The organism is Mesorhizobium sp. P2_D1, assembly GCF_056404455.1.
In genome coordinates this window covers 56,770-113,879 of the sequence record NZ_JBFUDZ010000012.1, presented here as the reverse complement: position 1 = coordinate 113,879, position 57,110 = coordinate 56,770, and the positions used below count along the sequence as shown (strand labels likewise).

Here is a 57,110-nt window from a genome sequence, read left to right as displayed (position 1 = left end):
GACACATTATCTGGTGGGCTGCGACGGAGGGCGAAGCCTCATCCGAAAAGCAGCCGGCATCGAATTCGCCGGATGGGATCCGACGATGAGCTGGATGATCGCCGAAGTCGAGATGTCTGAGGAGCCGCCATTCGGCTTCCGGAACACGGACTCCGGTATCCACGCGTTGGGCAAAACCGGAGAGGGTGGGACAGTCGGCGTCGTGCTGACAGAACCGCGACTGGAGACTGGTGGAGAACCCACGCTTCGCGATCTCAGCGAGGCGCTGGTTGCCATCTATGGGACCGACTATGGAGTCCACAGTCCGACTTGGCTCTCACGATTTACCGACATGACGCGGCAAGCCGCGACCTATCGTGACAGACGCGTCCTGCTGGCGGGCGATGCCGCGCACATCCATCCCCCGATGGGCGGGCAGGGTCTCAACATCGGCGTACAGGATGCGGTGAACCTCGGCTGGAAGCTGGCGCAGGTGGTCAAGCGGATCTCACCGGAGAGCCTCCTCGATACCTACCAGGCTGAGCGCCACCCGGTCGCCGCCCGTGTCTTGCAGAACACGATGGCACAGGTTGCGCTACGGCGAACGGACGACCGTGGCAAGGCCATGGGCGACATCGTTGCCGAACTGCTCGGGATGGACGAACCGCGCAGACGAATGGCCGGCGAGATGTCCGGTCTGGGCGTTCACTACAATCTCGGCGAGGGGCATCCTCTTCTCGGCCGGCGGATGCCCGACCTCGACCTGCTCACTGCCAACGGCCCGCTAAGAGTCTTTGCCCTGCTGCACGATGCCCGGCCGGTCATGCTGAACTTCGGTCAGCCAGGCGGCTTCGACATGACACCGTGGGCAGATCGGGTCCAGCAGATCGACGCCACATATTCCGGACCATGGGAGCTTCCGGTCCTTGGTCCCGTTGCCGCTCCGACGGCGGTGTTGATCCGGCCCGACGGCTATGTGGCCTGGGTAGGGGACGGAACCCGTCTTGGGCTTGCCGAGGCGCTGACAGCCTGGTTCGGCCCGCCTGCCGTGGCGCCACGGCTATGAAGTAGACGTAACCTCTTGAAACGCATCGCGTCGCCGCTTGTGGCGGCGCGGTCTGCTGACAACCGATTGACAGGAGCTTTTATCCATGCAGAATTGGTTGGACCATTGGACCACTTGGAGAGAGCGTGGACCAGAACAGCCTGCCACCCATTCAGACGACGGCGCGCGATGACGCCGTGCTGAAGGCGTTGGTTGGGTTTGTTCGCGCCGAAGCCTTGCAGCCCGGCGAGCGACTTCCGACAGAGCGTATTCTTGCAGAACGGTTGAAGGTCAGCCGCAACACGGTGCGTGAGGCGCTGACGCGCTGGGAAGGGCTCGGTCTGGTCGAGCGCCGGCAGGGCAGCGGAACCTACCTCAAGGCGGCCGTTTCACCCGGCATGCTGCATATGCCGCTGACGCTGGCGGGCGGCAATGATTTCACCAGCCTGATGCAGACGCTGGAAATCCGCCGCGCGCTGGAAGCGGAGGCCGCCGCACTCTGTGCCGAGCGTGCAAGCCAGACCGACATTGCCGAGATCGCGCGCAAGCTCGACATCATGGAGCAGGCGTTTCGCACGCGCGACGGCATGTCGTCGGAAGAGGACTGGGAGTTCCACCAGGCGATCTACCGGGTCTCCGGCAATCCGCTGTTCGAGCAGATCATCGCCGCCATGCACGAGTTGTTCCATCGCTTTTGGGAGCATCCGCTCGGCGTGCGCGACTTCGGCCATGCCAGCTTTCCCTATCACCGCACCATCTACGAATGCATCGCCGCGCGTGACCCGCAAGGCGCCCGCGCCGAGGCGCTCAAGCTGATCGCCACCGTCGAGGACGATCTGAAGCGCGGTGCGGCCAAACTCAAACTTTCGAGCCAGACATGAACGAGCAGCCATCCGGTTTCGACCACGATTATCTCGCCGAGGCGGCAACGCTGCTGGCGCATGACGAGCCATTCCCGGGCGGCGCGGTGGTGCCGCCGATCTACCAGACCTCGTTGTTCACCTTTGCCAACTATGCCGAGATGGCCGACACTTTCGCCGGCAAACGAAAGCAGCCGATCTATTCGCGCGGCGACAATCCGACGGTGATGGAGTTCGAGGCGCGGGTAGCGGCGCTCGAGGGCGCTGAGGCCGCGCGCGGCTTTTCCAGCGGCATGGCGGCGATTAGCGCCACCGTGCTTGCTTTCGTCGGTGCCGGCGAGCGCATCGTGGCGGTGCGCAATTGCTACGGCGATGCCTACCGGCTGTTCGAGCGGCTCTTGCCCCGGCTCAACATCAAAGTCGATTACGTCGATGGCTCCGACCCGGACGCGGTCGCGGCGGCACTTCCCGGCGCCAAGCTGCTCTACCTGGAAAGCCCGACCTCGATGATGTTCGAGCTCCAGGACATCGCGCATCTGACGCGGTTGGCCAAGGAGCAGGGCATCATCACCAGCATCGACAATTCCTGGGCAACGCCGGTGTTCCAGAAGCCGATCACGCACGGCGTCGACCTGGTGCTGCACTCGGCCTCGAAATATCTCGGTGGCCACAGCGACACCGTGGCCGGCGTTGTGGCCGGATCTGCCGCCCATATCAAGCATATCAACGAGCAGACCTATTCCTATCTCGGCGGCAAGCTGTCGCCGTTCGAGGCCTGGCTGCTGCTGCGCGGCTTGCGCACGCTGCCGCTGCGCCTGCCGCACCACATGAAGAGCGGCCTGACCCTCGCCGAGCGGCTGAAGGCGCATGCCAATGTTGAGCGCGTCAACCATCCTGCCTATTCGAACCATCCCGGCAAGGCGACGCTGGCCGGCTATGCCGGGCTGTTCTCCTTCGAGGTGACGGACGATATCGACATCCCCGTCTTCGTCGACGCGCTCAACTATTTCCGCATCGGCGTCAGCTGGGGCGGGCATGAGAGCCTGGTCGTGCCTGCCAAGGCGTCGCTCGAGCAGACGCCGGGCCTAAATTCGATGGCGCGCTTCGGCGTCAGCCCCCGAACCATCCGCTTCAATGTCGGATTGGAAAGTGTCGAAGACCTGTGGGCGGACGTCGCCCAGGCCTTCGAAAAAGCCAGAAAATAACAAGCGGGTTCAAAATGGGAGTCTTGAACATGAAAAAACTGACCGTCATGCTTGCCACCGTTGCGGGGCTGGCGATTTCCGCCGGAAGTGCTGTGGCCGATTCGACCCTCAAGATGGTCGAAGTCATCACCAGCCCGCCGCGCACCGAATTCCTGAAGAAACAGATCGCCGAATTCGAAACCGCCAATCCCGGCGTCAAGGTCGAGCTGATCTCGCTGCCCTGGGGCCAGGCCTTCGAAAAATTCCTGACCATGGTGCAGGCCGGCGATACGCCCGATGTGGTCGAGATGCCGGAACGCTGGATGGGCCTCTATGCCAACAATGCCCAGCTCGAGGATCTCGGCCCCTACATGGCCAAGTGGGACGACGCCAAGACGCTCGGCGAGCGCGCCAAGCAGTTCGGCTCGACCGTCAACAACACGCAGTTCATGATCCCGTACGGCTACTACGTGAACGCGCTGTTCTGGAACAAGAAGCTGTTCAAGGAAGCCGGCCTAGACGGCCCGCCGGCGACGCTCGACGATTTCATCGCCGACTCCAAGAAGATCTCGGCAATACCGGGCAAATATGGCTACTGCCTGCGCGGCGGTCCGGGCGCCTTCAACGGCATGCACATGTTCATGAATATCGCAGCTGGCAAGGGCGGCTATTTCAACGAGGATGGCACCTCGACCATCAACGACGAAGGCTCGGTCAAGGGTCTGCAGATGCTGGCCGACATGTATAAGAACGGCTTGGCGCCGAAGGATGCGGTGAGCTGGGGCTTCAACGAGACGGTCACCGGCTTCTATTCCGGTACCTGCGCCATGCTCAACCAGGATCCGGACGCACTGCTCGGCATCGCCGACAAGATGAGTGCCGACGACTTCGCGGTGGCGCCATTGCCGGTCGGGCCGAGCGGCAAGTCTTATCCGACGCTCGGCTATGCCGGCTGGGCGATGTTCGCCAACTCGCAGCACAAGGACGACGCCTGGAAGCTGATGGCGACGCTGCTGTCGCCCAAGGACAATCTGGAATGGGCCAAGGAGGTTGGCGTCGTCCCGATCCACAACGGGGCCGACCAGGATCCCCATTTCAAGACCGAGCAGTTCAAGGGCTGGTTCACGGAGCTGAGCGACACCTCCAAGTATGAAATGGTGACGCCGCCGACGCATCTGGAGAACCTTGGCAATTTCGTCGACCAGGTGGCGATCAAGAATTTCCAGGAAGTGCTGCTTGGCCAGAAGACGGCCAAGGACGTCGCCGACCAATGGGCTGCCTTCCTGACCAAGGAACAGCAGGACTGGCTGGCGAAGAACAAGAAGTAGTTTTGTTCCCTTCTCCCCGTTCACGGGGAGAAGGTGTCACGAAGTGACGGATTAGGGGCGGCGCCATCGTTTGAAGGTTTGCGCAGCCCCTCATCTGCCTGCCGGCATCTTCTCCCCGTGAAACGGGGAGAAGGACGCTGTCGCCGACGCCGGCATCCACCTTTCACCGTAGAGCCCCCAATGACCTATGCCGTGTCCGAAATACGATCCGCCGGCAAGCCGCGTCGCAAGTGGCGATCGCACGCCGCCATCGAGCCCTGGCTCTATCTCAGCCCGGCGATCATCCTTCTGGTCGTGGTGCTTCTGGTGCCGCTGGTCATCGGCATCAGCTACTCCTTCCGCAAATTCTCGGCTTTCAAGTCAGAATATGTCGGGCTCGCACAGTATCGGGCGATGCTGTCGGACCCGGTGCTCGGGCAGGCGCTGGTCAACACGCTGTGGTGGACCGTCGCCAGCCTGTTCTTCCAGTTCTTCCTCGGTCTCGGCCTAGCGCTGCTGCTCGACAAGCCATTCCCGGGCCGCAAGGTGGTGCAGGCCCTGGTGTTCCTGCCCTGGGCGGTGCCGTCCTTCCTGTCAGGCCTGACCTGGGCATGGCTGTTCAATCCGATCATCGGCCCATTGCCGCACTGGCTGTACGCATTGGGGCTGAAGGCCGAACCGACCAATGTTCTGTCCGATCCCTCGACCGCCATGTGGGGACCGATCGTCGCCAATATCTGGTTCGGCATTCCATTCTTCGCCATCACGCTGCTGGCGGCGCTGAAATCCATTCCATCGGAATTGCATGAGGCGGCGGCGATCGACGGCGCTTCGCCCTGGCAGCGCTTCACCAAAGTGACGCTTCCATTCCTGGCGCCGACCATTGCCATCACGGTGATGCTGCGCACCATCTGGATCGCCACCTTCGCCGACCTGATCTTCGTCATGACCGAGGGCGGACCGGCCGGCTCGACCAACACCGTGCCGGTCTACATCTATGTCAGCGCCTTCAAGTCGCTGGACAAGGGCTACGCCTCGGCGGTGGCCGTGCTGCTGCTCGTCCTGCTCATTGCCTATGCGATCGCACTGATCGGCATTCGCCGCTCCCTGGTGAGGCACGTCTGATGATCGCAGGACGCTCAGCCTCACAACGCTTCTTCGGCGGCATCGGCCTCTACGCCGCCGTCGCGGCTTACGTGATCTTTGCGCTGTTCCCGATCTACTGGACGCTGAAGATCTCGGTCACGCCGGAGCGGCTTCTCTATTCCGAAGGCATCACCTTCTGGCCCTCGCAGATGACGTTGCAGAACTTCGTCACCGTGCTCGAGGCCACCGATTTCCCGCGCTATTTCCTCAACAGCGTCATCGTCTCGGTGTCGACGGCGGCACTGGTGACGGTCGTCGCCACGCTCGCCGGCTACGCCATGTCGCGCTTCACGTTTCGCGGCAAGGCAGCACTGGCGCTGATGCTCTTGTTGACCCAGACGTTTCCGCTGGTGATGGTTATTCCGCCGATCTACCGCGTCATGGGGCAGATCGGCCTGATCAACAGCCTGACCGGGCTGATCATCATCTACACCGCCTTCAACACCGCCTTTGCCACCTTTCTGATGCAATCCTTCTTCGACGGCATCCCGAAGGACCTGGAAGAAGCGGCGATGATCGACGGTTGCACGCGCGCGCAGGCAATGCGCAAGGTGATCGTGCCGCTGACGCTGCCGGGCATGGGCGCGACGCTCGGCTTCGTCTTCACCGCGGCCTGGAGCGAGCTTCTGTTCGCGCTGATGCTGATTTCCAGCGACGACCAGAAGACCTTCGCGGTCGGCCTGCTCACCTTCATCGGCAAATTTGCCGTCGACTGGGGACAGATGATGGCGGCGTCGATCCTGGCGCTGATCCCGGTCTGCATCTTCTTCGCTTTCCTGCAACGCTATCTCGTCACCGGCCTGACCGCCGGCGCCGTCAAAGGATAGATCGATGGCCTCTGTTACGCTCGATAAGGTCCGCAAGGACTATGGCACTGTCCGTGTCCTGCACGCGGTCGACCTTGAAATCGCCGATGGCGAGTTCGTCGTCCTGGTCGGTCCGTCAGGCTGTGGCAAGTCCACGCTTTTGCGCATGATCGCCGGGTTGGAGGAGGCTTCCGGCGGCGAGATCCGCATCGGCGAGCGGCTGGTCAACGACGTCGCACCGAAGGACCGCGACATCGCCATGGTGTTCCAGTCCTACGCGCTCTACCCGCATATGGATGTATCGAAGAACATGGGTTTCAGCCTGATGCTGCGCAAGGCCGAGAAGCCGGCGATCGACGCGCGGGTGGACGGTGCGGCCAAGCGGCTCGGGCTCGACACTTTCCTGCAGCGCCTGCCGCGGCAGTTGTCCGGCGGCCAGCGCCAGCGCGTCGCCATGGGCCGCGCCATCGTGCGCGATCCCAAGGTGTTTCTGTTCGATGAGCCGCTGTCGAACCTCGACGCCAAGCTGCGCGTCCATATGCGTGCCGAGATCAAGGCGCTGCACCAGCAGTTGAAGACCACTTCGGTCTACGTCACCCACGACCAGATCGAGGCCATGACCATGGCCGACAGGATCGTCGTCATGCATGACGGGCTGATCCAGCAAGTCGGCGCGCCGCTGGATCTCTATGACCGGCCGGCCAACATGTTCGTCGCCGGCTTCATCGGCTCACCTGGTATGAATTTCCTGCCTGCGACCGTTCGCAAGGGCGGTACCTCGGAGGCCGTGCTGGCCGATGGCCAGGCGTTGCGCCTGCCGGATGGCCTGCCGCTGAAGGACGGTGACGTAATCACCGTCGGTCTGCGGCCCGAGCACATCAGGCTGGCCGATGACGGCGAATTGCAGGGCGAGGTGGGGGTGGTGGAGCCGCTCGGGCTTTCGACGCAGTTCTACGTCAAGCTGGCTGGCCAGCAGCTTTGTGTCTTCGCCATGGGCCGCGCCGGCGTGAAGCCCGGCGACGTGGTACGGCTGTCGGCCGACCCGGCGTCGCTGCATCTGTTCGATCCGAAAAGCGGCGATCGCGTTGGCTAAACCGGGGCCTGCTGCTGCATAGTGATTTGCGGAAGCAGGAAGAGGGGGAGGCCATGAAACTCGGAATTCCGGTCTATGACGGCGTGGACTTGCTCGACGTGACCGGGCCTTACGAGATGTTCAAATGGGTCGACCCGGCGAAGGGGCTCGATTGCCAGATCCTCTCCGCCGATGGTGGCCCGGTCACGACCGTGAACGGGTTGCGTTTCGAAGCCCATGCCAGCTTTGCCGAAACGCCAACGCTCGATGTCCTCTGGGTCCCGGGCGGTGCGCCGGAAGCGTTGAGCGCAATCATGTCGAATGCCAATTCGCCTTTTCTCGCCTACCTCCGACAGGTAGCGGCGGATGCGCTCTGGGTTTGCTCCGTATGCGAGGGGGCGCTGTTGCTCGCACGCGCCGGGCTGCTCGAGGGTCACAAAGCCACGACCCATTGGGCGTTCGTCAAATGCCTGCAGAGTTTCCCCAAGATCGAGGTCGATACGACGCATGCCCGCTTCGTCAGATCCGGCAACCGACTGACCGGTGGAGGCATTTCATCAGGCCTCGACGAGGCCTTGAAACTGATCGAGCTGCTGTTCGATGAGGCGACAGCCGAGGCGGTTCAGGTCACCACGCAGTATTTTCCGCGTCCGCCGGTGGCTGGCAAAATTCCAGCCACGCCGGCCTGCCCGGTGAAATGGCGATCCAGGCGGCCGCACCATCACGGCAACTCTGCAGAAATTCCGGGAAGAGCGTAACGCCGCAATGGACTGCCGTCCGATGGTCCTGCAAACGAAAACGCCGCCCATTGGGCGGCGTTTCGGCATTTTTGGAGAAACCAGATTACTTGATCTTGGTTTCCTTGAACTCGACGTGCTTCTTGGCGACCGGGTCGTACTTGCGGAACGACAGCTTGTCGGTCTTGGTGCGGCTGTTCTTGCTGGTCACGTAGAAGAAACCGGTGTCGGCGGTCGACAGAAGCTTGATCTTGATGTTTGCGGCTTTGGCCATGATTTCAGTCCGTTATGTTCGTGGGGTTTTGGCCGCTGGAGCACGGGGAAACACCCGGACGCGGGAAACTTGGCGCGACACATAAAGAACGTGCCTGGAAAGTCAAGCCCGGCGAAGCTTGTACCACCCGCCGGAGCAGGCCAGTAGCCTCAAATCATGCGCTTTCTCTCGCGGGCGCCCCAACCTTCTTCCAGTCTCCGGTGGTGTTCCACCAGCGATTCGGATTGGCGCGGTCGTCCAGCCCCTTGGAGCGGCTGGCCAGGATCGGCTGGATGCGGATCACCGGCTCCTGGTAGGAGTGCGCCTGGAAAATCGCCTCGACGACGCGCGCGGCCAGCACCTGGTCGTCGGGCAGTTCGAACGAAACCTCGACTGTGCCGGGGCGACGCCGCAACTCGGTCTCGGCGCCGGCGGCCGCCCCGTCGAGCGGCCTGTAGCGTTCGATGCCATGTGCCGACTGGTAGGCGTTGCGGTCATATTTGCCCATCGCCAGCGGCGCTATCGCCACCACCGCATCCATGATGCGGTCGACATCGGCGGCCGGCGCCTGAAAGGTCACCAGCAGGAGCAGTGTCATTCGCAACGAAGTGGTTTCAAAGCCGCTGTCGATCATGGGAGGATCCTCAACTTCAGATATTTTGAGGGAGCCTTATAACCGGAGGCTGCTGACACGGTTCTGTCAGCAGCCTGTCGTGTCGCCGCGTGAAATGCAGGCCGGAAGCAGCGTGGCGCTACAGCAGGATCTTGCGGACCAGCCTGACGCTGACCAGGCCGATGTAGGCGGCGAAGAACAGGCCGAGCGACCAGCCGAAGCCGGATGGACCGAACGCATCCATGCCGATGCCGATCGCTTGCGGACCGAGCACCATGCCAACGCCGTAGCAGAGCACGAAGGCGGCGTTGGCCGACGCCAGCTCGTGGCCGGAGAGCTGCGAGCCGAGATGGGCAAGGCCGATTGTGTACATGGCTGCAACGACGCCACCCCAGACGAACAGAAGGGCCGCCATCAGGTGCCAGTTCTGCGCAAAGAAGGGCATGAAGACCGTGCCGGCAAGGCCGACAGTGGCGCAGGCAATCAGCAGATAGCGGCGGTCGCTGACGCGGTCGCTGATCATGCCGATAGGGATCTGCAGCAGCACATTGCCGAGGCCGATCATGGTCAGGAGAAGGGCTGCGTCGGCCTCGGAGTAGCCGATGCGGTTGCCATAGACCGGGAACAACGCAAAGCCGCCGGTTTCGACGGCGCCGAACACCAGCACGGCAGCGGTTGCTGACGGCACCAGCCAGATGTAGCGCAGGAAATTGCTGGTTTCGCCATCAGAAGCGATGGTCGGGCTCTCATTGCGCGCCGCCAGCACCGGAATGGCGGCCAGCGTCACCAATGCGATGATGACGCCGAATGGCCTGAAGCCCGAACTGCCGAGATGGGCAAACAGCCACGGCCCCGCAGCAAAGCCGAGCGACAGGACAGTGGCGTAGATGCCGAGCACAAGGCCACGCCGATGTGGCGGCGCCGAGGTGCTGATCCAGAACTCCGACAGGATGAACAGCACCGTCAGCGCGATGTGCAGCACGATACGAAGCGGAAACCACATCCAGAAATCCGGCGCGAAGTGGAAGCCGACGAAGGCCAGGGCGCCGGTGGCAATCATGGCAATCATCGTCCAGGCCACGCCGAAGCGCATGGCGAGTGGCGTCGCCAGCGGGGCACCGGCGATCGAGGCCAGGCCGGCGACGGCCGTGTTGAGGCCGATCATCGAAGCCGAATGGCCGCGCGTTTCGAGAATGACGCTGAGCAGCGGCATACCGAGGCCGATGGCGATGCCGACGACGCTGATCGACGAGATCGCCGCCACCATCGGCAGCCAGTGTACGCGTTCGTCGCCCTGTGGTTGGGTATCGACCGTCATGGGATGTCTGAATACTCGATGTTCTACAGAATTTCGCGGGTGAAGCGGTTGCGGACAAGCCGGTAGAAGGGCACGGGACCGCCCGGACGCAACTGCGGATCATGGGCGAGGCGCTTTTCGAGCTCGTCCAGGATCGTTCGGGTGATGTCGGGTATGTCGGCTTCCCTGGCCTTGGCCAGCGGCAGCCAGACTAGTTCTTCGAGTTCATTGGTCGGGCCGCCACCCGGCAGTTCGACGGCGACGTCATCGCGCCAGGCGCTGAAGAAACGTGTGTCGAAGCGGCGCACCCGGTTGGGTGGCGTGATGGCGCGCGCGACGAAGCGCAGCATGTCGAGAGAGGGTTGCACGCCGTGTTCGGCAAAGCCCCGCCAATCGGGTCTGGCGGTGATGAAAGCACCTTTGCGGCCAATCAGCAGCCCGGCTTCCTCATAGGTCTCGCGAATTGCCGACAGGGCAATGGCGCGGGCCCGCGCAGCACTTGTGCGGCCCGGCCCGGCGAGCAACTTTGCCTCCTGCTCCGGATGCAATGCGGCGGCGACCACAATGCGGCTGTCGGCCGGATCGGTGCGGCCGCCGGGAAACACGAACTTGCCTGGCATGAATGCGTGGCCGGCATGGCGACGGCCCATCAGGACCAGCACCTCGTCGCCCTCGCGGTCGAGCAGGATCAGGGTCGCCGCGTCGCGCGGACGAATTGGCTGGTCGCTGTGAGCGATCATGCTCCGCTCGATCCTGTCGACTTCCGCCTTGGTCATACCGTCCATGCGCAGGACCTAGCGGAAACTTCTGGCAAGCGAAAGTGGCCTTTCACGGTCGGTTTGTTGCACCAGCGAGCGCAGCCAACTTTGACCTATACCCCGCTATGGGGGTCGATCACGTCATGCTCGCCGCCGAATCCGTGCATATAGAAGGCCCATTGCAGTCCGATGACGGCACCCTTGACCGGCTGTAGCAGCCCCACCGCCAGAATGATGGTCAGCGGTACCCAGATGGCGATGTGTTGCCAGGTGGACAGTGTCGATGTCGCCTCGACAGCCATGAAGGCGCCAAGCACGATGTGGCCGACGATGACGATGACGAGATAGGCTGGAAGGTCGTCGGCGCGGTGGTGGTACAATTCCTCGCCGCAGACGCTGCATTTATCGACGGTCTTGGTGAAGGCGCGAAACAACTTGCCTTCGCCGCAATGCGGGCAGCGGCCGAGCATGCCGCGTTTCATCGCCGTCCATAGCGGTCGGGCGGCCCGACCCGAGTGATGTTCGCCGCCGAAAACCTGGTCTTCCATGGCTGTTGCCATCATCTTCTCCTGCCGCGCGAACCGGGTCGCGATTGCGACGCGCGGGCGCGGCCCTTGGCCTTGTGAAACGACCGCTTGGAACCTGGCAAAGGCTTCGGGTCGGTCAACATCTCGAAGCGCATCGCGCCGGCCATTGGTGCCACCTCGACGAGCCGGACCTCAACGCGATCCGCGAGCTGGTAGCCTTTGCCGGAACGTTCTCCGAACAGGGAGCGGGCCGCTTCGTCGTATATATAGTAATCGCCATTCAAAGTTGACACCGGGATGAAACCATCCGCGCCATACTGCGGCAATTGGACAAATAGTCCCGATTTGGTGACGCCGGAGATGCGGGCGTCGAACCGGTCGTCGATGCGCTCGGCGAGATAGGCGGCGATCAGCCGGTCGACTGTATCGCGCTCAGCCGCCATTGCGCGCCGTTCCGTGGCTGAGATCAGCACGCCAATGTCTTCGAGCCGTGCCTCCTCGTCCTGCGTCAGCCCGCCCGGACCGAGGCCGAGTGCGGCGATAAGTCCGCGATGCACGATCAGGTCGGCGTAGCGGCGGATCGGCGAGGTGAAATGCGCGTAGCGCCTGAGGTTGAGGCCGAAATGGCCGATGTTCTTGGGCGAATATTCAGCCTGGCTCTGCGAGCGCAGCACCACCTCGTTGACCAGGCCTTCATTGTCGGCGCCGCGCACGCCCTCCAGAATGCCGTTGAACTGGCTTGGCCGCATCTGCGCGCCGCGCGCCAGCGACAGCCCGAGCGTCTGAAGGAATTCGCGCAGCGATTCCTGCTTGGCCAGCGAAGGCGCGTCATGGACGCGGTAGACCAGTGCCTGCTTCTTCGCCTCCAGCGTCTCTGCCGCGGCGACATTGGCCTGGATCATGAATTCTTCGATCAGCTTGTGTGCATCAAGCCGTTCCGGCACGATGACGCGATCGACGGTGCCATCCGGCTTGAGCAGGATCTTGCGCTCCGGCAGGTCGAGCTCGAGCGGCTGGCGGCCGTCGCGGCCTCGCTTCAGGATCGCATAGGCGTCCCACAGCGGCTTCAGCACGGTGTCGAGGATCGGACCGGTCTTGTCGTCCGGCACGCCGTCGATCGCCGCCTGGGCTTGTTGGTAGGCAAGTTTTGCCGCCGACTTCATCATCACGCGATGGAAGGAGTGCCGGAGCTTGCGGCCGTCGGCCGAAAAAACCATGCGCACCGCCAGCGCTGGGCGGTCCTGACCTTCGCGCAGCGAGCAGAGATCGTTGGAGATGCGCTCGGGCAGCATCGGCACGACGCGATCCGGGAAATAGACCGAATTGCCGCGTTTCAGCGCTTCGCGGTCGAGTGCCGTGCCATAGCGGATGTAGGCGGCGACATCAGCGATCGCCACTGTGGCGACCACGCCGCCCGGGTTCTTCTCGTCGAGATCCGATGTGGCGAAGACGGCGTCGTCATGGTCCTTGGCGTCGGCCGGATCGATGGTGACCAGCGGCAGGTCGCGCCAGTCCTCGCGGTGATCCATCGTTGCGGGCTTGACCGCTTCGGACTCGGCGATGACGTCGGCAGGAAAAATATGCGGAATGTCATGCGCGTGGATGGCGATCATCGAGACCGCCTTTTCGCTGGTCAGCGAACCCAGCACGTTGAGCACCTTGGCTCTAGGCAGCCCATAGCGGGAGGCGCGCGCCGGCTCGACCTCGACGAGGTCGCCGTTCCTGGCGCCGTTCTGGAATTCCTTGTCGACGATCAGTTCGGGCTGGCGCCGCTCGACCGGCTCGATGCGGAAGGTGCCGTCCTGCAAGATGCGAAAGACACCGAGAACCGCATCGCTGCGCTTCTCGAAGATCTTCATCACCCGCCCGGTATAGGCTGGGCCTGTCGCTTCGTTGGTCGGAAAGGTCTTGGCCAGCACGCGGTCGCCGATGCCGGGTGCCGGGCCGTTGCCGCTGCGCGAGATCCGGATGGAGACAACGGGTGGCTCACCCGTGCCGACGGCTTCCGCTGGATGCGCCAGCAAAATGCCGTCGCCGTCACGGCCAAAGATATCGAGCACGGCGACGTGGGGCAGGGCGCCAACGCGGGCGAGTTTTTTGCGCTCCTTGGTCAGGACGCCTTCGTCCTGCAGGTCGCGCAAAATATCCTTCAGCCAGATGCGGTCGTCGCCGCGCAACGCGAACGCCTTGGCGATGTCGCGTTTGCCGGCGCGATCGGGATTTTCGGCGATGTAGCGCAGGATTTCGTCACGCGAGGGCCGATAGTCGTCCTTGACCTTGGCCCTCGTGTCGGCGGTGCGCGGATCGCCGTGGCTTCTACCGGTGATCCTGCGCGCCACGCCGTCCTACCCTTTTTTCTTCGCGGCCGGCTTCTTGGCCGCCGTTTTCTTGGCCGTCGTCTTTCCGGTTGCCGGCGCCTTGGCCGCTGCCGCCTTGCGGAACGGCTTCTTGCCGCCGCCGCCCTTGGCTTCCTTCTCGGCAATCAGCGCCAGCGCGTCCTCAACCGTCACCGATTGCGGATCCTTGCCCTTGGGCAGGGTGGCATTCACCTTGCCGAAATTCACGTAGGGCCCGTATTTGCCGTCACGCACGACGATCTTGCCGCCGCCATCGGGATGGTCGCCAAGCTCCTTCAAGGCGGCGGCTGTGCCGCCATTGCGCCCGCCCTTGCCCTTCAACTGCTTCTCGGCGATCACCGACACGGCGCGATTGAGGCCGATCGAGAACACGTCCTCGATGCTGTCGAGATTGGCGTATGTGCCGTCATGCAGCACGAACGGACCATAGCGGCCGAGCCCGGCCGAGATCATCTTGCCGGATTCCGGGTGCTGGCCGACATCGCGCGGCAGCGACAGCAGGGCGAGCGCCTTCTCGTGGTCGATGGTTTCAGCCGTCCAGCCCTTGGGCAGGCTGGATCGCTTGGCTTCCTTGCCGTCGCCGCGTTGCAGATAGGGGCCGAAGCGGCCGCTGCGCAGCGTGATTTCCTCTGACGTATAGGGGTCCTTGCCGATGACCTTGGTGCCGTCCTCGCCATTGCCGTTCTCGCCATTAGGGTTGGCGGCATCGCCGAGCTGGCGGGTGAAGGAGCATTCGGGGTAGTTCGAGCAGCCGACAAAGGCGCCGAATTTGCCAAGCTTCAGTGACAGATTGCCGGTGCCGCATTTCGGGCAGATGCGGGGGTTCGAACCGTCTTCGCGCGTCGGAAATACCAGCGGGGCCAGTTCTTCGTTGAGCGCGTCGAGCACGTCGGTGACGCGCAATTCCTTGATGTCGGCGACGGCGCCTGAAAAATCCTTCCAGAAATCGCGAAGCACGTCCTTCCAGGCGAGCTTGCCGTCGGAGATCTCGTCGAGCTTCTCCTCAAGCGAGGCGGTGAAGTCGTATTCGACATAGCGTTCGAAGAAGCTTTCGAGGAAGGCCGACAGCAACCGGCCCTTGGCCTGCGGCACCAGCCGGCGTTTGTCGATGGTGACGTAGTCGCGGTCCTCGAGCGTCTTCAGGATCGCCGTGTAGGTCGACGGCCTGCCGATACCGAGCTCTTCCAACTTCTTGATCAGCGAGGCTTCGGAGTAACGCGGCGGCGGCTCGGTGGTATGCTGGGTGGCGTTGATCGCCTGACGGGCAAGCTGCTCGCCGGCGCGGATTTCCGGCAGGCGGCGATTTTCCTCGTCTTCCGAATCGTCGTCCTTCTGGTCGGTGTAGGCAGCGATGAAGCCGTCGAAGCGAACGACCGAACCGATGGCACGAAGCTCGGCGGTGCGGGCGCCGTTGACGGCCTCGATCTCGGCCGTGGTGCGTTCGATCTCGGCCGGCTGCATCTGGCTGGCGATGGCGCGCTTCCAGATCAACTCATAAAGCCGCATCTGGTCGGAATCGAGATATTGCCTGACCGAAGCCGGGGTGCGCATGAAATCCGTCGGGCGGATCGCTTCGTGCGCTTCCTGGGCGTTCTTGGCCTTGGTGGTATAAAGGCGCGGCTTTTCCGGAAGGTATTTGGGCCCGAACTCCTTGGCGATGGCGTCGCGGGCGGCCGAGATCGCCTCCGGCGCCATCTGGACGCCGTCGGTTCGCATATAGGTGATCAGGCCGGTCGTCTCGCCGCCGATTTCCATGCCTTCATAGAGGCGCTGCGCCACCTGCATGGTGCGGCTCGCCGAGAAGCCAAGGCCCGATGAGGCGGCCTGCTGCAGCGTCGAGGTGGTGAAGGGCGGGCCGGGATTGCGCTTGGTCGGCTTGGCTTCGACCGACACCGCCTTGAAGGTCGCGCCTTCGAGCATCGACTTGATGTCGTCTGCCTGCGCCTTGTTCGAAATGTCGAGCTTTTGCAGCTTCTTGCGATCGAAGGCGGTCAGCCGGGCTTCGAAGTTCTCGTTGCGCGGCGTGCCGAGGAGGGCAGCGATCTGCCAGTATTCCTCCCGGATGAAGCGCTCGATCTCGGATTCGCGGTCGCAGACCAGGCGCAATGCGACAGACTGGACGCGGCCGGCGGAACGGGCGCCCGGCAGTTTGCGCCACAGAACCGGCGACAGCGTGAAGCCGACGAGATAGTCGAGAGCCCGGCGCGCCAGATAGGCATCGACCAGCGGCGCATCGATCTGGCGCGGATTGGCCATCGCTTCCAGCACCGACGACTTGGTAATAGCGTTGAAGACGACGCGGCTGACCGGCTTGTCCTTCAGCGCACGCTTCTGCTTCAGCACTTCCAGCACGTGCCAGGAAATGGCTTCGCCCTCACGATCAGGGTCGGTCGCGAGGATCAGGCCATCGGCATCCTTGACCGCCTTGGCGATGTCGGCAAGCCGCTTGCCCGAGGCGGTGTCGACGGCCCAGGACATGGCGAAATCCTCGTCCGGACGCACCGAGCCATCCTTGGCCGGCAAATCGCGGACATGGCCGAACGAGGCCAGAACCTTGTAGTTCTTGCCGAGGTATTTGTTGATTGTCTTTGCCTTGGCCGGCGATTCGACGACGACGACGTCCATGAGGTCTCATATCAGCTGTGATGCGGCAGAAGAATTCCGCTGCGCGCGACGAAATCTCGTTCTATTTGCCGCTCACATGGCCGCGCTTTTGCATCCGGTCAAGGGGAAGTGGCCAAATTGCAGGGCTGTCCGCAGCAATACACTCTTAGAGTGTATGGAGAAAATCACAGTATTCCGGGAAAGGGAGATGGCAGACGCGAGGCAGCGGAAACGACCCGATTCATTTTTCCGCCGAGTCGAGGAAAGCCGGCCGGGTATCGCAGGGGTAGACGCCATGAGAGCTTGTTTGGTGCCAGCCGCCGGGTTTGGAGGGATACCCGGCAGCCAGCCGAAGTCCCGCCAGCGGCAGGACCCGAATTGAGAACTCAGTCGGCCTTGACGATGTGCCAGACGCCGGCGACGCCATCGCCGGATATGTCGCCCGCCTTCTTGTCCTTGACGAAGGTATAGACCGGCTTGCCGTCATAGGCCCACATCTTGGTGCCGTCGGTGCGGTCGACGACGCTCCATTCGTCATCCGCCTTGGCGCCGGCCTCGGCCTTCAGCGGCGGCCAGTTGGTGGCGCACTTGTCGTAGCAATTGGTCTTGCCCTTCTCATCCTTGTCATAGGTATAAAGCGTCATGCCGTTGGCGTCGGTATAGATCTTGGTGCCATTGACCTCAGCTTCCTTCCACGCCTCGGCGGCGAAGGATGCGGCGGTGCTGAGCAAAAGCGCGGCCAGCCCTACGGTTATGGTTTTCATGGAAATCTCCCTGGCTGATATCTGGAGGCGCGCGGGAAATCGCGGCCTCGCTGTATCAACGCTTGCGAGCCGGCGTTTCTTCCCCGACCTGCACATGCCGCGACGACTTGCCACAAAATGGTGATTGGTGGAGAAGCAAGGTCGAGCCTATATCGGCGCCGGAACGGTCGGAGCTTTGGAATGGCATTGGACATCGGCTATGTCAGCGCGGTCGGGGCGGGAGCGATCTCGTTTCTGTCACCCTGCGTGCTGCCGCTGGTGCCGCCCTATCTCTGCTATATGGCCGGCGTCTCAGTCGACGATTTTCGTGGCAATGCGGGCGTGACGGCTCGGGAGGGCGCGCGCGGCGCGCTGCTCTATGCCTCGATCGCCTTCGTGTTCGGCTTCTCGACCGTGTTCGTCGCACTTGGCGCGGGCGCCTCGACCATCGGCCACTGGCTGCGGGTCTGGCAGGAGCCGCTGGCGATGGCTGCTGGCGTGCTGATCATCCTGATGGGTCTGAATTTTCTCGGCATCTTGCGCATTCCTCTGTTGTCGCGCGAGGCGCGCTTCCAGTCGCAGGGCAAGCCGGCAAGTGCGATCGCCGCCTATGTCATGGGACTGGCCTTCGCGTTCGGCTGGACGCCCTGCATCGGCCCCGTGCTTGGGCCGATCCTGACGCTGGCCGGCGGCCGCGAGACAGTGGGCGAGGGCGCGCTGCTGCTCGCCGCCTATTCGCTCGGCCTTGGCATCCCGTTCCTGATCGCGGCGCTGTTTTCCGGCGCTTTCATGCGCTTCCTCGGCAAATTCCGCGTCCATCTCGGCCGCGTCGAGAAGGCGATTGGCGCGCTGCTTGTCGTCGCCGGGGTGTTTTTCCTCACTGGCGGCGTGCAGACCGTATCCTACTGGCTGCTCGAGAATTTCCCGGTGCTCGGACGGCTGGGGTGATCCCCTTGCCTAAGATGCGAAAGGCGCGGCGTGGGCCCGCTGATTAAGAGTCAGCTACTCTACCATCTCACCGGAATTTAACCGCATTGGTGCAGCAAGGCGCCACTGCTATCCTGTCTTGATTCCCAACCCTTTTCATATGGTTGTTCACCCATGAGCCAGAGATCCTGCCTGTCCGTCATCCTCGCCGCCGGCGAAGGCACGCGCATGAAGAGCGCGCTGCCGAAGGTGCTGCACCAGATCGCCGGGCTGCCGATGGTCGCCCATGTGGTGAAGGCGGCCGAGGCCGCCGGTGCCGGCAGCCAGGCGCTGGTGATCGGTCATGGCGCCGACGAGATGCGCAAGGCAGCCGCGAAATTCGCGCCGAAGGCCGAGACCTTCGTGCAGGAAAAGCGGCTTGGCACCGCGCATGCGGTGCTTGCCGCGCGTGAAGCGATATCAAAGGGTTACAACGATATCCTGGTGATGTTCGGCGACACACCGTTGATCGACGCCGACGCGCTCACCGTGGCGCGGCTGAAACTGGCGGAAGGTGCCGCTGTCGTGGTCATCGGTTTCCGCCCGCCCAATCCGACCGGCTATGGCAGGCTGATCGAAAAAGGCGGGAAGCTGATTGCCGTCCGCGAGGAGAAGGACTGCAGCGCGGAGGAAAGGAAGATCGGCTTCTGCAATGCCGGCATGATGGCGGTGGCCGGCAGCCAGGCGCTGACGCTGCTCGATGCGGTCGGCAACAAGAACGCCAAGGGCGAGTACTATCTCACCGACATCGTCGAGATTGCCACCGCGAAAGGCCTCGATGTCGTGGCCACCGAGGCCAGCTTCGAAAGCGCGCTCGGCATCAACAACCGCGCCGAACTGGCGCAGGCCGAAGGTATCTGGCAGGCGCGCCGCCGCCATGAGGCGATGCTGTCGGGTGTGACGCTGATCGCGCCCGAGACCGTGTATTTCTCCCATGATACCGAAATCGGCGCCGACACGATCGTCGAGCCCAATGTCTGGTTCGGTCCGGGTGTGAAGATCGCCACCGGCGCCAAGATCCATGCCTTCAGCCATTTTGAGGGTGCCACCATCGCCTCGAATTGCGAAGTTGGGCCATTCGCTCGGCTGCGACCGGGGGCCGATCTCAGGAACAAGGCCAAGGTCGGCAATTTCTGCGAGGTCAAGCAGGCGACCATCGAGGACGGCGCCAAGGTCAATCACCTGACCTATATCGGCGATGCCCGCGTCGGCGCGGGCGCCAACATCGGGGCCGGCGCCATCACCTGCAATTACGACGGCTACTCGAAATTCTTCACTGACATCGGCGAGGGTGCCTTTATCGGATCGAACTCCTCGCTGGTGGCGCCCATCACCATCGGCAAGCGCGGCTACATCGCGTCGGGCAGCGTCATCACCGAAAGCGTGCCGGACGATGCGCTGGCCTTCGGTCGCGCCCGCCAGAAGACAATCCCCGGCAAGGCCAAGGAATTGCGCGAGCGGTTTGCTTCGGCCGCGGCCGCGAAGAAAAAGGCTGCCGGCGCCGACCACTAGCTAGCCGGTCATGTCCTTGTCGAAGGCGGCGGTCACCTCGATCTTGCCGACGATGGCTTTGTTGAAATCATCGAGGTCCTGGGCGGGTATCCAGTATTCGAGATGCGCCTTGCTGCCGGCGTGCTCGACCCGGTAGCGGTCGAGAAAGCTTTTCAGCACGTCAAACCGCGTCACGAAGCCTGCTCCGCTTGCCGGCACGTTCCAGTCGCGCGCGATCTGCACGGCATAGGCTTCCGACAGGACCGGATAGAAGATCGGCTGTTCGGGCAGGCGCGGCGGAAACGCCCGCATGTCCGAAGCCTCGATGAGTTTCAGCTCGTCAGGTCCGACCGGGCGCCAGAGTGTAATGGTTGATATGTTTTCGTTCATGGTAGGAGCTTAGCCAAACATTTCCCGAGCGGGAACCGAATGGCTGAAAAACCGAATGATTGCAGTAACCGGATTGCAAGAGCGGTCTGTCATGGTGCATGCGTGCAGAAGCGTTCCGTTACACGGGGCGAAATGCAATGTGACTTTCGCGGCAGGCCGGCCATCCCTAAATAGTGCTGGTTTTCCATGGGGAATTGGGGGCTGTCTGCATGTGCGGTATCGTTGGAATCGTCGGCCACTCGCAGGTTGCGCCGCTCATCGTCGACGCGCTGAAACGGCTCGAATATCGCGGCTATGACTCGGCCGGCGTCGCCACCATCGAACATGGTCAGCTTGCACGCAGGCGCGCCGAAGGCAAGCTGATCAACCTCGAACGTCGGCTCAAGGACGATCCGCTCGATGGCACGATCGGTATCGGCCACACGCGCTGGGCAACGCACGGTGTGCCCAACGAGACCAATGCGCATCCGCATTTTTCCGACGGCGTCGCCATCGTCCACAACGGCATCATCGAGAATTTCGCGGAATTGCGCGACGAGTTGAAGCGTGACGGCTACAGCTTTTCTTCGCAGACCGACACCGAGGTCGTCGCCCATCTGGTGGCGCGCGAACTGGCCAGGGGGCTGAAGCCGGTCGAGGCCGCGCACCAGGCGCTGAAGCGCCTGGAAGGCGCCTTCGCGCTGGCCATCATGTTCAAAGGCGACGAGGACCTGATCGTCGGCGCCCGCAACGGCCCGCCGCTGGCTGTCGGCCATGGCGATGGCGAGATGTTCCTGGGCTCCGACGCCATCGCGCTCGCCCCGTTCACCAATTCGATCACCTATCTCGAAGATGGCGATTGGGCGGTGGTGCGCCGCGACGGCGTCACGATCTTCGACATCGACGGCAACAAGGTCGACCGCAAGCGGCAGCAGTCGCTCTCGACCAGCTTCATGGTCGACAAGGGCAACCGGCGCCATTTCATGGAGAAGGAAATCCATGAACAGCCCGAAGTGATCTCGCACACGCTGGCGAATTATCTCGACTTCGTTGGTGGCGTGTCCAAGCCGCTCGACCTGCCGTTCGATTTTGCCAAGATCGACCGGCTGGCGATTTCGGCCTGCGGCACCGCGTATCTCGCCGGCCTGATCGGCAAGTACTGGTTCGAACGCTACGCGCGGCTGCCGGTCGACATCGATGTCGCCTCCGAATTCCGCTATCGCGAAATGCCGTTGTCCGCGAACGATGCCGCCTTCTTCATCTCGCAATCGGGCGAGACCGCCGACACGCTGGCCTCGCTGCGCTATTGTCGCAAGGCGGGGATGAAGATCGGCGCGCTCGTCAATGTCCGTGAATCGACTATGGCGCGCGAATCCGACGTCGTGCTGCCGACGCTCGCCGGCCCGGAGATCGGCGTTGCCTCGACCAAGGCCTTCACGTGCCAGCTTTCGGTGCTGGCATCGCTTGCCGTGCGCGCCGGCGTGGCGCGCGGCACGATCTCGCGTGAGCAGGAAAAGACCTTTGTGCGCGAGTTGTCGGAGGCGCCGCGTTACGCCAACCAGGTGCTGAAGCTCGACCATCAGATCGAAAAGATCGCGCGCGACCTCGCTCACTACAAGAATGTGCTCTATCTCGGCCGCGACACCAATTTTCCGCTGGCCATGGAAGGCGCCCTAAAACTCAAGGAAATCTCCTATATCCACGCCGAGGGCTATGCCGCGGGCGAGCTGAAGCATGGGCCGATCGCGCTGATCGACGAGAACATGCCTGTCATCGTCATCGCACCGCACGACCGCATCTTCGAAAAGACCGTGTCGAACATGCAGGAAGTGGCGGCGCGCGGCGGCAAGATCATCCTGATCACTGACAGCAAGGGCGCGGCACTTACCAGCGTCAAGACGATGGAGACGATCGTTCTGCCGGACGTGCCGGAAATCATCTCGCCGATCATCTACGCGCTGCCGATCCAGATGCTCGCCTATTTCACCGCCGTGTTCATGGGCACCGATGTCGACCAGCCGCGCAATCTGGCGAAATCGGTGACGGTGGAGTAGGCGCCGCCTTCCAAAAAATTCGCAGTCCAAAGCGCATTCCGGTTCACTGAAGCAGCTGTGATGGTATTTGCATCACAGCTGCTCTTTTTCTTTTTTTGCATGATCTTTTTCCGAAAACCGGTTCCCACTTTTCGGGATCATGCTCTAATGTTGCGCTGCAACCCGTGTCCCCGGTGACCCATGTCCGATGCGCCCAAGACCTCTGGCATGACCCGGCTGAGGAACTATTTCCTCACGGGCTTCGTCGTCTGCGCGCCGCTGGCGATCACGGCCTATATCGCCTGGTCGTTCATCGGCTGGGTCGATTCATGGGTAAAGCCCTATATTCCGGCACGCTATAGCCCCGACAGCTACCTGCCGTTTCCGGTCCCGGGATTTGGACTGATCGTCGCGCTGATCCTSATCACGCTGATCGGTTTCCTGACGGCCAACATTGTCGGCCGCGCCATCGTCAATTTCGGCGAGCGCCTGCTTGGCCGCATGCCGCTGGTGCGCGGCATCTATGGCTCGCTGAAGCAGATTTTCGAGACCGTGCTGTCGAACAAGGGCGACATGTTCCGCCAGGTCGGGTTGGTCGAATATCCGCGCAAGGGCGTCTGGTCGCTGGTGTTCGTCGCCAGCGAGAAGGAAACCGAGATCAACCAGAAACTCGACCAGGAAGGCGATCCGCTGATCGCCGTGTTCATGCCTTGCACGCCGAATCCGACCACCGGGTTTCTGATGTATGTGCCGAAGTCCGACATCGTGCTGCTCGACATGACGATCGAGGACGGCGCCAAGCTGATCGTCTCCGCCGGGCTGGTGGCGCCCGAAGTCAAGCCGATGGTCGTCGTGAACGGCGAGCCGATCGATGCGCTTGCCAACCCATCGGTTGCCGCCTTGGCTCAGCCGGCGCGCAGGAGCCGGACGGCTTCGTCGCGGCCGAACAAGTAAAGCAACAGGCGCAACGCCTCGCCACGCTCGGATTGCAGCTCCGGGTCACGTGACAGGACCAGCCTGGCGTCGTCACGAGCGGCCTCCAATAGATCGGCATGCGCCTCGATGCGTGCCACCTGGAAACCAGGCGTGCCGGACTGGCGGGTGCCCAGAAGCTCGCCTTCGCCGCGCAGCTTCAGATCTTCTTCGGCGATCAGGAACCCGTCCTCGGTCTCGCGCATCACCGACAGCCGGCGTTTTGCGGTCTCGCCGAGCGGGTCCTTGTAGAGCAGCACGCAGGATGACTTGATGTCACCGCGCCCGACCCGACCGCGCAACTGGTGCAACTGGGCAAGGCCAAAGCGCTCGGCATGTTCGATGACCATGACGGTGGCGTCCGGCACGTCGACGCCGACCTCGATGACCGTGGTGGCGATCAGGATGCGTGTCTCGCCCTGCTTGAAGGCGCGCATCGCTTCGTCCTTGTCGGCACCCTTCATGCGGCCGTGGACGAGGCCGATGCGATCGCCGAAGAGCGGTCTCAGGGACGCAAAACGGTCCTCGGCCGACATCAGCTTGATCTCTTCGGATTCCTCGACCAGCGGACAGATCCAATAGATCTTCTGGCCGCCGGCGACGGCTTCGACCATGCGGCCGACCAACTCGTCGAGCCGCTCGAGCGGCAGCGTGACGGTGCGGATCGGCTGGCGGCCGGCCGGCTTCTCCGTCAGCTTCGACACGTCCATGTCGCCGAAGGCCGTCAGCACCAGCGTGCGCGGGATGGGCGTGGCCGTCATCACCAGCATGTCGGGCGCGTCGCCCTTGGCGGTGATGGCAAGCCGCTGGTGGACGCCGAAGCGATGCTGCTCGTCGATGACCGCGAAGACCAGGTCATGGAAGGTGACCGTCTCCTGGAACAGCGCGTGGGTGCCGACGACGATGTCGATCTCGCCGCTCGCCAGGCCGGCCAGTGTGTCGGTGCGCTCGCGGCCTTTCTCGCGGCCGGTGAGGATAGCGATACGCAAACCGACCTTGGCGGCAAGCGGCGCGATCGTGGCCAGATGCTGGCGCGCCAGGATTTCGGTCGGCGCCATCAGTGCAGCTTGGCCGCCGGCCTCGACCGCACGGGCCATGGCCAGCAGCGCAACGACCGTCTTGCCGGAGCCGACATCGCCCTGCAGGAGCCGCAGCATGCGTTCGGGATCGGCGAGGTCGGCATTGATTTCGGCGAGCGCGAATTCCTGGCTCGCGGTCAGCGAGTAGGGGAGTGCAGCGCGCAGTTTCTCGACGATGCTGCCGTCGCCGACCAGAGGACGGCCGGACAGGCGGCGGATTTTTGCCCGGACCAGTGCCAGCGAAACCTGGCCCGCCAGCAGCTCGTCATAGGCTAGGCGCCGCCACGCGGCACCATCGATGGAGACATCGATCGGGTCGGCCGGATTGTGGATGCGGGCGAGCGCATCGCCAAAGGTGGGAAAGGTGTGCCGGCGCATGAACGCGCCGTCCTGCCATTCGGCGAAAGTGGGCAAGCGCGCCAGCGCCTGGCCGATCGCCCGGCGCAGCACCTTGCCCGAGAGCCCGGCGGTGAGCGGGTAGACCGGCTCGACCAGCGGCAGGTTTTCCGCTTCGCTGGCCAGCGCGATGTGGTCGGGGTGGACCATGGTCGGGCGGCCGTTGAACCATTCCATGCGACCCGAGACCACGACATGCTCGCCCTCGGGCATCGCCTTTTCGAGATAGGAGGCATGGGCATGGAAGAAGGTCAGCGCAATCTCGCCGGTATCGTCATGGGCGTAGACCCGGTAGGGCACCGACCTGTTGCCGCGCGGCGGCGGCTGGTGGCGGTCGATGCGCACCTCAAGCGTGACGATCGAGCCTTCGGCGGCGAGTGCGATGCCCGGGCGGTTGCGACGGTCGATGACGGTGTGCGGCAACACGAACAGAAGGTCGCCGGCGCGCGCGGCGCGATCACCGAGATCGGCCGTGACGACTTTCTCGATCAGCGCGCCAACCTTCGGTCCGACGCCGGCAAGCGAGGTGATCGGGACGAACAACGGATCGAGGATGGAAGGACGCATGATGTCAGCTTATGTCGCGAGGGCCGCAGCGCAAGGCTGACAGCCCCTTCTATCCACGCTATATGCGCCGCAGCAAGTGAGGATGCGGGACAATGACCGGGACGACGAGATCAAGCGTGGGGCTGGACGCCCGCCGCCGCAAGCTTCTGTTTCGCTCCTGGCATCGCGGCATGCGCGAGATGGACCTGATCCTCGGCACCTTCGCCGACGCCGAGATCGGCGCCTTGACCGGTGAGGAAATCGACCAATATGAGAGGCTCCTCGACATTCCCGACACCGAATTCCTGCCCATGGTCACCGGCGAACGCCCGGTTCCCTGGGACATAGACTGTGCCGTCCTGCAGAAGATCCTGGCTTTCCGCCATTCCATGACATTCTGAACACAAGCAATTCCAGGAAAAGTGCGAAGCGGTTTTCCGCCCGGAGTTGCGACAAACAAGACCGTGATTTCATGAGACTCATTCCCACCATCGGTCTGCCGAAAGGCCGCGCCGGCCAGTTCATCGTCGATGGCGTCGCCGACGGCTATGAAGCCTTTGCGCTGGTGCAGGCGGCACTGGAGATCGCGCCGGACAAGCCGGTTCTGTTCGTCGCGCGCGACGGCCAGCGCCTGCCGGCGATCATCGAGGCGCTGTCCTTCGCGGCGCCCGGCCTTCCTGTGCTGGAACTGCCGGCCTGGGATTGCCTGCCCTATGACCGGGTCTCGCCCGGCTCGGACGCCGCCGCCAAGCGGCTCGATGCGTTGACCGCCATGATCGCGCTGGCGAAGAAGCCGCACCGCGCCGTCATACTGACCACCGCCAATGCGTTGCTGCAGCGCATCCCGCCGGCCGACCTGGTCGAGGCACAAACCTTCCATGCCAGGCCCGGCAACCAGATCGACATGAATGCGCTGGTGTCGCGGCTGGAGACGTCCGGGTTCGAACGCGTACCGACCGTGCGCGGTATCGGTGAATTCGCCGTGCGCGGCGGCATTCTCGACCTGTTCGCACCCGGCTGGACCGAGGCGCTCAGGCTCGATTTTTTCGGCGACACGCTGGAATCGATCCGCGTGTTCGACGCTGCCACGCAACGCACCACCGGCCAACGCAAGTCGATGGCGCTACAGGCGATGAGCGAAGTGGCGCTGACGTCGGAAACCATCAGCCGTTTCCGCCGCTCCTATATCGAAGCCTTTGGCGCGCCCCAGCGCGACGACGGGCTCTATGCGGCGGTCAGCGAAGGGCGACGCTTCGCCGGCATGGAGCACTGGCTGCCGTTCTTCTACGAACGGCTGGAGACAGTGTTCGACTATCTGCCGGACACGCCTGTTGTGTTCGATCATCTGGCGCATGAGGCGCTGGCCGAGCGCCACACGCTGATCCTCGACCACTACGAGGCGCGCAAGAAGCAGGCAGACGGCGCATTGAAGGATGCGGTGCCCTACAAGCCGGTGCCGCCGGACCTGCTCTACCTCTCGCCGGAAAACCTGATTGCTTCGCTCGGGCCGCGCGAAGCGATTGATTTTACGCCCTTCGACGCGCCCGATGCCGGCGCCAAGAAAGTGTTCCATGCCGGCTCGCGCCACGGCCGCAGTTTTGCTGGCGAACGCGCCGACCCCAGCATCAATGTCTTCGATATCGTCGTCAAGCATATCGCCGACGAGCGTGCTGCGCGCCGCCGTATCGTCATTGCCGGCTGGACAGAAGGCTCGCTCGACCGGCTCGGCCAGATCCTCAGCGAGCACCATCTCGGCAATCTCAAGCAGGTCGCCACGCTGGCGGAGGCGGAGCAACTCGAGCCGGGGCAGGCGGCATTGGCCGTGCTGCCGCTGGAATCCGGTTTCGAGACCGAAAGACTGGTCGTCGTCGCCGAACAGGACATTCTCGGCGACCGGCTGATCCGGCGCTCGAAGCGCAAGAAGCGCGCCTCGGACTTCATCGCCGAAGCCTCGGCGTTGTCGGCCGGCGACATCGTCGTCCATGCCGACCATGGCATCGGCCGCTTCATCGGCCTGCGCACGATCGAAGCGGTTGGCGCCCCGCATGACTGCCTGGAAATCCACTACGCCGGCGACGACCGGCTGTTCCTGCCGGTCGAGAATATCGAGCTTCTGTCGCGCTACGGTTCGGATTCGGCCGAGGCGACCTTGGACAAACTCGGCGGCGGCGCCTGGCAGTCGCGCAAGGCGCGGCTGAAGAAACGCCTACTCGACATGGCCGGGCAACTTATCCGCATCGCCGCCGAACGGCAGATGCGCGCCGCACCGGCATTGGTTCCGGCCGAGGGCCTCTATGGCGAGTTCGCTGCCCGCTTCCCCTATGAGGAGACCGACGACCAGCAGACGGCGATCGACTCGGTTCGGGACGATCTGGGCGCCGGCAAGCCGATGGACCGGCTGATCTGCGGCGATGTCGGTTTCGGCAAGACGGAAGTGGCGCTGCGCGCCGCCTTCATCGCCGCGATGGAAGGATTCCAGGTCGCCGTCGTGGTGCCGACGACGCTGTTGTCGCGCCAGCATTTCAAGACGTTTTCGCAGCGCTTTTCCGGCCTGCCGATTCGCGTCGCCCAGGCGTCGCGGCTGGTCGGCGCCAAGGAGCTGGCCGAGACCAAGAAAGGCATAGCCGAGGGCCAGGTCGACATCGTCATCGGTACCCACGCGCTGCTTGGTTCCGCGATCTCGTTCAAGAACCTTGGCCTGTTGATCATCGACGAGGAGCAGCACTTTGGCGTCAAGCACAAGGAGCGGCTGAAGGACCTGAAGACCGATGTGCATGTGCTGACGCTGTCGGCGACACCGATTCCGCGCACGCTGCAACTGGCGCTGACCGGGGTGCGCGAGCTGTCGCTGATCGCCACGCCGCCGGTCGACCGCATGGCGGTGCGCACCTTCATCTCGCCCTTCGATCCGCTGGTCATCCGCGAGACGCTTCTGCGCGAGCGCTATCGCGGCGGCCACTCCTTCTATGTCGTTCCGCGCATCAGCGATTTGGCGGAAATCCATGATTTCCTGAGAGAATCCGTGCCGGAGCTGAAGGTGGCTGTGGCCCACGGCCAGATGCCGCCGGGCGAACTCGACGACATCATGAATGCCTTCTACGACGGCCAGTACGATGTGCTGTTGTCGACGACCATCGTCGAATCCGGTCTCGATATCCCGACCGCCAACACGCTGATCATCCATCGCGCCGACATGTTCGGCCTGTCGCAGCTCTATCAACTGCGCGGCCGCGTCGGCCGTTCGAAGGTGCGCGCCTATGCGCTGTTCACGCTGCCGGCCAACCGCAAGCTGACCGACACCGCCGAGCGCCGGCTGAAGGTGCTGCAGTCGCTCGACACGCTGGGCGCCGGCTTCCAGCTGGCCAGCCACGACCTCGATATCAGAGGCGCCGGCAATCTTCTCGGCGAAGAGCAGTCCGGCCACATCAAGGAGGTCGGCTTCGAACTTTACCAGCAGATGCTGGAGGAAGCCGTCGCCGAGGTGAAGGATTCCGGCGAGGTGCAGGATGGCGGCTGGTCGCCGCAGATCGCCGTCGGCACAGCGGTGATGATCCCGGAAGGCTATGTGCCGGACCTGCAGCTCAGGCTGGCGCTCTACCGCCGCCTCGGCGACCTCGAAAACACCGAGGAGATCGATGCCTTCGGCGCCGAGCTGATCGACCGGTTCGGCCCGCTGCCGGAAGAGGTGAAGCATCTCTTGAAGATCGTCTTCATCAAGGCGCTCTGCCGCAAGGCCAATGTCGAAAAGCTCGACGCCGGGCCGAAGGGTGTCGTCATCCATTTCCGCAAACGCGAATTCTCCAACCCGGTTGGCCTGGTCCAGTTCATCGGCGAGCAGGGTTCACTGGCCAAGATCCGGCCCGACCACAGCGTCGTGTTCGTGCGCGACTGGCCGACGGCCGAGAAGCGGCTGGCGGGTTCGGCGGTCGTCATGACGCAGTTGGCGCGGCTGGTGGCGGCGTAGAGGCAGGGATAGGGGCACCGGCTGGGCAGCCGGTGCATTCGCCAGCCGGACAAATCCGGTCTAGAATAGGAAATCGGCTTCGTGTAAGGAGCCGCGATCCCCAAATGGGGTGGATCGGCGGGCGACGGCGCTCGCTTTGTTGTTTGACRCAATTCCGGACGGAAACCGTTTCACGCTTTTCCTGGAATTGCTCGGAAAGAGCTTTGGGTGCAGCGATGACGAAATGGTCGCCGAATTCGTGGAGAGCGATGCCGATCAAGCAGGTTCCTGCCTATCCGGACCTTGCCGCGCTGAAGAACACGGAAGCCCAGCTCGCCACCTTTCCGCCGCTGGTTTTTGCAGGTGAGGCGCGCAAGCTGAAGAAGCAGTTGGCGGCTGTCGCTGCCGGTGATGCATTCCTTCTCCAAGGTGGCGATTGCGCCGAGAGCTTTGCCGAACATGGCGCGGACAACATCCGCGACTTCTTCCGCGTCTTCCTCCAGATGTCGGTGGTGTTGACCTTTGCCGGCGCGCAGCCGGTGGTGAAAGTCGGCCGTGTTGCCGGCCAGTTCGCCAAGCCGCGTTCGTCCGACAACGAGACCAAGGGCGATGTAACTCTGCCGAGCTATCGCGGTGACATCATCAACGGCATCGAGTTCGACGCCAAGTCGCGCATTCCGGATCCTGCTCGCCAGGAGATGGCGTACCGCCAGTCGGCGGCGACGCTCAACCTTCTGCGCGCCTTCGCGCAGGGTGGCTATGCCAGCCTGGAGAACGTGCATAGCTGGATGCTCGGCTTCGTGTCCGACAGCCCGCAAGGCGAGAAGTACGGTGAACTCGCCAACCGCATCACCGAGACGATGGACTTCATGAAGGCCGTCGGCATCACCTCGGAAACCAACTATGCATTGCGCGAGACGGATTTCTACACCAGCCACGAGGCGCTTCTGCTCGGCTATGAGGAGGCGCTGACCCGCGTCGATTCGACCTCCGGCGACTGGTACGCCACGTCGGGTCACATGATCTGGATCGGTGATCGGACGCGCCAGCCCGACCATGCGCATGTCGAATATTGCCGCGGCATCAAGAACCCGCTTGGCCTGAAGTGCGGCCCTTCGCTGACGCCGGATGGGTTGCTGGAACTGATCGACCTGCTCAACCCCGAAAACGAGCCCGGCCGGCTGACGCTGATCGCGCGCTTCGGCTCCGACAAGGTCGCCGACCATCTGCCGAAGCTGGTGCGTGCGGTGCAGAAGGAAGGCCGCAGCGTGGTGTGGTCGTCGGACCCGATGCATGGCAACACGATCGAGGCCGCCGGCTACAAGACCCGGCCGTTCGACCGCATCCTGAAGGAGGTGCAGACCTTCTTCGAGGTGCATCGCGCCGAAGGCACGCATCCTGGCGGCATCCACGTCGAAATGACCGGCAAGAACGTCACCGAATGCACCGGTGGCGCCCGCGCCATCACCGCCGATGAATTGCAGGATCGCTACCACACGCATTGCGATCCACGTCTCAACGCCGACCAGGCGATCGAACTGGCCTTCCTGGTCTCTGACCTGTTGAAGAAGAGCCACCCGGTGCAGCACAAGCAGGCCGTTAACGGCTAAGCTTGATTTCGGCCTGAACGTTGACGGAAAAAAGCGCTGGAGAAATCCGGCGCTTTTCCTTTTCAGCGTCCGCGTTCCCACCGCAGGCCGGCGAGTCCGGGCCGAGGCGGATGGGGCGCTTAGTCCTTCTTGTAGAGCAGCCAGCTCTTGCCGGCGCGGCCGGCCATCGTCGAATGCCTGGTGACGCGGTTGCGGCCGCTGACCTTGGAGCGATACAGCGCCCGGTCGGCCTTGGTGTACAGATCCTCCGGCCCCTCGGCTTCGGATGCCATGCAAATGCCCATCGAGACGGTGACGGTGCCGTAGTTCGTGCCGGTCTGGCTGCTGGTGAACGGCGTCTGCTCGATCAGGGCGCGGATGCGCTCCGCGATCTCGTAGGTTGCGTCCTCGCTGGCGCCCTCGATGATCAGCGCGAACTCCTCGCCGCCGGTTCGGGCGACGAACATGTCACCGCGAATGCTGGTCTGGAAGATGTCGGCGATGATCTGGATGATCTTGTCGCCGACCGGGTGGCCGTAGCGATCGTTGATGTCCTTGAAGCGATCGATGTCGGCAAGGATCAGGGCGTTGAACAGGATACCCTTGTTGCTGTTGTAGATCCTGGTGATTTCCTTGTCGAAGGCGCGGCGGTTCCAGATATGGGTCAACGGATCGGTGTCGGCCAGCCGCTTGTATTCCTCGAGCTTCGACTTGACGCTCTCGAGTTCGGCCGTCTTGTCGCTGAGCGTCGAGGCCACCTGCCGGCCGTGGTCGATCGTCGAATTGGTGGCAATCGTCATGGCGTTGGCGATCTTCTGCAAAAGATCCTGGGAGAGAAGGCTGCGGTTGCTCAGTCCGCAAGATGTCTCGTCGAGGATCCTGCCGTATTTCTCGATGTGGCTGCGCTCGCTCCTCAACAGCGAAGCGACCTCCTCGAGCTCCCTGGCAATCACCTCTCTGGCATGCTCGACGATGCCGGGGCCGTGGTTGTGGGCAAAAAAGGCGCGGCCGATCTGGTCCAGTTCATCCTGTGTCGGCCGGTTGCTCAGCGAAACGACGGCGAGGCTGAGTTCGCGATTGGTGCCGCTCAGTGCCTCGTAGAAAATCTCGTAGTTGCGGGGAAGGCCGAGCACGCCCAACTGGCGCATTGTGGCGACGACAGTGGCCGCGATATCGGTGCTTCGTTCGGTTGGGACAGCTGCCGCCTGCATGTTCTGATCACTCTTCCCCTTGGATCCCGCCGCAGAACTTGGGGGTTCCATTTGTCGCCAACCGGGGAAGGCCCGATAACCCAGAACAACTTGCGAACAGACGCGTCCCCACCTGCGACATTCGCTCGCCATGACCATAAATGCGGGAGCGCTAAAGTTTCCTTAATTCGCTGAGGTTCCACGGTTTTTCTCTCTCTTGTGTGCTGTGGAGGCTGCAATTTGCGCACCAACAATCCGGGATGAACGCCAGTTTGGTGGGTTTGAATGCGAAATTCGCGCATCACGCGCTGCAAAAAATGAAACTGGATTTCGGTATCGCCACACCAGCAAATGTCGCATTTGCTTACGTATGGCTGCAGCAAAGCTGGAATCCTGACGACGAAGCTGATGCTAGGCACAGGTTCTTCAAGGAGGGGCGAAATGAGTGACAGTCACAGCGGATCGTGTCTGTGCGGAGCGGTTCGCTTCAGAACCCGCGGAGCGCTGCGCGGCGTCGCCTATTGCCACTGCTCGCAATGCAGGAAGCAGAGCGGTCACTTCTACGCCGCGACCAACGTTGCAGACGCCGACATCGTCATCGAGGGTGGCGAAAGCATCACCTGGTACGAAGCGTCTTCCTTCGCCAGGCGCGGTTTTTGCAAGGCATGCGGGTCTCTGCTGTTCTGGAAGCCGCAGGACCAGGGCTACGTTTCGGTCATGGCGGGATCGTTCGACGCGCCGACGGGCCTTGAGGGCGAATGCCATATCTTCGTCGGTGACAAGGGCGACTATTATTCGATCGACGACGGGCTGCCGCAGTTTGAAAAGTCGACGCCGTCCATACCAGTCGCTGAATGAATCTTGGACAAATCGCCTTATTCCATTGATCTGGCCAGCCATTGCATTATCCCGTGCCGGTGATTCGCAAAGGGGTTTGGCATGCAGCGGCTGATCGACGCTTTTTTCAATTCAGTGCGGGCGTTTCGCAAGCTGGCGGTCAGCGAGAAGGCTTTTCAGCAGGAGCTGATGCTGCTCGCGCTCGCCTTGCCTCTTGGCTGGTTCGTTTCGATCTCGTGGAGTGGCTATGCCTTGTTGATCGGAGCGGTGCTGCTTCTGATCATGGTCGAAGTGYTGAACACCGGCATCGAGGCGGCTTGCGACGCTTTCAGCCGCGAATTCAATGTCGATATCCAGCTGGCCAAGGACTGCGGTTCGCTGGCGGTACTGATTTCGGTGATCATCGTCGCCGGCGTCTGGGGTATCGCCATCATCGAACGCATCACCGGGCTACCGATCTAGCATCCCGGCCACTACATGACGGTAACTAAAGGAAACCGTAATGTCTGAAGTCACAAACCTTCTGCTTCTGGAGCGCAAAGGCCTGCCGGACGATTTGCGCTGGCTGGCCGAGAAATACCCGCGCGAAAACTGGCAGGGCCACGCCAACATCCACGGCGTCGCCAATATGTGGCTGCAGCGTCACGACATGTTCCGCGAACTCGGCGGCATGCTGTCCAACGGCATTGGCGACTACCGCGAGGGCAGGCTGACAGCGCCCGACTTCGCGCGCTGGTTCGCGCCACGCCTCAACCATTTTCTCGGCGATCTCGATGGCCACCACAATGTCGAGGATCATCATTATTTCCCGGTCTTCGCCAAGGCGGAGACGCGGCTGAAGCGCGGTTTCGAGATCCTCGATGCCGACCATCACACCATCCATGAAGGTCTGGAGCGCAATGCCGAGGCCGCCGACGCCTTCATCAAGACGCTTCAGGAGAGCGAAGACAGACGCCGCTTCGCCGCCGACGCCTATGCCGACGAAAACAGCCGGCTGATCGCCATGCTGACCAGGCACCTTGCCGACGAGGAAGACCTGATCATCCCACTGATCCTCGATCGGGGTGATGTCGCGCTTGGTATTGACTGATGCATGTCGCTCAAAGTGCTTGGCGGCTTTGGGGCAACGACATGCATGGAAACCAAAGATCTCAGCTTTCCCTGGTCCGTTCCTTTTTCGCGACGTGGCGGGCGATCAGCCAGGCAAACACGGCCACCGTCAAACCAATGCCAAGCCCGACCAGCAACCGCTCGTGATGCATCAATGCCTGGCCGACGAAGTGTTCGGCCCCCAAACCAAAGACATAGCCAACCGTGCTGAACAGCACAGCCCAGATCACCGATGACATGGCGTTGAGGATAATGAAACGCGGCGCCGCGATGTTGGAAAGGCCGGCCGCGATGCCGCCGACAAGGCGCATGCCGTAGATGTAGCGGTTCGACAGCACGAAGATGTCGGGATGGGTGTTGAGCAGGCGAAAGGCCCGGCGGAAACCAGGCCGCCTGCGCAATCTGACGACGTAGGGATGGTCGGCAAAGCTTCGTCCGAGAATGAAGAAGAAGGTGTCGCCGACGAAGGCGCCAAGGGCGGCCGCCAGGACGGTATGCCACAGCACGAAGACTTGCTGGTGCGCGAAGAAGCCACCGAGGATGGCCGCACTTTCACCTTCCGCGACACAGCCGAGGAAGACGGCAAGCAGTCCGTATTGTTCGATGAGATGATGGATCGTTTCGGTCATGAAGGCGGCTGCTGCTGCGACAGCCTTTCGTCGATCCGCTTGACGAGGTCGGCCAGCCGCACCATCTCGTCGCGCATGCCGAGGATCTGGCCGTGGCGGAGTTCGTCCAGCTTTTCATGCAGCGCCATGATCTCGATCTCGGCTTTCAAATTGACCTCGTAATCGTGGGCGGCGTCGATGCGGTCGCGCTCGGTCTGGCGGTTCTGCGCCATCATGATCACCGGCGCTTGCAAGGCGGCGATCATCGACAGCACGAGGTTGAGGAAGATGAACGGGTAGGGGTCGAAGGCGTCGCGCGACAGGAGCCAGACATTGCCGGCGGTCCACAGGACCAGGAACGCGATGAAGGTCAGGATGAAGGACCACGAGCCGCCGATGCGGGCAATCGTATCGGCGAGGCGGTCGCCAAAGGTCTGATGGAAGGCGACGGCCTTGTTGGTGTCCCGCGAAATGGTGGTGCGTTCGAGCGTCGATTGCAGCACTCGGCTTTCGAGCTGGCTGAGGCCGTCCGGCCGTCGCTTGAGCCAGCGGTTCGCCAGGTCGTCGATCGTCTTGTTCATGGCCGTCTCCAAGGTCTTGGCTTGCCTAAAGCGCGTCGCGTTGAAACGGATTCAAGCGACGCGCTGTAGGTCTTTGTTCTCATGCATGTCGTTGTCTCAAAACCGGGGCCACTTTTGAGCGACATGCACTAAGAGGTAGAGGCTGCCGGCCCTCACGGGAAGTGTTACATTGTCGCGAACAGCGAGGGATCGATGGCCGATTTTCAGAAAATTCGCCTGCGTGCGGCAAAACGCAAGGGCGGTGAGGCGGAGCTTTCGTCACTTTTGGGGCCGGCGCCCGACAATGCCGCCGTGGCTGACATCGCTGACGATCGCATTCTGTCTGTTATGGCCGAGCGCGTCTTTGCCGCCGGTTTCGTCTGGCGCGTCATCGAACAGAAATGGCCGGGCTTCGAAGAGGCCTTCCTCCACTTCGAGCCGAAGCGGCTGTTGTTCCAGCCCGATGATTTCTGGCACGATCTGACGGCCGACCAGCGCATCGTGCGCAATCCGCAGAAGATCAAATCGGTGCGCGACAATGCTGCCTTCGTCGAGCGGGTGTCGAAGGAATATGGCGGTTTCGGCAAATTCGTTGCGGACTGGCCTGCGGACGATCAGGTCGGGCTGATGGCCTATCTCGGCAAGCATGGCAGCCGGCTCGGCGGCAACACCAGCCAGTATTTCCTGCGCTGGCTGGGCTGGGATGCCTTCGTCATTTCGGGTGATATGGGTGCGGCATTGCGCGATGCCGGCCTCGACATCGCCGAAAGCCCGACCTCGAAGAAGGATCTCGACAAGATCCAGAAGCAGATCAATCAGTGGGCGACGGAGACGGGCCTGCCGCGCCGGCATATTTCGCGCATCCTGGCGATGTCGATCGGCGACAACCATTCGCCGGAAGCGCTGCGCGAATATATGGGCGACGACTGATTCCCGGTCGCCCAGCGGCGATCTGACAATTGGTCTGGACACGAATGACATATGTCATTCGGTCTGGATTGGTCCAAACGAACGCCATTGCTCGGGCAAATTTGCCGCGCTAAGTCAGCAGCATGACCAAGAAGCTCGACATCCTGCGCATCGCCGTGGCCCAGCTCAATCCGACTGTTGGCGACATATCAGGCAATCTCGCCAAGGCGCGCGAGGCGAGGGCGGATGCAGCCCGCCAGGGCGCCGATGTCGTGCTCTACACCGAGCTCTTCCTCGCCGGCTATCCGCCGGAGGATCTGGTGCTGAAGCCGGCCTTCCTAAAGGCCTGCGAAAAGGCGGCGCAGGACTTTGCCGCCGATACCGCCGATGGCGGCCCGGGCGTCATCATCGGCACGCCGCTGAAGCGCAAGAGCGGCACGCACAATTCGATCGTCTTCGCCGATGGCGGCAAGATCATCGCCGAGCGCTACAAGCTCGATTTGCCGAACTACGGCGAATTCGACGAAAAGCGCGTCTTCCAGGCTGGACCCGAGATCCAGGGGCCAGTCAATTTTCGCGGTGTGCGGATCGGGATTCCGATCTGCGAGGACATCTGGGGCGATGTCGGCATCTGTGAGACGCTGGCCGAAAGCGGGGCCGAGATCCTGCTGGTGCCGAACGGCTCGCCCTACTATCGCGCCAAGATCGATGTCCGCCACCAGGTCGTCATCCGCCAAGTCATCGAATGCGGGCTGCCGATGATCTATGCCAACCAGCTTGGCGGCCAGGACGAGCTGATCTTCGACGGTGCGTCGTTTGCAATCGGTTCCGACAAGACGCTGGCCTTCCAGATGAGCCAGTTCGAGGAAGCGGTCGACGTCACCACCTGGAAACGAACGGATGGCGGCTGGATCTGCTCTGAAGGGCCGATGTCGAAGATCCCGGACAGGGAGGAGGCCGACTACCGCGCCTGCATGCTTGGCCTGCGCGACTACGTCAACAAGAACGGTTTCAAGAACGTCGTGCTCGGCCTGTCGGGCGGTATCGATTCGGCGATCTGCGCGGCGTTGGCCGTCGATGCGCTTGGCGAAGAACGCCTGCGCGCGGTGATGATGCCGTATCGCTACACCTCGAAGGACTCGCTGAAAGACGCCGAGGATTGCGCCCGCGCGCTCGGGTGCCGCTATGACATCGTGCCGATCTTCGAGCCGGTCGAGGGCTTTCTGCACACGCTGACGCAGCTTTTCGAGGGCACCAAGGAAGGCATTACCGAGGAGAATTTGCAGAGCCGTGCGCGCGGCACCATCCTGATGGCGATCTCCAACAAGTTCGGCTCGATGGTCGTCACCACCGGGAACAAGAGCGAGATGTCGGTCGGCTACGCCACGCTCTACGGCGATATGAACGGCGGCTTCAATCCGATCAAGGACCTCTACAAGATGCAGGTCTACGCGCTGTCGCGCTGGCGCAACAGCCACGTGCCGCCGGGCGCGCTCGGGCCTTCGGGCGAGGTCATTCCGAAGAACATCATCGACAAGGCGCCGTCGGCGGAATTGCGCGAGAACCAGACCGACCAGGATTCGCTGCCGCCCTATCCGGTGCTGGACGATGTCCTCGAATGCCTGGTCGAGAACGAGATGGGAGTCGACGACATCGTCGCACGCGGCCACGACCGGGCGACGGTGACACGCATCGAGCACCTGCTCTACATCGCCGAATACAAGCGCCGGCAGGCGGCACCGGGCGTGAAGATCACCAGGAAGAACTTCGGCCGCGACCGCCGCTATCCCATCACCAACCGTTTCAGGGACCGCAGCTAGATGGCGGTCGTGGACCGAAAGCCCGCGCCATCTCGCGGGCAAGGGTGCAGCCGTGCCCGAGTGTGAGATCAGCTTCGACATATCACGGATCGATTTCCGAACGACATCCGACCTGTTGATGGCCAGCTATTGGGGTGCTGGACGCAACGATGAGTTCCATCGGCGAGCCTTTGCCAATTCGCTTTGTGTGGGCGCCTATCTAGATGGAAAACAAGTCGGTTTCGGCCGGGCGATCACCGACCGCATGGTGTTTGCCTATCTTGCCGACATCATCATCTGGCCGGAGCATCGCGGGCAGGGCATAGGGTCGCGACTGGTCCAGGCACTCATCGACCACCCCGAACTCAGCACGGTTTCGCACTGGAGCCTGTCGACCAGCGACGCACACGGGGTCTATGAGAAACTGGGCTTCAAGGCATCGACGGATGGTCGATACATGCGCCTCGATCGCATTCCGCAATGACGAGCGTGCGACCATGGCGACATCCGCCGTTGTTGCAAAATAACCTCAGTGCTTGGACCAGATAGACTTTCGACATGAGCCGATCTTGGCGATGCATCGGGGCGTCTTTATAAGGACCGTTCCGCGATTCATTTGCGGGAGGTCCGAATGGCTGTATTTCAAATGGTAATGCGAGGCCGCGAAGCCTAGGTCTCATCCGGCGCTCAGCGAGGGTTTGCCCTCGCGCCGATGCCGGATTGAGCACAGGCTTATGCCGATGCCGGTCGCCGCCCGATTACGGGCGAGACGCCAAATATGCCACTCCGCATTCTGGGCAATCGCTAGCCCCTTGCGCGGCTTCTTCAATTTTCGACCTTACTGGGATCGGGCTCGTTTGCGCCCGAATGACATCATGGCTCGTTTCAGAATCGATTTGCGCGCGAGCGCCTTTCGCAGCGTTCTTGGTTTCACGCTCACCCATTGGCGGCGTCAGCCGTGGCGGCTTTCGCTTATCATGGGCGGCTTCCTGTTGTCGACGCTGGCCGACGTTTTGACGCCGCTTTATTCAGGCCGGCTGGTCGACGCCGTCGCCAGCAGCGCCGGCGCCGATGCCATTGCCTGGAATGCCGCGATGACCGTGTTCTCGATGCTGATGGCGCTGGCGTTGACCGGCGTCGTGCTGCGCAACCTTGCCTTCATGGCGATCGTCGAGCTGACGCTGAAGATGATGGCCGATATCGCCGCTGACACCTTCCATCGCGTCCAGCGCTTTTCCACCGACTGGCATGCCAACAGCTTTGCCGGCTCGACCGTGCGCAAGGTGACGCGCGGCATGTGGGCGCTCGACCTGCTCAACGACACGATCCTCATCGCGCTGCTGCCGTCCGTCGCTATGCTGGTTGGCTCGACGCTGCTGCTCGGCTGGTTTTGGCCGCTGATGGGCGTGGTCGTTGCCGCCGGATCGGTGCTGTTCATCGCGGTGACGGCGATGTTGTCGCTCGGCTATGTCGCACCGGCTGCGCGGCTCGCCAACACCTGGGACACGCGCCTCGGCGGCTCGCTGGCCGACGCGGTGAGCTGCAACGCCGTGGTCAAGGGCTTCGGCGCCGAGGAACGCGAAGAGCGACGCCTCGCCAGGGTCGTCGCCAAATGGCGTGCGCGCACGCGGCGGACCTGGGTGCGCGGGACCATCAACGGTACCACGCAAGGAGCGCTGTTGCTGGTCATGAGAGCCGCGGTGATCGGCCTGGTGTTGATGCTGTGGTCGTGGGGGCAGGCTAGCGCCGGTGACGTGGCCTTCGTGCTGACGTCGTTCTTCGTGCTGCAGGGATATCTCAGAGATATCGGCACCCATATCCGCAACCTGCAGCGTTCGATCAACGACATGGAGGAGCTGGTCGAGTTCCAGTCCGAACCGCTCGGCATCGAGGACCGGCCCGGCGCCAAGCCGATCCGGATCACGCTGGGGGCTATCCGCTTCGACAACGTCACCTTTCACTACGGCAATCACCGATCGCCGCTTTATCGCGACTTTTCGGTCGATATCGCGCCGGGTGAACGTGTCGGCCTCGTCGGCCATTCGGGTTCGGGCAAGACGACTTTCGTCAAGCTGATCCAGCGGCTCTATGACGTCAATGCGGGAAGAATCCTGGTCGACGGCCAGGACATCGCCCAGGTGGCGCAGGCGTCGCTGCGCGGGCAGATCGCCATCGTCCAGCAGGAGCCGATCCTGTTCCACCGGTCGCTGGCCGAGAACATTGCCTATGCCCGGCCGACGGCGACGCAGGATGAGATCGAGCACGCGGCGCGGCTGGCGAGTGCGCATGACTTCATCGCCAACCTGCCGAAGGGCTACGGCACGCTGGTCGGCGAACGCGGTGTGAAACTGTCGGGCGGCGAGCGTCAGCGCGTGGCGATCGCGCGCGCTTTCCTTGCCGATGCGCGCATCCTGATCCTGGACGAGGCGACATCGAGCCTCGATTCGGAATCGGAGGTCCTGATCCAGCAGGCGATGGAACGGCTGATGGTCGGGCGCACGACGCTGGTCATCGCGCACCGGCTTTCGACGGTGCGGGCGCTGGACAGGCTGCTGGTCTTCGATCGCGGCAAGATCGTCGAGGAAGGCTCGCATGACGAGCTGATCCGGCTGAAGGGCGGCATCTACCGCCGGCTGTTCGAGCGTCAGGCGCTCGAACTGACCAAGGGACTGGTCATCTGATCTGAAGTGGCCTCCGGCTCCGGCCGGAGGCCACCTCTCGGGCTCCATCGCGGTTGCAATAGAGCGGGCTTTCGTCAGTCGGTTGGAGTGACGCGAACCATATCCAGGGCGTTCCAGATCCTGAGTTTTGAGACGTCTTGTTTACGTTGTTTCTACTACTGGTTGGTATAAGCCTGCTCTAGGCAACCCAGAGACGGTCTATGCATATCCTGGAATCCGACTAACCTGCCCAGGATTTCGCTCTGCGGCAGATAGGCTTCAAGATGCATCTTGTTTCCGCAAATGCCGGTTCGGAAAAGGTGGCTGCGCCGTCGGTGCTGGAAACTCGGCACGGCTCGGTTCGGCCGCTCGCTGCCGAAGATCTCGAGAGCGTCGCCGCACTCTTCCTGGCGAAGTTTCGCCAGCGGCGGCGTCACCTCCTCGATCGCGCGATCGCGGACACGGCCGAATATATGAGAACGATTTATCTTGGGCCTGCCGGCCAGCCCGGTGAGAGCAACGCTCTGGTCCAGATCAGCCCGCAAGGACGTCTAGGTGGGTTCCTCGGCGTCCTGAAAGCCCGCTACGAGCTCAACGGAACGGCATTGAATGCGGCAATCATCGGTCCGCTCATGGCCGACCCCGGCACCGATCACGGCTCGGCCGGACCGCAATTGCTGCGTGCCTTGAATCAAGGAAAATTCGATCTGCAGCTGACCGATTCGGCCAACCGGACATCCTTGGCCTTCGCGCGCCCGATGAAGTATCAGCTGCTGCCGGTCCATTGTCTGGGATGGACCTGTGTTTTCCGGCCGGCCGCTATGGCCGCCGCCGCACTGCACCGCAAATGGCCTGGCCTGCCTCGCTTGGCGACCGATCCCTGCGCGAGAGCATTCGATGTTCTCGCTAATGGAAGGTTCGAGCACCCCGTCCCGCCTTCGTCGTCGCATCGTGTCCACCGTGAGCCGATCGATGCAGCGCAATTTGCCGAGCGGCTGCCGACCCTCCTGTCCGATTACTCGCTTCGGCCGAGTTGGAGGGATGGCGAGCTGACACGGCTGCTCGCGCTGGCGGCCGAGAAGCGGGCCGACGGGCCACTTCATTTCGGCGGGACTTACGACGAAACGGGCAAGATGCTCGGTTGCTACGCCTTCTACGGTCAAGCCGGCGGCATTGCGAACCTGTTGCAAATCCAGGCCTCAGGATCCCACTGGGGCGCGACGCTGGATGGCCTTATCGCGACCGCGTGGGATATGGGCTGCGCGGGCATCAGCGGGCAGACGCAGGGCAGATTCATGCCCCAACTCTTCGGCTACAAGAATGTCTTCTTCCGCTATGCCGGGGGGACGATGGTTCGCTCGCGGATCGCTGAGGTCACGGAAGCGGTCCGCTCCGGCGACATCTTTATCGGTGGGTTGATGGGCGACCGCTGGACCCGCCTCAGTTCCGATGACTTCGGCCGCTGATCGCCTTCGACGACTTGTTCGTCGGCGCCAGCACGCATGTCTATACGCCGACTGAGCGCACGCCGCCCCGGTCTTTTCATTGCGCGCGTCCTGTTCTATGTCTGCCGCACCGCGCGGGGGCGCGTCTTGTCAATCACAAAAGCATCCGGTACGCCCCGCTCATGACAGTTACCGTTCGTTTCGCCCCGTCGCCAACCGGCCGCATTCATATCGGCAATGCGCGCACCGCCCTGTTCAACTGGCTGTTTGCCATGAACAACAAGGGCCGCTTCATCCAGCGTTTCGACGACACCGACATTGCCCGCTCGAAGCAGGAATTCTCCGACGCCATCCTCTACGATTTGCATTGGCTGGGCATTTTCCCGGATGCCACCGAATACCAGTCGCGGCGTTTCGAGGTCTATGACGCGGCGGTGGAGAGGCTGAAGGCGGCCGGCGTTCTCTACGCCTGCTACGAGACGCCGGAGGAGCTCGACCTCAGGCGCAAGGTGCGCCGGACGCGCGGCCTGCCGCCGGTCTATGGCCGCGAGGCGCTGGCGCTTTCGCCGGAGCAGATCGCCGAATACCGGGCCGATGGGCGCCGCCCGCACTGGCGCTTCCTGTTGCCCAATTTCTCAGGCGATCCACTACAACCCGAACGTACCGAAATTCACTGGAACGATCTGGTGCGCGGCGAGGAAACCGTCGACCTTGCCTCACTCTCCGACCCGGTTCTGGTGCGCGAGGACGGCACCTATCTCTATACGCTGCCTTCGGTGGTCGACGACATCGAGATGGGCGTCAGCCATGTCATCCGCGGCGACGACCACGTCACCAACACCGGCGTGCAGATCGCCCTGTTCCAGGCGCTGGCTGCCGAGCCGCCGGTGTTCGGCCACCACAACCTTTTGACCACGGCATCGGGCGAGGGGTTGTCGAAACGCACCGGCGCGCTCTCCATCGAGAGCCTGCGCGAGGACGGCATCGAGCCGATGGCCGTCGCTTCGCTCGCCGTGTTGGTCGGCACCTCGGAGAATGTCGCGGCTGTGCCAACGATGGCCGAACTCGCCGAACGCTTCGATCCGGCGGCGACATCGAAATCCGCGGCCAAGTTCGATCCTGACGAGCTCTTCGTGCTCAACCGGGCGCTGTTGCACCATATGCCGTTCTCCGAGGCACAAGACCGGCTGATCGTGCTCGGCGTCTCGGGTGACCAGGCCGAGCCGTTCTGGCTTGCGGTGCGCGGCAATCTCGACAGGCTGGCCGATGCGACAAGCTGGTGGCGCATCTTGCGCGAGGGCCCGCAGGAGAGGCCGGAATTTTCCGATGACGACCGCGATTTCCTGGGTCAAGCGTTCGACCTGCTGCCGGAGGAACCTTGGAACGGGACAGTCTGGAAAGAGTGGACGGGCAAGATCAGGGAAGCAACCGGCCGCAAGGGCAAGGCGCTGTTCATGCCGCTCAGGCTCGCGCTTACCGGGCTGCCTTCGGGGCCGGAGCTTGCAGATCTATTGCCGCTGATGGGTCGGGAAGGAACGTTGGCCCGACGACCCTGACCTTGCGCTGGTCCGGTGGCAAGGCTGACACCGGCGAGGTCACCGGCTTGGCGGAAAGCCGCTTGATCGCCTCGCGGTCGAGTCCGCCCTCCACATTGGCCAGGGTTTCCGGATCGGTACCCGGATCGGGCTTGGTAGCCGGAACCGGAATGGACGGTGTCGCATCCGTTTCGGGCTGGGACTGCTCAGGATTCGGCGGGTTGCCGGCGATGACCTGGAAATTCCGCGCGGCGTTGCAGCCGCAAGCCGGCGGCCGCGGCATGTTGGACTGCTTGTAGAGATAGGCGGTCGGCAATTCGCTGTAGGGCCGGCCGGTGACCGATGACGTCATCTCAGCCGAATCGTCATCCATCCCGCGCGAATAGAAGACCTGCATCTCTGTGCCGGGGCAGCTTGATTCACAATTCTTCTGGTCGCGCTCGAAATCGCTCGTCGAAGCCGAATTCGACATCGGGAAGAAATAGCCGTCGCAGGTGCGCACGCACGTGGTGTGGAACTCGCCGCCGCCGACGCTCGAAAAATCCGGTACGCCGGGCCGGTTGAGCACCCTGCTGACATCGCGCTCCTCGCCCGGATCGTCAGGCTCATCGAGCGCATCGAGCTGCTGGCTGTTGCCGCCGAAAAGCTGTTCGAACAGGTTTGCGTTGCCGTCTTCACGGTTCGCTTCCTGCAGCRGCGCTCGCTGCGGTGCAACGGTGTCGTCGCGGCAACCCTTGGCCTCGAGCGCCGCCAGGATGCGGCCACGGTCGCGGCGCGAGCCGCCGCTGGCGAGCTTGGCGCGCTTGGCCTGCAGGCTATCGAGATTGGCAGTCATGCGATCGATGGTGGCGTTGAGCCCGGCGCATTCTCTGACATTGCGGCTGAACAGCGAAAAGCCGCAACCGGCACTGCTGGATTGGCTGCGGGCCCTGGAGATCTGTTCGCGCTGCCTTTCAATTGCCGCGTCGTATTTGCGGATCAAAGCCGCGCCACCAGCGCCGCCGCGCGAGGCAGCGGCAAGATCGGCTTCCAACTGACGGCAGACGCGCGAGGCGGCCTGCGGCTCGGTGACCGCGATGGCTGAAAGCACGAGCGCGCCAAGCAGCGCAGCAACATGCGTCAGCTTCCACCTTTCGCCCGTCATAGTCCGAAAACCCCGCCTGCTTGCCTGTGCGATGCTACCGGATTCGCGGTTAATCGTTCCCTCAATCTACAACCAAAGATGGTCTTAGCCCAGAGACGCGCCGTCGCGGATGTTCGGGTTCAGTCTCTGCCGTGAGATTCCGACGCTGCATGAAAAAGGCGTATTCGCCCAGAAAAAATGCCCGAATCCAGCGCGACCCGGAGGCTTGGCATGATCGCGATTACCCGTCGAACCGCGCTACAACTCGCTCTCTTGTGCCTGGCGCCGCCCGCTGCCATGGCGCAGGAGGAGCCCGATGCGCCGGACTGGCGCAGTCGATTGGTCGACGCCGCGCGTGAGCAGATCGGTGTCACCATCCTCTACGACCCAACCTATATGCGCTTGACCTATCCGGGTGGCGATGTCGCGCCGGAGCGGGGTGTGTGTACCGATGTCGTGGTCCGCGCCTATCGCCGCGCCTTCGGGCTCGACCTGCAAAGGCTGGTGCATGAGGATATGTTGGCTGATTTCGCGGCCTATCCGAAGATTTGGGGCCTGAAAGCGCCCGACCGCAACATCGACCATCGCCGGGTGCAGAACCTTGCCGTCTTTTTTGGACGGCGTGGTGTTTCCATGCCGGTCAGCCAGGATCCCGTCGACTTTCAACCGGGCGACCTCGTTACTCAAATGCTGCCCGGCAACCTGCCGCATATCGCCATCGTCTCATCAAATCGTTCAACGGAAGTGCCGGAAAGGGCGCTGGTCATCCACAATATCGGCCAGGGCGCCCACGAGGACGACACGTTGTTCGCCTTTAAGCAGACCGGGCATTTCCGCTTCGCGCCTGCCTGATCAGCCCAGATTGACGACCGCCTGTGCCTTGTGAGCGGCTTCGACCACGGCAAGCGCTGTCATGTTGACGACGCCGCGCGAGGTAACCGACGGCGTCAATATATGCGCCGGCATGTCGGTGCCGAGCAGGATCGGTCCGACATGCAGCGCGTCCATCATGGTCCTGAGCGCGGATAGCGTGATGTTGGCCGAATCGAGGTTGGGGAACACCAGCAGATTGGCTTCGCCCTTCAGTCTGGAGTGAGGATAAACGCGCTGGCGCAGATGCTCTGACAAAGCCGTGTCCGCGTGCATCTCGCCGTCGCACTCCAGTTCGGGCGCGATGCGCGCCAGGATCGCGGCCGCTTGCCGCATCTTGAGCGCGCTCGGCGAATCGCGCGAGCCGAAATCCGAATGAGACAGCAGCGCTGCCTTCGGCTCGATGCCGAAACGCTGGATTTCTTCCGCCGCCAGCACGGTCATCTCGGCGATTTCCTCGGCGGTCGGGTCGACCGAGACATGCGTGTCGGTCAGGAAGATGATGCCGCGCTGCGAGATCAGCATCGAAAGCGTCGACAGGTCGTGATCCTTGATGCCGAGGCGGGGGCCGATGATCAGGGTGACGTTGCGCAGATGCCGCTCGAAACGTCCTTCGAGGCCGCAGACCATCGCATCGGCATCGCCACGCTTCAGCGCCAGTGCGGCGATCACCGTGTTGTCGGTACGCACCATAGTACGGGCGGCTTCCGTCGTCACGCCGCGCCGGCCGGCGAGTTCGATCAAGAGGTCGACATAGTTGCGATAGCGCGGATCGTCCTCCGGATTGATCAGGCCGAAGTCGACACCGGGCTTGATACGCAGGCCATAGCGTTTCAGGCGCACTTCGATGACGTGCGGGCGGCCGATCAGGATCGGTTCGGCGATGCCTTCCTCGAGCACCACCTGGGCGGCGCGCAGCACGCGCTCGTCCTCGCCATCGGCATAGATGACGCGCTTGGCGGTCGATGCCTTAGCGGACGAGAACACCGGCTTCATCACCAGTCCGGAGCGGAAGACGAAGCGGTTGAGCTTGTCGATATAGGCGGCGAAATCGGTGATCGGCCTTGTCGCGACGCCGGTGTCGCAGGCTGCCTTGGCGACGGCCGGGGCGATGCGCAGGATCAGGCGCGGATCGAAGGGCGAGGGGATCAGGAAATCTGGCCCGAAGATTGGCGTCTCACCAGAATAGGCGCGGGCCGCGACATCGGACGGTTCCTCGCGGGCTAGCGCCGCGATCGCCCGCACCGCCGCCATCTTCATCTCCTCGTTGATGGCACTGGCGCCGCAGTCGAGCGCACCGCGAAAAATGTAGGGAAAACACAGGACGTTGTTGACCTGATTGGGAAAATCCGACCTGCCGGTGCAGATCATCGCATCGGGACGGGCGGCGCGCGCCGCTTCCGGCATGATCTCCGGATTGGGGTTGGCCAGCGCCAGGATCAGCGGTTTCGGCGCCATGTGCTGCAGCAGTTCCGGCTTCAGCACACCTGCCGCCGAAAGACCGAGGAAGACGTCGGCGCCGGGGATCACGTCAGCCAGCGTGCGCGCGTCAGTGTCCTTCACATAGGGGTCTTTCCAGCGGTCCATCTCGTCGACGCGGCCTTTGTAGGCGACGCCGAAACGGTCAGTGACCCAGATGTTTTTCACCCGTGCGCCAAGCGAGACCAGCAGATTGAGGCAGGCAAGGGCGGCCGCACCGGCGCCCGACGTGACGATCTTGATGTCCGATATCGTCTTGCCGGCGAATTCCAGCCCGTTGAGCACAGCGGCGGCGACGATGATGGCTGTGCCGTGCTGGTCGTCATGGAAGACCGGAATGCCCATGCGGGCCTTCAGCTGCTCTTCCACTTCGAAGCATTCCGGCGCCTTGATGTCCTCGAGGTTGATGCCGCCGAAGGTCGGTTCCAGCGCCGAGATTGTCTCGACCATGCGCTCAATGCCCGGCGCGTCGATCTCGATGTCGAAGACGTCGATGCCGGCGAACTTCTTGAACAGGACAGCCTTGCCTTCCATCACCGGCTTGGAGGCGAGCGGGCCGATATTGCCGAGGCCGAGCACGGCCGATCCGTTGGAGACGACGCCGACCAGATTGGCCCGCGCCGTATAGTCGGCGGCGGTCGCCGGATCGTCGCGGATTTCCAGGCAAGGGGCGGCGACGCCTGGCGAATAGGCGAGCGCGAGGTCGCGCTGGTTGCCGAGCGGCTTGGTTGCCTGGATTTCGAGCTTTCCCGGCCTTGGGTGCTTGTGGAAGTAGAGGGCGGCTTCGTCGAGGTCCGAACGTGCCGTCTTCTTGGTCTCGCCTTCCATGCCGGCCGCTCCCTCGAAATCTGCCTGGAGAGTCCTTTTAGCATGCGGCCAAGGTTTGTCGCGACGCTAAATGACGCGCCGGCAGCTTTACCCGGCGGCGCGTCTAAAGCACCATTATATCAGATGTTTATGCCGATTTCATCGCATTTGAGTCTTGCTGCGTACAGGCGCGTCGATCAAAAGGCGCTGACATAGAGGCCGCCGTCGACGGGTATGTTCTGACCGGTCAGATAACCGGCATGGACCGAGCACAGGAAGGCGCAGATCTGGCCGAATTCCTCCGGTGTGCCGAGCCGCTTGGCCGGAACATCGGCGCTGATGCGGGTCTTGCGCGCGGCGGCCGCCGCTGGATCCTCTGGTGTGCCGGCGTCATGCGGGCCACGCAGCCGGTCGGTGTCGAGTTTGCCCGGCAGCATGTTGTTGATGGTCACGTTGCGGGCGATCACCGTTCGCGCCACGCCGGCGAGGAACGAGGTCAGGCCGGCGCGCGCGCCCGACGACAGGTCGAGGCCGGGGATGGGGACGTAGACCGACAGCGAGGTGATGTTGACGATGCGGCCAAAGCCGCGCGCTGCCATGCCGTCGATGACGGCCTGCACCAACTCGACCGGCGTCACCATGTTCTGGGTGACGCCTTCAAGGATCTTCGCCCGATCGAGCTCACGGAAATCCCGCAGTGGCGGGCCGCCATTGTTGTTGACGAGGATATCGGGTTCGGGGCACGCGGCGAGCAACGTCTTCTGAACCTCCGGCTTCGAGACGTCGCCGACGACTTCGGTCACCGTCACGCCATAGCGCTCGCGCAGCTCTGCGGCGGTCTTGGCCACCAGCTCCGCATTGCGGCCGTTGACGACGATGTCGCAGCCGGCTTCTGCCAGCGCCATGGCGCAGCCGCGCCCAAGCCCCTTGCTGGAAGCGCAGACAATGGCTTTCTTTCCGCGAATGCCGAGATCCATGATGATTTTCTCCTTGTGAGCCGGCGGCAAGCTAGTCCTTCGGCTGGACCAATCGCAACCGTCATACGGTTGTTGCATGAATCGGGGCATAGCCTGCGCGAAAGCAAGGGTGAAATCGCGATGTCAGGCCAAGAGCCCCGCACTTTCCGCAGCATGTTCATTTCCGACGTTCATCTCGGCTCGAAGGCGGCCAAGGCCGAATTCCTGATCGATTTCCTTCGATATCACGACGCCGACATCATCTATCTGGTCGGCGATATCGTCGATGGCTGGCGGCTGCGGCGGAGCTGGCACTGGCCGCAAAGCCACAATGATGTCGTGCAGAAATTGCTGCGCAAGGCGCGCAAGGGCGCCAACATCACCTACATCGCCGGCAATCACGACGAGTTCGCGCGCCAGTTCCAGGGCGTGCATTTCGGCGGCATCGTGGTCGCCGACCGCGCCATCCACGAGACCGCCGACGGCAAGCGGCTGCTCGTCATCCATGGCGACCAGTTCGACACCGTCGTCCACAATGCGCGCTGGCTGGCCTATCTCGGCGACCACGCCTATGACGCGGCCATGCTGGTCAACCGCGTGGTGACGCGGCTGCGCCAACTGCTTGGCCTGCCGTACTGGTCGTTTTCGTCCTGGGCCAAGGTCAACGTCAAGAAGGCGGTGAATTTCATCGGCTCGTTCCAGACCATGCTTGCGGAAGAGGCGCGCCGCTCGCATGTCGACGGCATCATCTGCGGCCATATCCATCACGCCGCCATCGAGAATTTTGGCGACGTCCAATATATCAACACCGGCGATTGGGTGGAAAGCTGCACGGCGGTGGTCGAGCATTTCGATGGCCGCATGGAAATCCTGACCTGGGCGCAGGTGCTGCCCGAGGCGCCGGACGAACCGTTTATCCCGTTGCTCCTCGAAGACCGGGTCGGGCAGGCGGCCTGACGCGGATCAATCGATTAGGCCAACCGGTTTCGCCCGGTTTTCCCCCATGTTAAGGGATCGATACACGTTGCCGTCCGGTCGAGTGCAGCGTTATTGGATCGATTCATGTCGCTGCCGCCGCTTTCGCCCGAACAACTCGTCAAGCCGCGCCATTTCGAACTGCGCATGAGCCTGATCTTCGCGACGCTGTTCGTGCCGCTCGGAACGCATGTGCCCTATTTCCCGCTGTGGCTGCAGGCCGAGGGTTTTCATCCCGAGCAGATCGCCGTCATTCTGGCGGCGCCGATGTTCCTGCGCGTGGTGACGACGCCGTTGCTGACCGCACTTGCCGACAGGGCCAGGGACCGCGCCGATATCTATGTCGCGCTGGTGGCGGCGTCACTGCTGCTGTCGGCCGGTTATTTCCTGACCCCGAGCTACGCCATGGTGCTGGCGGTGTCGCTGGCGCTGACCATCGTCTGGACGCCGCATTCGCCGATCGCCGACTCGCTGGCACTTTCGGGTGTGCGGCGGTTTGGCTCGAACTATACGAGCATGCGCAAATGGGGCTCGATCTCCTACCTGTTCGCCAATGTCGCCGGTGGCTTCATCCTGTCGGCAACTGGCTCCGGGGCTGTTCCGGTGATCATCTTCGCATCGCTTGCCGCAGCCCTTGCGGCCGGCTTGCTGGCGCCGCGTCTCGGCCGTCCGCGACGCGCCTCGCCGCTGTCGGCAACCGACATCCAGCATGTGGCGCCGAAGCTTCTCAACCCATATTTCCTGTATTTTTCGATCGGTGTCGGCGTCATCACCGCCAGCCACGCATTCCTGTACGGCTTCGTCTCCATCTACTGGAAATCGATCGGCCTCAGCGATTCGGTTGTCGGCCTTTTGTGGGCCTGGGGCGTGGTCGCGGAAGTTTGCATGTTCATGATGTTCACCCGCTATTTCAGCTCGTTCTCCGTTGTCTCGATCATGGTGATGGCGGGTATCGGGGCGATCGTGCGCTGGATCGCCTTTCCGCTTGTGTGGCCGCTCGGCCTCGGCGTTGCCGGATTTTTCGGCGTCCAGACGCTGCATTCGGTCTCAGTGGCGCTGGTGCTGATCGGTCTGCAGAAGATGATCGGCGAAACGGTTTCCGAAGAGCGGACAGGTGCTGCGCAAGGCATCGCCTATTTCTCCAACGGCTTCTTCATGGCGGTGGTGACGCTGGCGTCCGGCCCGCTTTACCACCGCTTCGGCGTCGACGGCTTTTTTGCCATGATCCCGATCGCCTTGATCGGTCTGGTGCTGATCGGACTTGCGGCGCGCTCAGCCCCAAAGCGCCGTATCAGGCGGTGACACCAGCGATCCCTGGTAGACAAGGCCGGGCACACGGTCGCGGGCAAGCAGGAGCGGRCCGTCGAGGTCGACGAAATCGGCATCCTGGGCGAGCAATACCGCCGGCGCCATCGCCAGCGACGTGCCGACCATGCAGCCGACCATAACGCCGAAACCGAGTTCGCGGGCGCGATCGCGCAGCACCAACGCCGCTGTCAGCCCGCCCGATTTATCGAGCTTGATGTTGACGGCATCGTAGAGGCCGACCAGCGCTTCGAGATTCTCAGCCTCATGCGCGCTTTCATCGGCGCAGATCGGTACGGGATGCGCGATATGGCGCAGGATCTCGTCTTTGCCGGCCGGCAGCGGCTGTTCAATCAGCGCGATGCCTTGCTCGGCGGCAAAGGCGAGGTTCGCGGCGATGTTGTCGTCGGTCCAGCCCTCGTTGGCGTCGAGGATGATACGGCTGTCGGGCGCGGCTTGCCTGACGGCGCGGATACGGGCGACGTCGTTGTCGCCGCCGATCTTGACCTTGAGCAGCGGCCGCGCCGCATTGGCACGCGCCTGCGCCGCCATCGCCTCCGGTTCACCCAACGACAGCGTGTAGGCCGTTTCAAGTGACCTTAGCGACACAGCGCCAATGGCAGCAGCCACCGGTATCCCGCTGATCTTTGCTTCCAAATCCCACAGGGCGCAGTCGATGGCGTTGCGGGCAGCTCCAGCCGGCATGGCATCAAGCAGGGCGTTCCGGCTGATGCCGGCGGCGATCCGCTCTCGCATGGATTCGATCGCCTCATGGACACCATCCATGGTCTCGCCATAGCGCCTGTAGGGAACGCATTCGCCACGGCCAGCGTGGCCGTCTTCGCTGATCGTGCAAGTGATGACCTCGGCTTCGGTCTTGGAACCGCGTGAGATGGTGAAGGTTCCGGCGATGGGGAAACGTTCTGCCTCAACCGAAATGACACGCGCCATATTTTTCTGCTCCGGCTATGCAACAACGGGCGAGTCGGCAAATCGACAGCTTGGTTCCGTCAGGCTAAACAGGACGCCATGTTGACCATCGGCAAGCGCGACGCAAGCGGCACGACCGCGGGGGAGGCTGACCACGAACCGCGCGTGGCGATCGGCGAGGAGGACGGCGTTCTCGGCTGCGTATTCTCGGGAATCTGGACGACAAGGACCGTCGCGCTGATCGACGCCGACATGCGCAAGATTGAGAAGCGAAGTGGTTTCAATACCTTGGCGCTCGATCTTTCCAACATCGAGAAGATGGATACCGCCGGCGCCTGGCTGATCGACCGGCTGGTCTGTGCCTTCGAGAAGAAGGGCGTCAAGATCAGCATGCAAGGTCAGAGCGAGATTGCCAACATCCTGCTCGACGCGGTGGGCGAGGCCGTCCGGCGCGAACCCGAATCCGGTCCGGCACGGCCACCCAACATCGTCATTCGGGCGCTGGAGGCGGTCGGCCGGCGCGTCTACGAGATGCGCGACGACTTCCTCGCCTCGATGAACATCCTCGGCGCCACCATCCGCGGCGCGCAGATGAAGCTCGGCCGTGGCCATGCCGTCAACCCGGCGGCGATCTTCAACCAGATCGACCGCATGGGCGTCGGCGCCATTCCGGTGGTGGTGCTGATGTCGGCGATCGTCGGTGCCATCGTTGCCCAGCAAGGTGCCTATCAGCTCAGCTACTTCGGCGCCGATATCTTCGTCGTCGACCTGGTCGGCGTGCTGATCCTGCGCGAGCTTGGCGTGCTGATGACCGCGATCATGATCGCCGGCCGCTCCGGAAGCGCGATCACCGCCGAGATCGGCTCGATGAAGATGCGCGAGGAAGTCGACGCGCTGAAGGTCATCGGCCTCAACCCGATCGGCGTGCTGGTCTTTCCGCGCCTCGTGGCGCTGGTCATCGCCTTGCCGTGCCTCACCATCATTGCCAATTTCGCGGCACTTGGCGGCGGTATCGTCGCGGCATGGCTGTACTCCGATATCGCGCCTGCTGCCTTCATCGACCGGCTGCGCGTCGCCATCGACCTCAGCACCATTTTCGCCGGCCTGATCAAGGCGCCGTTCATGGCCATGATCATCGGCACGATTGCCTCGGTCGAAGGCATGAAGGTCGGCGGCAGCGCCGAATCGCTCGGCCAGCACGTGACCGCCTCGGTGGTCAAGTCGATCTTCGTCGTCATCATCCTCGACGGGCTTTTCGCCATCTTCTACGCAGCGATCGAGTTCTGAGATGGCGCTGCTGAGCAGGAAAAAGCCGGTCGCGATCGCGGACGAAACGGGCGAGGGCGACATTGTGCTTTCCGCGCACAACATCACTGTCTCATTCGCCGACAAGCTCATACTCGACAAGCTGTCGCTCGATATCCGGCGCGGCGAGATCCTTGGCTTTGTCGGTGCCTCGGGCGCCGGCAAATCCGTTCTGCTGCGCACCATTCTTGGGCTGACGCGCAAACAGTCGGGCACGATCAAGCTGTTCGGCGTCGATGTCGAGAAAGCCAGCGACGTGGAGCGTCTGCGCGTCGACATGCGGCTTGGCGTGCTGTTTCAGCATGGCGCCCTCTTTTCGGCGCTGACAGTACTGGAAAACGTCCAGGTGCCGATGCGCGAATATCTCGACCTGCCGCGAAAGCTGATGGACGAACTGGCGATGCTAAAGATCGAGCTGGTCGGGCTGCCGCCGGACGCCGCGCAGAAATTTCCGTCCGAACTTTCCGGAGGCATGATCAAGCGGGCGGCGTTGGCACGGGCGCTGGCGCTCGACCCCGACATCGTCTTCCTCGACGAGCCGACMTCCGGYCTCGATCCGATCAGCGCGGCGGAGTTCGACGAACTGGTCGTCAAGCTGCGCGATACGATGGATCTGACCGTTTATATGGTGACGCACGATCTCGACACGCTTTTCACCGCTTGCGATCGCGTGGCCGTGCTCGGCAAGAAGAGAGTGCTGGTCGAAGGCACCATTGACGACATGCTGAAGAGCGAGGAGCCGTGGGTAAAATCCTATTTCCGCGGAAAACGCGCCCGGCAACTTGATCTTGCGGCGCGCGCATAGCCATAAGTGGGACAATGGAAACCAGAGCCAACTACGTTATTGTCGGCATTTTCACGCTGGCCGCGATCCTGGCGGCGTTTGCCTTCGTCTACTGGACGGCGGCGATCGGCGACAAGGGCGAGACCACGTTGCTGCGCGTGCGTATTCCGGGCTCGGCTTCCGGGCTTGGCCGCGGCAGCTTCGTGCTGTTCAACGGCGTCAAGGTCGGTGATGTCAGGCGCGTCTATATCGATGTCGACAATCCGACCGTCGCCATCGCCGACACCGAGATCGATCGCCTGACGCCGATCACCAAGTCGACGCAGGCGGATATCGGCCTCGCCGGCCTCACCGGACAGGCCAATATCGAACTCAAGGGCGCTGACCCCAAGGAAGTAAAGCTCCTCGACCAGGCCGAGAAGGAGGGCAAGGTCGCCGAGATCGTCGCCAACCCATCGGCGGTGACCAACCTGCTGCAGACGGCACAGAACATCTTCTCGCGCGCCGACAAGGTGCTTTCTGAGCTTGAAGGCTTCACCAAGGATGTGCGCGGGCCGCTGACCCAAACCGTCAAGAACGCGCAGACCTTCTCAGATGCGCTGGCCAAGAATTCGGACGGCATCGACAAGTTCCTCTCCAGCGTCAGTGCGCTCTCCGACGAGCTGAAAGGCGTTTCCGGCAAGCTAGACGGCACGCTGAAAGCAGCCGAAGGCCTGCTCAATGCCGTCGACAAGGACAAGATCAAGAGCATCGTCGCCAACGTCGATACGGCAACCGCGAATCTCAAGGAAACGTCGACGCAGCTCGACGGCGTCATCAAGAATGTCGACACCGCTGTCGGGTCGGTCAACGATTTCGCCAAGCAGACGCAAGGCACGCTGGCCAAGGTCGATGGTGTGCTCGACGGTATCGATCCGGCGCAAGTGCGCTCCGCACTGGCCAACATCCAGAAAGCCAGCGAAAACGCCAACAAGGCCGCAGCCGACATCGCCGAGGTGACCGACAAGTTCGCCAATCGGGCCGACGACATCGACCAGACGATCAAGGATGCCAAGCAACTGGCACAGCGGCTCAACGATGCCTCGGTGCGTGTCGACGGAATCCTCGCCAAGGTCGACACCTTGCTCGGGTCGGGCCAGGCCGACGGCGTGATGGCCGACGCCAGGGAAACGCTGAAATCGTTCAAGCAGGTTGCCGACACGTTGAATGCCCGCCTGGGCGTCATTACCGACAATCTGGCGCGCTTTTCGGGCCAGGGGCTTTCGAATGTCGAGGCGCTGGTGCAGGACAGCCGCCGTTCGATCAGTCGCATCGAGGAGGCCGTAACCGATCTCAGCCGCAATCCGCAGCGCATCCTTTCGGGTGGCGATGGCGAGGTTCGGCAGTTCGATGGCAGGGCGCGGCGTTGACTTCGGCTCCGGCACGTCCCAAGAACATGAGCCGCGAAAGCGGGTTGATCTTACGATCCGGGGACAACGGGGATCGCGCGTGAAGTCTGTGTGGGTGAGAACGGGCGGGTTGACATCGGCTGCGGCACTGCTTGCCCTGACACTAGCGGGTTGCGCGGTGTTGGGCGGCAAGCCTGCGCCGCTCGACACGTTCGAGCTGTCGGCGCCTTCGGTCGACGCGCATGGCCACAGCCGCCGACAAATCCTGATCGCGCAGCCGTCGGCACTCAAGGCGTTGGACAGCCAGAACATCGTCATCAAGCCCTCGGATCGCTCGATCCAGTATCTCAAGGGCGCGCAATGGGCCGACCGGCTGCCGCTGATCGTGCAGGCGCGGCTGGCCGAGACGTTCCAGCGCTCAGGCAGCTTTGCCGGCGTCGGCAAGCCGGGTGAGGGCCTGGCTATCGACTACCAGGTAATTGTCGAGGTCCGGTCTTTCGAAGTCCGCGTCGACAGCGGCGAGCACGCTGAGGTCGACCTGTTCGTGCGGATATTGAACGACCGCAATGGCGAGGTGCGCGCCTCCAAGAGCTTCACCGCATCGGCGCCCGTTTCAGGCAGCGGCAATCCTGCCTATGTCAGGGCGCTCGACAGCGCGTTTGGAGATACCGCCAAGCAGATCGTGCGTTGGACGGATTCGGTCATCTGATCGCCGTAAACGCTTGATCACCCAACGTTTTTCATAATGCGGGCGGCTGAAGCCGTGCAAGGGACGCGGCGCTTGCGGACGTACCGAAGAGCACAAAATCGGCTGAAATGAAAAAGGCGGGAAATTTCCCGCCTTTTTTCTTTTGCCCTATCGCCCAATCAGTGCAGGCGGCCGCTTGCATGGGCCAGCATGGTGTAGACCTTGCCGGTGTCCGACGTCAGATAGGTCTGCGCCATGATGTTGTCGCGGTCGTTGCGCGAGACATCCTTGAGCAGCTTCTCGAAATCGTCGCAGTAGCGGTCGACGGCGGTGCGGAACTCAGCCTCCGCCTGATACTTGCGACGGATCTCGTCGAACGTCTGCTGGCCCTTCAGCGTGTAGAGCCGCCGCGTGAACACGTCACGCTCGCCACGCCGGTAGCGGTTCCACAGTTCGATCGAAGCATCGTGGTCGATGGCCCGCGCGATGTCGACGGAGAGCGAGTTCAGCGATTCCACGACATGCAGCGGTGAGCGCTGGGCAGGAGCCGGACGCGGTGCTTCCGCGGGCGTTGCCGGCCTGGCGTCCTCTTCGCGCGATGCCCCGGTCAGGAGATCGCGCACCCAGCCGCCCTGTGGTGTACGGGCGCCGGCTTCAACACGCGGGCGCGGTGCCGCCTCGGCCGGACGCTCCAGGTCGAGCGTGCCGCGCAGTGGAGCGCCGCCCAACGGCGCCTGGGGTGTGCGCAGCTCCGGCTGCTGTGCCGGTGGTGCACGCCGTGGTGGCTCGGCAGGGCGTGTGGCCGGCGCTTGCGGTGCCGGGCGAAGATTGCGTTGCTCGGCGGCATCGCCGCCGCGACCGGACTTCGCAACGATCTCCGAAAGCTCTTTCAGGGCGTTGATCTGCTCGGAAACGGCGCGGCGGATGGCCGAGGTCGATTCCTTTGCCTCTTCCGGCATCTCGATGACGCCCTTCTTGAGCTCGGCGCGGGTAAGGTCGAGCTCGCTCTTGATCGAGCCCGCGGTGCGCCGCATCTCTTCGGTCGCATCGGCGAAACGCTTGGTCGCAGAATCAACGACGTCGGTGATGGCGTTGCGGATCTTGTCGGCCGACTCCATCGTCTTGCCCTCGGCGTTCTGCAGCGTCTGGCCGACGAGATTTTCGAACGAGCGCAT

Annotated in this window: 50 protein-coding genes (2 of these 50 only partly in view); 32 read left to right on the top strand and 18 right to left on the bottom strand. The window is 62.9% G+C overall.

Features of this window, described 5'->3' with window-relative positions; all coding sequences use genetic code 11:
* The 8 genes from AC1D0I_RS11920 to AC1D0I_RS11885 form a co-directional block, all read left to right on the top strand.
* A protein-coding gene (locus AC1D0I_RS11920) for an FAD-dependent monooxygenase (RefSeq protein WP_477395275.1) crosses the window boundary here: on the top strand, positions 1 to 1,045 show its 3' portion. 431 nt of this gene lie to the left of the window's left edge; 1,045 of the gene's 1,476 nt are visible here — the last part of the coding sequence; its start codon lies beyond the left edge, outside the window; its stop codon occupies positions 1,043 to 1,045.
* A gap of 125 nt (positions 1,046 to 1,170) precedes the next feature.
* Positions 1,171 to 1,905: a FadR/GntR family transcriptional regulator gene (locus AC1D0I_RS11915; RefSeq protein WP_457153576.1), complete on the top strand. Its 735-nt coding sequence runs from the start codon at positions 1,171 to 1,173 to the stop codon at positions 1,903 to 1,905.
* Entirely contained in the window at positions 1,902 to 3,089 is a 1,188-nt protein-coding gene (locus tag AC1D0I_RS11910; RefSeq protein ID WP_477303789.1) for a PLP-dependent transferase, read from the top strand. The genes AC1D0I_RS11915 and AC1D0I_RS11910 overlap by 4 nt, the downstream gene beginning before the upstream one ends.
* Positions 3,090 to 3,118: 29 nt before the next feature.
* Positions 3,119 to 4,396 (top strand): ABC transporter substrate-binding protein, encoded by a 1,278-nt coding sequence (locus AC1D0I_RS11905; protein ID WP_477227341.1) that lies wholly within the window; start codon positions 3,119 to 3,121, stop codon positions 4,394 to 4,396.
* 180 nt (positions 4,397 to 4,576) lie between these two features.
* Positions 4,577 to 5,500: a carbohydrate ABC transporter permease gene (locus AC1D0I_RS11900; protein WP_477303785.1), complete on the top strand. Its 924-nt coding sequence runs from the start codon at positions 4,577 to 4,579 to the stop codon at positions 5,498 to 5,500.
* A complete protein-coding gene (locus AC1D0I_RS11895; protein ID WP_095085142.1) occupies positions 5,500 to 6,348 on the top strand; it encodes a carbohydrate ABC transporter permease in 849 nt (282 codons plus the stop codon). The genes AC1D0I_RS11900 and AC1D0I_RS11895 overlap by 1 nt, the downstream gene beginning before the upstream one ends.
* Positions 6,349 to 6,352: 4 nt before the next feature.
* On the top strand, positions 6,353 to 7,420 hold the full coding sequence (locus tag AC1D0I_RS11890) for an ABC transporter ATP-binding protein (protein WP_477227340.1): 1,068 nt from the start codon (positions 6,353 to 6,355) through the stop codon (positions 7,418 to 7,420).
* A 53-nt stretch (positions 7,421 to 7,473) separates the two neighbouring features.
* Positions 7,474 to 8,157, top strand: a complete 684-nt coding sequence (locus tag AC1D0I_RS11885; RefSeq protein WP_457155240.1) for a DJ-1/PfpI family protein — start codon at positions 7,474 to 7,476, stop codon at positions 8,155 to 8,157.
* 85 nt (positions 8,158 to 8,242) lie between these two features.
* Here the strand turns inward: AC1D0I_RS11885 and rpmG are convergent, their stop codons facing one another.
* The 8 genes from rpmG to AC1D0I_RS11845 form a co-directional block, all read right to left on the bottom strand.
* Positions 8,243 to 8,410, bottom strand: coding sequence for a 50S ribosomal protein L33 (rpmG, locus tag AC1D0I_RS11880; RefSeq protein WP_006201775.1), 168 nt, complete (start codon positions 8,408 to 8,410; stop codon positions 8,243 to 8,245).
* Between the two features lie 154 nt (positions 8,411 to 8,564).
* On the bottom strand, positions 8,565 to 9,023 hold the full coding sequence (locus AC1D0I_RS11875; protein WP_457152723.1) for a YqfO family protein: 459 nt from the start codon (positions 9,021 to 9,023) through the stop codon (positions 8,565 to 8,567).
* Positions 9,024 to 9,141: 118 nt separating this feature from the next.
* Positions 9,142 to 10,320 (bottom strand): MFS transporter, encoded by a 1,179-nt coding sequence (locus AC1D0I_RS11870; RefSeq protein ID WP_457152722.1) that lies wholly within the window; start codon positions 10,318 to 10,320, stop codon positions 9,142 to 9,144.
* Between the two features lie 23 nt (positions 10,321 to 10,343).
* Complete coding sequence (locus AC1D0I_RS11865; protein WP_477395244.1) at positions 10,344 to 11,084, bottom strand: NUDIX hydrolase; 741 nt, start codon at positions 11,082 to 11,084, stop codon at positions 10,344 to 10,346.
* Positions 11,085 to 11,170: 86 nt separating this feature from the next.
* Positions 11,171 to 11,605 (bottom strand): DUF983 domain-containing protein, encoded by a 435-nt coding sequence (locus AC1D0I_RS11860; RefSeq protein ID WP_477395273.1) that lies wholly within the window; start codon positions 11,603 to 11,605, stop codon positions 11,171 to 11,173.
* 11 nt (positions 11,606 to 11,616) lie between these two features.
* Positions 11,617 to 13,923 (bottom strand): ribonuclease R, encoded by a 2,307-nt coding sequence (gene rnr / locus AC1D0I_RS11855; protein WP_457152719.1) that lies wholly within the window; start codon positions 13,921 to 13,923, stop codon positions 11,617 to 11,619.
* A 6-nt stretch (positions 13,924 to 13,929) separates the two neighbouring features.
* Positions 13,930 to 16,566: a type I DNA topoisomerase gene (topA, locus tag AC1D0I_RS11850; protein WP_477395242.1), complete on the bottom strand. Its 2,637-nt coding sequence runs from the start codon at positions 16,564 to 16,566 to the stop codon at positions 13,930 to 13,932.
* Between the two features lie 365 nt (positions 16,567 to 16,931).
* On the bottom strand, positions 16,932 to 17,309 hold the full coding sequence (locus AC1D0I_RS11845; RefSeq protein WP_457152717.1) for a COG4315 family predicted lipoprotein: 378 nt from the start codon (positions 17,307 to 17,309) through the stop codon (positions 16,932 to 16,934).
* Positions 17,310 to 17,489: 180 nt separating this feature from the next.
* Here AC1D0I_RS11845 and AC1D0I_RS11840 point away from each other — a divergent pair, with 180 nt between their 5' ends.
* Together AC1D0I_RS11840 and glmU are read left to right on the top strand one after the other, a co-directional pair.
* Positions 17,490 to 18,236, top strand: a complete 747-nt coding sequence (locus tag AC1D0I_RS11840) for a cytochrome c biogenesis CcdA family protein (protein WP_095085133.1) — start codon at positions 17,490 to 17,492, stop codon at positions 18,234 to 18,236.
* Between the two features lie 153 nt (positions 18,237 to 18,389).
* Positions 18,390 to 19,766 (top strand): bifunctional UDP-N-acetylglucosamine diphosphorylase/glucosamine-1-phosphate N-acetyltransferase GlmU, encoded by a 1,377-nt coding sequence (gene glmU, locus AC1D0I_RS11835; RefSeq protein WP_477395239.1) that lies wholly within the window; start codon positions 18,390 to 18,392, stop codon positions 19,764 to 19,766.
* On the opposite strand, the gene AC1D0I_RS11830 is transcribed toward glmU, so the two are convergent.
* Positions 19,767 to 20,135 carry an ADP-ribosylation/crystallin J1 gene (locus tag AC1D0I_RS11830; RefSeq protein ID WP_477395237.1) on the bottom strand — a complete coding sequence of 123 codons (369 nt, stop codon included), beginning with the start codon at positions 20,133 to 20,135 and terminating at the stop codon, positions 19,767 to 19,769.
* A gap of 209 nt (positions 20,136 to 20,344) precedes the next feature.
* Between AC1D0I_RS11830 and glmS the strand changes: the two genes are divergently transcribed.
* Both glmS and AC1D0I_RS11820 read left to right on the top strand, forming a co-directional pair.
* The gene (gene glmS, locus AC1D0I_RS11825) at positions 20,345 to 22,168 is read left to right on the top strand and encodes a glutamine--fructose-6-phosphate transaminase (isomerizing) (protein WP_477227334.1); all 1,824 of its coding nucleotides are present in this window, start codon (positions 20,345 to 20,347) and stop codon (positions 22,166 to 22,168) included.
* Between the two features lie 180 nt (positions 22,169 to 22,348).
* A complete protein-coding gene (locus tag AC1D0I_RS11820) occupies positions 22,349 to 23,101 on the top strand; it encodes a DUF502 domain-containing protein (RefSeq protein ID WP_477395235.1) in 753 nt (250 codons plus the stop codon).
* Here the strand turns inward: AC1D0I_RS11820 and recG are convergent.
* Positions 23,053 to 25,161: an ATP-dependent DNA helicase RecG gene (gene recG, locus AC1D0I_RS11815; protein WP_477227333.1), complete on the bottom strand. Its 2,109-nt coding sequence runs from the start codon at positions 25,159 to 25,161 to the stop codon at positions 23,053 to 23,055. The two genes, AC1D0I_RS11820 and recG, sit on opposite strands and share 49 nt — an antisense overlap.
* Before the next feature lie 92 nt (positions 25,162 to 25,253).
* Between recG and AC1D0I_RS11810 the strand changes: the two genes are divergently transcribed.
* The 3 genes from AC1D0I_RS11810 to AC1D0I_RS11800 all read left to right on the top strand — a co-directional run bounded on the left by AC1D0I_RS11810 (position 25,254) and on the right by AC1D0I_RS11800 (position 30,693).
* Positions 25,254 to 25,541, top strand: a complete 288-nt coding sequence (locus AC1D0I_RS11810; protein ID WP_477395233.1) for a succinate dehydrogenase assembly factor 2 — start codon at positions 25,254 to 25,256, stop codon at positions 25,539 to 25,541.
* Positions 25,542 to 25,612: 71 nt separating this feature from the next.
* Positions 25,613 to 29,104: a transcription-repair coupling factor gene (gene mfd, locus AC1D0I_RS11805; RefSeq protein WP_477395230.1), complete on the top strand. Its 3,492-nt coding sequence runs from the start codon at positions 25,613 to 25,615 to the stop codon at positions 29,102 to 29,104.
* A gap of 215 nt (positions 29,105 to 29,319) precedes the next feature.
* Positions 29,320 to 30,693, top strand: a complete 1,374-nt coding sequence (locus AC1D0I_RS11800; RefSeq protein ID WP_095085126.1) for a class II 3-deoxy-7-phosphoheptulonate synthase — start codon at positions 29,320 to 29,322, stop codon at positions 30,691 to 30,693.
* 119 nt (positions 30,694 to 30,812) lie between these two features.
* Here the strand turns inward: AC1D0I_RS11800 and AC1D0I_RS11795 are convergent, their stop codons facing one another.
* Positions 30,813 to 31,883 (bottom strand): GGDEF domain-containing protein, encoded by a 1,071-nt coding sequence (locus tag AC1D0I_RS11795; RefSeq protein ID WP_477395229.1) that lies wholly within the window; start codon positions 31,881 to 31,883, stop codon positions 30,813 to 30,815.
* Positions 31,884 to 32,122: 239 nt separating this feature from the next.
* Between AC1D0I_RS11795 and AC1D0I_RS11790 the strand changes: the two genes are divergently transcribed.
* The 4 genes from AC1D0I_RS11790 (at position 32,123) to AC1D0I_RS11775 (ending at position 33,789) form a co-directional block, all read left to right on the top strand.
* On the top strand, positions 32,123 to 32,311 hold the full coding sequence (locus AC1D0I_RS11790; protein WP_477395227.1) for a hypothetical protein: 189 nt from the start codon (positions 32,123 to 32,125) through the stop codon (positions 32,309 to 32,311).
* Complete coding sequence (locus AC1D0I_RS11785) at positions 32,304 to 32,720, top strand: GFA family protein (protein ID WP_477395225.1); 417 nt, start codon at positions 32,304 to 32,306, stop codon at positions 32,718 to 32,720. The genes AC1D0I_RS11790 and AC1D0I_RS11785 overlap by 8 nt, the downstream gene beginning before the upstream one ends.
* Before the next feature lie 81 nt (positions 32,721 to 32,801).
* Positions 32,802 to 33,161, top strand: a complete 360-nt coding sequence (locus AC1D0I_RS11780) for a diacylglycerol kinase (RefSeq protein ID WP_477395223.1) — start codon at positions 32,802 to 32,804, stop codon at positions 33,159 to 33,161.
* Between the two features lie 40 nt (positions 33,162 to 33,201).
* Entirely contained in the window at positions 33,202 to 33,789 is a 588-nt protein-coding gene (locus AC1D0I_RS11775; protein ID WP_477395221.1) for a hemerythrin domain-containing protein, read from the top strand.
* A 61-nt stretch (positions 33,790 to 33,850) separates the two neighbouring features.
* On the opposite strand, the gene AC1D0I_RS11770 is transcribed toward AC1D0I_RS11775, so the two are convergent.
* Together AC1D0I_RS11770 and AC1D0I_RS11765 are read right to left on the bottom strand one after the other, a co-directional pair.
* Positions 33,851 to 34,438, bottom strand: coding sequence for a DedA family protein (locus AC1D0I_RS11770; RefSeq protein WP_477227329.1), 588 nt, complete (start codon positions 34,436 to 34,438; stop codon positions 33,851 to 33,853).
* A complete protein-coding gene (locus AC1D0I_RS11765) occupies positions 34,435 to 34,998 on the bottom strand; it encodes a DUF1003 domain-containing protein (RefSeq protein ID WP_477395219.1) in 564 nt (187 codons plus the stop codon). Before AC1D0I_RS11765 ends, AC1D0I_RS11770 begins: the two co-directional genes overlap by 4 nt.
* A 192-nt stretch (positions 34,999 to 35,190) precedes the next feature.
* On the opposite strand from AC1D0I_RS11765, the gene AC1D0I_RS11760 reads away from it, so the two are divergent.
* The 6 genes from AC1D0I_RS11760 to gltX all read left to right on the top strand — a co-directional run bounded on the left by AC1D0I_RS11760 (position 35,191) and on the right by gltX (position 43,346).
* The gene (locus AC1D0I_RS11760) at positions 35,191 to 35,907 is read left to right on the top strand and encodes a DNA-3-methyladenine glycosylase I (RefSeq protein WP_477395217.1); all 717 of its coding nucleotides are present in this window, start codon (positions 35,191 to 35,193) and stop codon (positions 35,905 to 35,907) included.
* Positions 35,908 to 36,029: 122 nt separating this feature from the next.
* A complete protein-coding gene (locus AC1D0I_RS11755; protein ID WP_095085111.1) occupies positions 36,030 to 37,706 on the top strand; it encodes an NAD+ synthase in 1,677 nt (558 codons plus the stop codon).
* Between the two features lie 52 nt (positions 37,707 to 37,758).
* On the top strand, positions 37,759 to 38,169 hold the full coding sequence (locus AC1D0I_RS11750) for a GNAT family N-acetyltransferase (RefSeq protein WP_477304181.1): 411 nt from the start codon (positions 37,759 to 37,761) through the stop codon (positions 38,167 to 38,169).
* Positions 38,170 to 38,560: 391 nt separating this feature from the next.
* Positions 38,561 to 40,366: an ABC transporter ATP-binding protein gene (locus AC1D0I_RS11745; protein WP_477395215.1), complete on the top strand. Its 1,806-nt coding sequence runs from the start codon at positions 38,561 to 38,563 to the stop codon at positions 40,364 to 40,366.
* A 263-nt stretch (positions 40,367 to 40,629) separates the two neighbouring features.
* Positions 40,630 to 41,811, top strand: a complete 1,182-nt coding sequence (locus tag AC1D0I_RS11740; RefSeq protein ID WP_477395213.1) for a hypothetical protein — start codon at positions 40,630 to 40,632, stop codon at positions 41,809 to 41,811.
* A gap of 161 nt (positions 41,812 to 41,972) precedes the next feature.
* Positions 41,973 to 43,346 (top strand): glutamate--tRNA ligase, encoded by a 1,374-nt coding sequence (gltX, locus tag AC1D0I_RS11735; protein ID WP_477395211.1) that lies wholly within the window; start codon positions 41,973 to 41,975, stop codon positions 43,344 to 43,346.
* Here gltX and AC1D0I_RS11730 read toward each other — a convergent pair.
* A complete protein-coding gene (locus AC1D0I_RS11730; RefSeq protein ID WP_477395209.1) occupies positions 43,264 to 44,469 on the bottom strand; it encodes a DUF2865 domain-containing protein in 1,206 nt (401 codons plus the stop codon). The genes gltX and AC1D0I_RS11730 overlap by 83 nt on opposite strands.
* 210 nt (positions 44,470 to 44,679) lie before the next feature.
* On the opposite strand from AC1D0I_RS11730, the gene AC1D0I_RS11725 reads away from it, so the two are divergent.
* A complete protein-coding gene (locus AC1D0I_RS11725) occupies positions 44,680 to 45,300 on the top strand; it encodes a DUF1287 domain-containing protein (protein WP_477395208.1) in 621 nt (206 codons plus the stop codon).
* On the opposite strand, the gene AC1D0I_RS11720 is transcribed toward AC1D0I_RS11725, so the two are convergent.
* The gene (locus tag AC1D0I_RS11720; RefSeq protein WP_477395206.1) at positions 45,301 to 47,625 is read right to left on the bottom strand and encodes an NADP-dependent malic enzyme; all 2,325 of its coding nucleotides are present in this window, start codon (positions 47,623 to 47,625) and stop codon (positions 45,301 to 45,303) included.
* A 176-nt stretch (positions 47,626 to 47,801) separates the two neighbouring features.
* Positions 47,802 to 48,581: an SDR family oxidoreductase gene (locus AC1D0I_RS11715; protein ID WP_477395204.1), complete on the bottom strand. Its 780-nt coding sequence runs from the start codon at positions 48,579 to 48,581 to the stop codon at positions 47,802 to 47,804.
* A gap of 120 nt (positions 48,582 to 48,701) precedes the next feature.
* Between AC1D0I_RS11715 and AC1D0I_RS11710 the strand changes: the two genes are divergently transcribed.
* The gene (locus AC1D0I_RS11710; RefSeq protein ID WP_095085153.1) at positions 48,702 to 49,517 is read left to right on the top strand and encodes a UDP-2,3-diacylglucosamine diphosphatase; all 816 of its coding nucleotides are present in this window, start codon (positions 48,702 to 48,704) and stop codon (positions 49,515 to 49,517) included.
* Between the two features lie 105 nt (positions 49,518 to 49,622).
* Positions 49,623 to 50,837, top strand: a complete 1,215-nt coding sequence (locus AC1D0I_RS11705) for an MFS transporter (RefSeq protein ID WP_477395202.1) — start codon at positions 49,623 to 49,625, stop codon at positions 50,835 to 50,837.
* Here the strand turns inward: AC1D0I_RS11705 and dgcA are convergent.
* Complete coding sequence (gene dgcA / locus AC1D0I_RS11700; protein ID WP_477395200.1) at positions 50,808 to 51,791, bottom strand: N-acetyl-D-Glu racemase DgcA; 984 nt, start codon at positions 51,789 to 51,791, stop codon at positions 50,808 to 50,810. The genes AC1D0I_RS11705 and dgcA overlap by 30 nt on opposite strands.
* A 78-nt stretch (positions 51,792 to 51,869) precedes the next feature.
* Between dgcA and AC1D0I_RS11695 the strand changes: the two genes are divergently transcribed.
* The 4 genes from AC1D0I_RS11695 (at position 51,870) to AC1D0I_RS11680 (ending at position 55,956) form a co-directional block, all read left to right on the top strand.
* The gene (locus tag AC1D0I_RS11695; RefSeq protein ID WP_477395198.1) at positions 51,870 to 53,057 is read left to right on the top strand and encodes an MlaE family ABC transporter permease; all 1,188 of its coding nucleotides are present in this window, start codon (positions 51,870 to 51,872) and stop codon (positions 53,055 to 53,057) included.
* Position 53,058: 1 nt separating this feature from the next.
* Positions 53,059 to 53,880 (top strand): ABC transporter ATP-binding protein, encoded by an 822-nt coding sequence (locus AC1D0I_RS11690; RefSeq protein ID WP_457151843.1) that lies wholly within the window; start codon positions 53,059 to 53,061, stop codon positions 53,878 to 53,880.
* Positions 53,881 to 53,894: 14 nt separating this feature from the next.
* A complete protein-coding gene (locus AC1D0I_RS11685; protein WP_477227321.1) occupies positions 53,895 to 55,268 on the top strand; it encodes an MlaD family protein in 1,374 nt (457 codons plus the stop codon).
* Between the two features lie 79 nt (positions 55,269 to 55,347).
* Positions 55,348 to 55,956 carry an ABC-type transport auxiliary lipoprotein family protein gene (locus AC1D0I_RS11680; protein WP_477395197.1) on the top strand — a complete coding sequence of 203 codons (609 nt, stop codon included), beginning with the start codon at positions 55,348 to 55,350 and terminating at the stop codon, positions 55,954 to 55,956.
* A gap of 158 nt (positions 55,957 to 56,114) precedes the next feature.
* Here the strand turns inward: AC1D0I_RS11680 and AC1D0I_RS11675 are convergent, their stop codons facing one another.
* Positions 56,115 to 57,110: the 3' portion of a kinesin gene (locus tag AC1D0I_RS11675; protein ID WP_477395195.1), read on the bottom strand. It continues 5,484 nt past the right edge of the window; 996 of the gene's 6,480 nt are visible here — the last part of the coding sequence; its start codon lies beyond the right edge, outside the window — the gene reads right to left on this strand; the stop codon is at positions 56,115 to 56,117.

What these genes read in the sequence shown, in the direction of transcription:
- AC1D0I_RS11910 (WP_477303789.1), top strand. Translation starts at nt 1,902, where the DNA reads ATGAACGAGCAGCCATCCGGTTTCGACCACGATTATCTCGCCGAGGCG.
- AC1D0I_RS11905 (WP_477227341.1), top strand. Translation starts at nt 3,119, where the DNA reads ATGAAAAAACTGACCGTCATGCTTGCCACCGTTGCGGGGCTGGCGATT.
- AC1D0I_RS11900 (WP_477303785.1), top strand. Translation starts at nt 4,577, where the DNA reads ATGACCTATGCCGTGTCCGAAATACGATCCGCCGGCAAGCCGCGTCGC.
- AC1D0I_RS11895 (WP_095085142.1), top strand. Translation starts at nt 5,500, where the DNA reads ATGATCGCAGGACGCTCAGCCTCACAACGCTTCTTCGGCGGCATCGGC.
- AC1D0I_RS11890 (WP_477227340.1), top strand. Translation starts at nt 6,353, where the DNA reads ATGGCCTCTGTTACGCTCGATAAGGTCCGCAAGGACTATGGCACTGTC.
- AC1D0I_RS11885 (WP_457155240.1), top strand. Translation starts at nt 7,474, where the DNA reads ATGAAACTCGGAATTCCGGTCTATGACGGCGTGGACTTGCTCGACGTG.
- rpmG (WP_006201775.1), bottom strand. Translation starts at nt 8,410, where the DNA reads ATGGCCAAAGCCGCAAACATCAAGATCAAGCTTCTGTCGACCGCCGAC.
- AC1D0I_RS11875 (WP_457152723.1), bottom strand. Translation starts at nt 9,023, where the DNA reads ATGATCGACAGCGGCTTTGAAACCACTTCGTTGCGAATGACACTGCTC.
- AC1D0I_RS11870 (WP_457152722.1), bottom strand. Translation starts at nt 10,320, where the DNA reads ATGACGGTCGATACCCAACCACAGGGCGACGAACGCGTACACTGGCTG.
- AC1D0I_RS11865 (WP_477395244.1), bottom strand. Translation starts at nt 11,084, where the DNA reads ATGGACGGTATGACCAAGGCGGAAGTCGACAGGATCGAGCGGAGCATG.
- AC1D0I_RS11860 (WP_477395273.1), bottom strand. Translation starts at nt 11,605, where the DNA reads ATGGAAGACCAGGTTTTCGGCGGCGAACATCACTCGGGTCGGGCCGCC.
- topA (WP_477395242.1), bottom strand. Translation starts at nt 16,566, where the DNA reads ATGGACGTCGTCGTCGTCGAATCGCCGGCCAAGGCAAAGACAATCAAC.
- AC1D0I_RS11845 (WP_457152717.1), bottom strand. Translation starts at nt 17,309, where the DNA reads ATGAAAACCATAACCGTAGGGCTGGCCGCGCTTTTGCTCAGCACCGCC.
- AC1D0I_RS11840 (WP_095085133.1), top strand. Translation starts at nt 17,490, where the DNA reads ATGGCATTGGACATCGGCTATGTCAGCGCGGTCGGGGCGGGAGCGATC.
- glmU (WP_477395239.1), top strand. Translation starts at nt 18,390, where the DNA reads ATGAGCCAGAGATCCTGCCTGTCCGTCATCCTCGCCGCCGGCGAAGGC.
- AC1D0I_RS11830 (WP_477395237.1), bottom strand. Translation starts at nt 20,135, where the DNA reads ATGAACGAAAACATATCAACCATTACACTCTGGCGCCCGGTCGGACCT.
- glmS (WP_477227334.1), top strand. Translation starts at nt 20,345, where the DNA reads ATGTGCGGTATCGTTGGAATCGTCGGCCACTCGCAGGTTGCGCCGCTC.
- recG (WP_477227333.1), bottom strand. Translation starts at nt 25,161, where the DNA reads ATGCGTCCTTCCATCCTCGATCCGTTGTTCGTCCCGATCACCTCGCTT.
- AC1D0I_RS11810 (WP_477395233.1), top strand. Translation starts at nt 25,254, where the DNA reads ATGACCGGGACGACGAGATCAAGCGTGGGGCTGGACGCCCGCCGCCGC.
- mfd (WP_477395230.1), top strand. Translation starts at nt 25,613, where the DNA reads ATGAGACTCATTCCCACCATCGGTCTGCCGAAAGGCCGCGCCGGCCAG.
- AC1D0I_RS11800 (WP_095085126.1), top strand. Translation starts at nt 29,320, where the DNA reads ATGACGAAATGGTCGCCGAATTCGTGGAGAGCGATGCCGATCAAGCAG.
- AC1D0I_RS11795 (WP_477395229.1), bottom strand. Translation starts at nt 31,883, where the DNA reads ATGCAGGCGGCAGCTGTCCCAACCGAACGAAGCACCGATATCGCGGCC.
- AC1D0I_RS11790 (WP_477395227.1), top strand. Translation starts at nt 32,123, where the DNA reads ATGAACGCCAGTTTGGTGGGTTTGAATGCGAAATTCGCGCATCACGCG.
- AC1D0I_RS11785 (WP_477395225.1), top strand. Translation starts at nt 32,304, where the DNA reads ATGAGTGACAGTCACAGCGGATCGTGTCTGTGCGGAGCGGTTCGCTTC.
- AC1D0I_RS11775 (WP_477395221.1), top strand. Translation starts at nt 33,202, where the DNA reads ATGTCTGAAGTCACAAACCTTCTGCTTCTGGAGCGCAAAGGCCTGCCG.
- AC1D0I_RS11770 (WP_477227329.1), bottom strand. Translation starts at nt 34,438, where the DNA reads ATGACCGAAACGATCCATCATCTCATCGAACAATACGGACTGCTTGCC.
- AC1D0I_RS11765 (WP_477395219.1), bottom strand. Translation starts at nt 34,998, where the DNA reads ATGAACAAGACGATCGACGACCTGGCGAACCGCTGGCTCAAGCGACGG.
- AC1D0I_RS11760 (WP_477395217.1), top strand. Translation starts at nt 35,191, where the DNA reads ATGGCCGATTTTCAGAAAATTCGCCTGCGTGCGGCAAAACGCAAGGGC.
- AC1D0I_RS11755 (WP_095085111.1), top strand. Translation starts at nt 36,030, where the DNA reads ATGACCAAGAAGCTCGACATCCTGCGCATCGCCGTGGCCCAGCTCAAT.
- AC1D0I_RS11745 (WP_477395215.1), top strand. Translation starts at nt 38,561, where the DNA reads ATGGCTCGTTTCAGAATCGATTTGCGCGCGAGCGCCTTTCGCAGCGTT.
- AC1D0I_RS11740 (WP_477395213.1), top strand. Translation starts at nt 40,630, where the DNA reads ATGCATCTTGTTTCCGCAAATGCCGGTTCGGAAAAGGTGGCTGCGCCG.
- gltX (WP_477395211.1), top strand. Translation starts at nt 41,973, where the DNA reads ATGACAGTTACCGTTCGTTTCGCCCCGTCGCCAACCGGCCGCATTCAT.
- AC1D0I_RS11725 (WP_477395208.1), top strand. Translation starts at nt 44,680, where the DNA reads ATGATCGCGATTACCCGTCGAACCGCGCTACAACTCGCTCTCTTGTGC.
- AC1D0I_RS11720 (WP_477395206.1), bottom strand. Translation starts at nt 47,625, where the DNA reads ATGGAAGGCGAGACCAAGAAGACGGCACGTTCGGACCTCGACGAAGCC.
- AC1D0I_RS11715 (WP_477395204.1), bottom strand. Translation starts at nt 48,581, where the DNA reads ATGGATCTCGGCATTCGCGGAAAGAAAGCCATTGTCTGCGCTTCCAGC.
- AC1D0I_RS11710 (WP_095085153.1), top strand. Translation starts at nt 48,702, where the DNA reads ATGTCAGGCCAAGAGCCCCGCACTTTCCGCAGCATGTTCATTTCCGAC.
- AC1D0I_RS11705 (WP_477395202.1), top strand. Translation starts at nt 49,623, where the DNA reads ATGTCGCTGCCGCCGCTTTCGCCCGAACAACTCGTCAAGCCGCGCCAT.
- AC1D0I_RS11695 (WP_477395198.1), top strand. Translation starts at nt 51,870, where the DNA reads ATGTTGACCATCGGCAAGCGCGACGCAAGCGGCACGACCGCGGGGGAG.
- AC1D0I_RS11685 (WP_477227321.1), top strand. Translation starts at nt 53,895, where the DNA reads ATGGAAACCAGAGCCAACTACGTTATTGTCGGCATTTTCACGCTGGCC.